This is a genomic window from Micromonospora sp. GCM10011542 (genome assembly GCF_042650685.1).
Classification (GTDB): domain Bacteria; phylum Actinomycetota; class Actinomycetes; order Mycobacteriales; family Micromonosporaceae; genus Micromonospora.
The window spans coordinates 1-55,360 of record NZ_JBHSBO010000050.1; the positions used below are offsets into that span (position 1 = coordinate 1).

At 72.0% G+C, this 55,360-nt stretch carries 55 protein-coding genes and 1 pseudogene (1 of these 56 cut by a window edge); 36 read left to right on the forward strand and 20 right to left on the reverse strand.

What is annotated here, in order from left to right; genetic code table 11:
• Positions 1-61: 61 nt before the first annotated feature.
• Together ACFOW4_RS18330 and ACFOW4_RS18335 are read right to left on the reverse strand one after the other, a co-directional pair.
• Positions 62-931, reverse strand: coding sequence for a phytanoyl-CoA dioxygenase family protein (locus ACFOW4_RS18330; RefSeq protein WP_377529271.1), 870 nt, complete (start codon positions 929-931; stop codon positions 62-64).
• Between the two features lie 12 nt (positions 932-943).
• The gene (locus tag ACFOW4_RS18335) at positions 944-1,555 is read right to left on the reverse strand and encodes a TetR/AcrR family transcriptional regulator (protein ID WP_377529273.1); all 612 of its coding nucleotides are present in this window, start codon (positions 1,553-1,555) and stop codon (positions 944-946) included.
• Positions 1,556-1,785: 230 nt separating this feature from the next.
• Between ACFOW4_RS18335 and ACFOW4_RS18340 the strand changes: the two genes are divergently transcribed.
• The 3 genes from ACFOW4_RS18340 (at position 1,786) to ACFOW4_RS18350 (ending at position 3,768) form a co-directional block, all read left to right on the forward strand.
• Positions 1,786-2,190 (forward strand): hypothetical protein, encoded by a 405-nt coding sequence (locus ACFOW4_RS18340; RefSeq protein ID WP_377529275.1) that lies wholly within the window; start codon positions 1,786-1,788, stop codon positions 2,188-2,190.
• 109 nt (positions 2,191-2,299) lie between these two features.
• Positions 2,300-2,797 (forward strand): DivIVA domain-containing protein, encoded by a 498-nt coding sequence (locus ACFOW4_RS18345; RefSeq protein ID WP_377529276.1) that lies wholly within the window; start codon positions 2,300-2,302, stop codon positions 2,795-2,797.
• 128 nt (positions 2,798-2,925) lie between these two features.
• Positions 2,926-3,768 (forward strand): metallophosphoesterase family protein, encoded by an 843-nt coding sequence (locus ACFOW4_RS18350; protein ID WP_377529277.1) that lies wholly within the window; start codon positions 2,926-2,928, stop codon positions 3,766-3,768.
• 3 nt (positions 3,769-3,771) lie between these two features.
• On the opposite strand, the gene ACFOW4_RS18355 is transcribed toward ACFOW4_RS18350, so the two are convergent.
• From ACFOW4_RS18355 to ACFOW4_RS18375, 5 genes are read right to left on the reverse strand one after another with little or no spacing between them, the layout of a single operon-like run.
• Positions 3,772-4,362: a GNAT family N-acetyltransferase gene (locus ACFOW4_RS18355; RefSeq protein WP_377529280.1), complete on the reverse strand. Its 591-nt coding sequence runs from the start codon at positions 4,360-4,362 to the stop codon at positions 3,772-3,774.
• Positions 4,352-6,394: a penicillin acylase family protein gene (locus tag ACFOW4_RS18360; RefSeq protein WP_377529281.1), complete on the reverse strand. Its 2,043-nt coding sequence runs from the start codon at positions 6,392-6,394 to the stop codon at positions 4,352-4,354. Before ACFOW4_RS18360 ends, ACFOW4_RS18355 begins: the two co-directional genes overlap by 11 nt.
• Complete coding sequence (locus tag ACFOW4_RS18365) at positions 6,391-7,206, reverse strand: ABC transporter ATP-binding protein (protein WP_377529284.1); 816 nt, start codon at positions 7,204-7,206, stop codon at positions 6,391-6,393. The genes ACFOW4_RS18360 and ACFOW4_RS18365 overlap by 4 nt, the downstream gene beginning before the upstream one ends.
• 29 nt (positions 7,207-7,235) lie before the next feature.
• Positions 7,236-8,264, reverse strand: a complete 1,029-nt coding sequence (locus ACFOW4_RS18370) for a FecCD family ABC transporter permease (protein WP_377529285.1) — start codon at positions 8,262-8,264, stop codon at positions 7,236-7,238.
• Positions 8,261-9,340, reverse strand: a complete 1,080-nt coding sequence (locus ACFOW4_RS18375) for a FecCD family ABC transporter permease (RefSeq protein WP_377529723.1) — start codon at positions 9,338-9,340, stop codon at positions 8,261-8,263. The genes ACFOW4_RS18370 and ACFOW4_RS18375 overlap by 4 nt, the downstream gene beginning before the upstream one ends.
• A 119-nt stretch (positions 9,341-9,459) precedes the next feature.
• On the opposite strand from ACFOW4_RS18375, the gene ACFOW4_RS18380 reads away from it, so the two are divergent.
• The 9 genes from ACFOW4_RS18380 to ACFOW4_RS18420 all read left to right on the forward strand — a co-directional run bounded on the left by ACFOW4_RS18380 (position 9,460) and on the right by ACFOW4_RS18420 (position 19,159).
• A complete protein-coding gene (locus ACFOW4_RS18380) occupies positions 9,460-10,491 on the forward strand; it encodes an ABC transporter substrate-binding protein (RefSeq protein WP_377529288.1) in 1,032 nt (343 codons plus the stop codon).
• 4 nt (positions 10,492-10,495) lie between these two features.
• Positions 10,496-11,353, forward strand: coding sequence for a siderophore-interacting protein (locus ACFOW4_RS18385; protein ID WP_377529289.1), 858 nt, complete (start codon positions 10,496-10,498; stop codon positions 11,351-11,353).
• 100 nt (positions 11,354-11,453) lie between these two features.
• Positions 11,454-12,992 (forward strand): pyridoxal phosphate-dependent decarboxylase family protein, encoded by a 1,539-nt coding sequence (locus tag ACFOW4_RS18390; RefSeq protein WP_377529291.1) that lies wholly within the window; start codon positions 11,454-11,456, stop codon positions 12,990-12,992.
• A gap of 35 nt (positions 12,993-13,027) precedes the next feature.
• Positions 13,028-14,317: a lysine N(6)-hydroxylase/L-ornithine N(5)-oxygenase family protein gene (locus ACFOW4_RS18395; protein WP_377529293.1), complete on the forward strand. Its 1,290-nt coding sequence runs from the start codon at positions 13,028-13,030 to the stop codon at positions 14,315-14,317.
• Positions 14,314-14,907 carry a GNAT family N-acetyltransferase gene (locus tag ACFOW4_RS18400; RefSeq protein WP_377529295.1) on the forward strand — a complete coding sequence of 198 codons (594 nt, stop codon included), beginning with the start codon at positions 14,314-14,316 and terminating at the stop codon, positions 14,905-14,907. Before ACFOW4_RS18395 ends, ACFOW4_RS18400 begins: the two co-directional genes overlap by 4 nt.
• A 59-nt stretch (positions 14,908-14,966) precedes the next feature.
• Complete coding sequence (locus ACFOW4_RS18405) at positions 14,967-16,781, forward strand: IucA/IucC family protein (RefSeq protein WP_377529724.1); 1,815 nt, start codon at positions 14,967-14,969, stop codon at positions 16,779-16,781.
• Positions 16,782-16,853: 72 nt separating this feature from the next.
• On the forward strand, positions 16,854-17,345 hold the full coding sequence (locus tag ACFOW4_RS18410; protein ID WP_377529297.1) for a DUF1772 domain-containing protein: 492 nt from the start codon (positions 16,854-16,856) through the stop codon (positions 17,343-17,345).
• Between the two features lie 105 nt (positions 17,346-17,450).
• Complete coding sequence (locus tag ACFOW4_RS18415; protein ID WP_377529299.1) at positions 17,451-18,548, forward strand: CE1758 family FMN-dependent luciferase-like monooxygenase; 1,098 nt, start codon at positions 17,451-17,453, stop codon at positions 18,546-18,548.
• Complete coding sequence (locus ACFOW4_RS18420) at positions 18,545-19,159, forward strand: FMN reductase (protein WP_377529300.1); 615 nt, start codon at positions 18,545-18,547, stop codon at positions 19,157-19,159. Before ACFOW4_RS18415 ends, ACFOW4_RS18420 begins: the two co-directional genes overlap by 4 nt.
• A 12-nt stretch (positions 19,160-19,171) precedes the next feature.
• Here the strand turns inward: ACFOW4_RS18420 and ACFOW4_RS18425 are convergent, their stop codons facing one another.
• Positions 19,172-19,636, reverse strand: coding sequence for a MarR family winged helix-turn-helix transcriptional regulator (locus ACFOW4_RS18425; RefSeq protein WP_377529302.1), 465 nt, complete (start codon positions 19,634-19,636; stop codon positions 19,172-19,174).
• A gap of 138 nt (positions 19,637-19,774) precedes the next feature.
• On the opposite strand from ACFOW4_RS18425, the gene ACFOW4_RS18430 reads away from it, so the two are divergent.
• The 3 genes from ACFOW4_RS18430 to ACFOW4_RS18440 all read left to right on the forward strand — a co-directional run bounded on the left by ACFOW4_RS18430 (position 19,775) and on the right by ACFOW4_RS18440 (position 21,286).
• Entirely contained in the window at positions 19,775-20,335 is a 561-nt protein-coding gene (locus ACFOW4_RS18430) for an NADPH-dependent FMN reductase (protein ID WP_377529303.1), read from the forward strand.
• Positions 20,336-20,483: 148 nt separating this feature from the next.
• Entirely contained in the window at positions 20,484-20,807 is a 324-nt protein-coding gene (locus ACFOW4_RS18435; RefSeq protein WP_377529304.1) for an ArsR/SmtB family transcription factor, read from the forward strand.
• Positions 20,804-21,286: an SRPBCC family protein gene (locus ACFOW4_RS18440; RefSeq protein WP_377529306.1), complete on the forward strand. Its 483-nt coding sequence runs from the start codon at positions 20,804-20,806 to the stop codon at positions 21,284-21,286. The genes ACFOW4_RS18435 and ACFOW4_RS18440 overlap by 4 nt, the downstream gene beginning before the upstream one ends.
• A gap of 25 nt (positions 21,287-21,311) precedes the next feature.
• On the opposite strand, the gene ACFOW4_RS18445 is transcribed toward ACFOW4_RS18440, so the two are convergent.
• Positions 21,312-22,238 (reverse strand): RNA polymerase sigma-70 factor, encoded by a 927-nt coding sequence (locus tag ACFOW4_RS18445; protein WP_377529307.1) that lies wholly within the window; start codon positions 22,236-22,238, stop codon positions 21,312-21,314.
• The gene (locus tag ACFOW4_RS18450; RefSeq protein ID WP_377529309.1) at positions 22,235-23,440 is read right to left on the reverse strand and encodes an NAD(P)/FAD-dependent oxidoreductase; all 1,206 of its coding nucleotides are present in this window, start codon (positions 23,438-23,440) and stop codon (positions 22,235-22,237) included. The genes ACFOW4_RS18445 and ACFOW4_RS18450 overlap by 4 nt, the downstream gene beginning before the upstream one ends.
• A 102-nt stretch (positions 23,441-23,542) precedes the next feature.
• On the opposite strand from ACFOW4_RS18450, the gene ACFOW4_RS18455 reads away from it, so the two are divergent.
• Positions 23,543-24,829: an MFS transporter gene (locus tag ACFOW4_RS18455; protein ID WP_377529310.1), complete on the forward strand. Its 1,287-nt coding sequence runs from the start codon at positions 23,543-23,545 to the stop codon at positions 24,827-24,829.
• 185 nt (positions 24,830-25,014) lie between these two features.
• Here ACFOW4_RS18455 and ACFOW4_RS18460 read toward each other — a convergent pair whose 3' ends face one another.
• Positions 25,015-25,500, reverse strand: coding sequence for a GNAT family N-acetyltransferase (locus ACFOW4_RS18460; protein ID WP_377529313.1), 486 nt, complete (start codon positions 25,498-25,500; stop codon positions 25,015-25,017).
• A gap of 134 nt (positions 25,501-25,634) precedes the next feature.
• On the opposite strand from ACFOW4_RS18460, the gene ACFOW4_RS18465 reads away from it, so the two are divergent.
• On the forward strand, positions 25,635-26,309 hold the full coding sequence (locus ACFOW4_RS18465; RefSeq protein ID WP_377529315.1) for a fasciclin domain-containing protein: 675 nt from the start codon (positions 25,635-25,637) through the stop codon (positions 26,307-26,309).
• A 66-nt stretch (positions 26,310-26,375) separates the two neighbouring features.
• Here the strand turns inward: ACFOW4_RS18465 and ACFOW4_RS18470 are convergent, their stop codons facing one another.
• Positions 26,376-27,395: a phosphotransferase family protein gene (locus tag ACFOW4_RS18470; protein WP_377529316.1), complete on the reverse strand. Its 1,020-nt coding sequence runs from the start codon at positions 27,393-27,395 to the stop codon at positions 26,376-26,378.
• Positions 27,392-28,513, reverse strand: coding sequence for a LacI family DNA-binding transcriptional regulator (locus ACFOW4_RS18475; RefSeq protein ID WP_377529319.1), 1,122 nt, complete (start codon positions 28,511-28,513; stop codon positions 27,392-27,394). Before ACFOW4_RS18475 ends, ACFOW4_RS18470 begins: the two co-directional genes overlap by 4 nt.
• A 94-nt stretch (positions 28,514-28,607) precedes the next feature.
• Between ACFOW4_RS18475 and ACFOW4_RS18480 the strand changes: the two genes are divergently transcribed.
• The 10 genes from ACFOW4_RS18480 (at position 28,608) to ACFOW4_RS18525 (ending at position 40,752) form a co-directional block, all read left to right on the forward strand.
• On the forward strand, positions 28,608-28,952 hold the full coding sequence (locus ACFOW4_RS18480) for a cupin domain-containing protein (RefSeq protein WP_377529320.1): 345 nt from the start codon (positions 28,608-28,610) through the stop codon (positions 28,950-28,952).
• Complete coding sequence (locus ACFOW4_RS18485; RefSeq protein ID WP_377529322.1) at positions 28,945-29,661, forward strand: cupin domain-containing protein; 717 nt, start codon at positions 28,945-28,947, stop codon at positions 29,659-29,661. Before ACFOW4_RS18480 ends, ACFOW4_RS18485 begins: the two co-directional genes overlap by 8 nt.
• 698 nt (positions 29,662-30,359) lie before the next feature.
• On the forward strand, positions 30,360-31,322 hold the full coding sequence (locus tag ACFOW4_RS18490; protein WP_377529324.1) for an ABC transporter permease: 963 nt from the start codon (positions 30,360-30,362) through the stop codon (positions 31,320-31,322).
• Positions 31,323-31,345: 23 nt separating this feature from the next.
• The gene (locus tag ACFOW4_RS18495; protein WP_377529326.1) at positions 31,346-32,353 is read left to right on the forward strand and encodes an ABC transporter substrate-binding protein; all 1,008 of its coding nucleotides are present in this window, start codon (positions 31,346-31,348) and stop codon (positions 32,351-32,353) included.
• Between the two features lie 43 nt (positions 32,354-32,396).
• On the forward strand, positions 32,397-33,152 hold the full coding sequence (locus tag ACFOW4_RS18500; protein WP_377529727.1) for an ABC transporter ATP-binding protein: 756 nt from the start codon (positions 32,397-32,399) through the stop codon (positions 33,150-33,152).
• 38 nt (positions 33,153-33,190) lie between these two features.
• On the forward strand, positions 33,191-34,342 hold the full coding sequence (locus ACFOW4_RS18505; protein ID WP_377529328.1) for a Gfo/Idh/MocA family protein: 1,152 nt from the start codon (positions 33,191-33,193) through the stop codon (positions 34,340-34,342).
• Positions 34,339-35,490, forward strand: coding sequence for a dihydrodipicolinate synthase family protein (locus tag ACFOW4_RS18510; RefSeq protein WP_377529330.1), 1,152 nt, complete (start codon positions 34,339-34,341; stop codon positions 35,488-35,490). The genes ACFOW4_RS18505 and ACFOW4_RS18510 overlap by 4 nt, the downstream gene beginning before the upstream one ends.
• Positions 35,487-36,293, forward strand: coding sequence for a sugar phosphate isomerase/epimerase family protein (locus ACFOW4_RS18515; protein WP_377529331.1), 807 nt, complete (start codon positions 35,487-35,489; stop codon positions 36,291-36,293). The genes ACFOW4_RS18510 and ACFOW4_RS18515 overlap by 4 nt, the downstream gene beginning before the upstream one ends.
• Entirely contained in the window at positions 36,286-37,512 is a 1,227-nt protein-coding gene (locus ACFOW4_RS18520; protein ID WP_377529333.1) for a hypothetical protein, read from the forward strand. Before ACFOW4_RS18515 ends, ACFOW4_RS18520 begins: the two co-directional genes overlap by 8 nt.
• A 180-nt stretch (positions 37,513-37,692) precedes the next feature.
• The gene (locus tag ACFOW4_RS18525) at positions 37,693-40,752 is read left to right on the forward strand and encodes a S8 family serine peptidase (RefSeq protein ID WP_377529334.1); all 3,060 of its coding nucleotides are present in this window, start codon (positions 37,693-37,695) and stop codon (positions 40,750-40,752) included.
• 57 nt (positions 40,753-40,809) lie between these two features.
• Here ACFOW4_RS18525 and ACFOW4_RS18530 read toward each other — a convergent pair whose 3' ends face one another.
• Complete coding sequence (locus ACFOW4_RS18530) at positions 40,810-44,271, reverse strand: ThuA domain-containing protein (protein WP_377529337.1); 3,462 nt, start codon at positions 44,269-44,271, stop codon at positions 40,810-40,812.
• A gap of 119 nt (positions 44,272-44,390) precedes the next feature.
• Positions 44,391-44,939 carry a hypothetical protein gene (locus ACFOW4_RS18535; protein WP_377529338.1) on the reverse strand — a complete coding sequence of 183 codons (549 nt, stop codon included), beginning with the start codon at positions 44,937-44,939 and terminating at the stop codon, positions 44,391-44,393.
• Positions 44,940-45,208: 269 nt separating this feature from the next.
• Between ACFOW4_RS18535 and ACFOW4_RS18540 the strand changes: the two genes are divergently transcribed.
• The 3 genes from ACFOW4_RS18540 to ACFOW4_RS18550 all read left to right on the forward strand — a co-directional run bounded on the left by ACFOW4_RS18540 (position 45,209) and on the right by ACFOW4_RS18550 (position 47,762).
• Complete coding sequence (locus ACFOW4_RS18540; RefSeq protein WP_377529340.1) at positions 45,209-45,958, forward strand: YdcF family protein; 750 nt, start codon at positions 45,209-45,211, stop codon at positions 45,956-45,958.
• Positions 45,927-46,745: a hypothetical protein gene (locus ACFOW4_RS18545; RefSeq protein WP_377529341.1), complete on the forward strand. Its 819-nt coding sequence runs from the start codon at positions 45,927-45,929 to the stop codon at positions 46,743-46,745. Before ACFOW4_RS18540 ends, ACFOW4_RS18545 begins: the two co-directional genes overlap by 32 nt.
• Positions 46,746-46,907: 162 nt before the next feature.
• Positions 46,908-47,762, forward strand: coding sequence for a sulfotransferase family protein (locus ACFOW4_RS18550; RefSeq protein ID WP_377529342.1), 855 nt, complete (start codon positions 46,908-46,910; stop codon positions 47,760-47,762).
• 60 nt (positions 47,763-47,822) lie between these two features.
• Here the strand turns inward: ACFOW4_RS18550 and ACFOW4_RS18555 are convergent, their stop codons facing one another.
• Positions 47,823-48,362: a GNAT family N-acetyltransferase gene (locus tag ACFOW4_RS18555; RefSeq protein ID WP_377529345.1), complete on the reverse strand. Its 540-nt coding sequence runs from the start codon at positions 48,360-48,362 to the stop codon at positions 47,823-47,825.
• Positions 48,363-48,516: 154 nt separating this feature from the next.
• Between ACFOW4_RS18555 and ACFOW4_RS18560 the strand changes: the two are divergent.
• Positions 48,517-49,109, forward strand: a pseudogene (locus ACFOW4_RS18560) (DinB family protein).
• Between the two features lie 33 nt (positions 49,110-49,142).
• Here ACFOW4_RS18560 and ACFOW4_RS18565 read toward each other — a convergent pair.
• The 3 genes from ACFOW4_RS18565 to ACFOW4_RS18575 form a co-directional block, all read right to left on the reverse strand.
• Positions 49,143-49,712, reverse strand: a complete 570-nt coding sequence (locus ACFOW4_RS18565) for a hypothetical protein (protein WP_377529347.1) — start codon at positions 49,710-49,712, stop codon at positions 49,143-49,145.
• Positions 49,713-49,890: 178 nt separating this feature from the next.
• A complete protein-coding gene (locus ACFOW4_RS18570; RefSeq protein WP_377529349.1) occupies positions 49,891-50,244 on the reverse strand; it encodes an adenylyltransferase/cytidyltransferase family protein in 354 nt (117 codons plus the stop codon).
• Positions 50,219-50,638 (reverse strand): DUF6817 domain-containing protein, encoded by a 420-nt coding sequence (locus tag ACFOW4_RS18575; RefSeq protein WP_377529351.1) that lies wholly within the window; start codon positions 50,636-50,638, stop codon positions 50,219-50,221. The genes ACFOW4_RS18570 and ACFOW4_RS18575 overlap by 26 nt, the downstream gene beginning before the upstream one ends.
• 141 nt (positions 50,639-50,779) lie before the next feature.
• Between ACFOW4_RS18575 and ACFOW4_RS18580 the strand changes: the two genes are divergently transcribed.
• A complete protein-coding gene (locus tag ACFOW4_RS18580) occupies positions 50,780-51,055 on the forward strand; it encodes a hypothetical protein (protein WP_377529353.1) in 276 nt (91 codons plus the stop codon).
• Positions 51,056-51,066: 11 nt separating this feature from the next.
• Positions 51,067-51,354, forward strand: a complete 288-nt coding sequence (locus ACFOW4_RS18585) for a hypothetical protein (RefSeq protein ID WP_377529354.1) — start codon at positions 51,067-51,069, stop codon at positions 51,352-51,354.
• A 118-nt stretch (positions 51,355-51,472) separates the two neighbouring features.
• Here the strand turns inward: ACFOW4_RS18585 and ACFOW4_RS18590 are convergent, their stop codons facing one another.
• On the reverse strand, positions 51,473-53,029 hold the full coding sequence (locus tag ACFOW4_RS18590) for an NAD(P)/FAD-dependent oxidoreductase (RefSeq protein WP_377529356.1): 1,557 nt from the start codon (positions 53,027-53,029) through the stop codon (positions 51,473-51,475).
• Between the two features lie 177 nt (positions 53,030-53,206).
• On the opposite strand from ACFOW4_RS18590, the gene ACFOW4_RS18595 reads away from it, so the two are divergent.
• The 3 genes from ACFOW4_RS18595 to ACFOW4_RS18605 form a co-directional block, all read left to right on the forward strand.
• Positions 53,207-54,490, forward strand: coding sequence for a hypothetical protein (locus ACFOW4_RS18595; protein ID WP_377529357.1), 1,284 nt, complete (start codon positions 53,207-53,209; stop codon positions 54,488-54,490).
• A 33-nt stretch (positions 54,491-54,523) separates the two neighbouring features.
• Positions 54,524-54,964 (forward strand): hypothetical protein, encoded by a 441-nt coding sequence (locus ACFOW4_RS18600; protein ID WP_377529359.1) that lies wholly within the window; start codon positions 54,524-54,526, stop codon positions 54,962-54,964.
• A gap of 229 nt (positions 54,965-55,193) precedes the next feature.
• On the forward strand, positions 55,194-55,360 hold the start of the coding sequence (locus ACFOW4_RS18605) for a hypothetical protein (protein WP_377529360.1). 349 nt of this gene lie beyond the right edge of the window; only the first 167 of its 516 coding nucleotides appear in the window; the start codon lies at positions 55,194-55,196; its stop codon lies off the right edge, out of view.

The window sequence follows — 55,360 nt, forward strand, 5'->3', positions numbered from 1 at the left end:
CAGCCCGACGCCTCGACGACGAACTCAACCAGAAGTAGCCCTCCAGTTACCCAACACTCTCTCAGACGGTGAGGAGGCGTTTGGGGTGCATACCGTCGACCATGCCGAGGAACGGCGGGTGGATGCTGTAGCCCATCATCCGGCGGATGTCCTCCGACACCGCACGGACCGTGTCCCGGTCAGTGGCCAGGGAGAACGCCTCCTGGGTGCGCAACCAGGGTTCGCAGTACTGTGCGGTGACGGCGAGGCGGGCCCGCGCGGACCGGTTGGCGCCACCGCCGTGCCACAGTGTTCCGACGAAGAACACGCACGAGCCAGGCGGCATCACGACTCTGTGCTGAATGTCGTCGTCGCCCGGCCGGCGGTCGTCGTCCCAGCGGTGGCTGCCAGGCAGGACCACGGTGGCGCCGTTGTCGTCGGTGAAGGCGTCGATGGCCCACACCGTCGCTGCTCCCAAGGGTGCTCGTGGCCGGGGAACCGGGTACACCGCGTCGTCCGGGTGCAGAAGCTGCGCGGCCTCACCCGGGTTGATGTTGATGACCTGTAGCTGCGAGAGCAGGTAGTTGGGCAGGAACAGCCGGTCCAGGAGGGCCAGGACCCGTGGATGGTCGACGAGTTGGTCGCAGGCACGGGTCTTGTTGAGCACGCTGTAGACGCGCTGGGTGCGTTCGCCCTCGAAGGCGTTGCGGCCGGTCTGGTCCAGGAACGGCGTCACGGCCTGCCGGATCTGTTCGCACTCCTCGGGGCTGATCAGGTTCGGCAGGAGGACGTAGCCGTCGCGTTCGAGGTGGGCGATGTCGGTGTCCACGACGGCGGGGTCCACGGCGGTGCCGGCGCTGCCCGTGGCCCTATGCCGCCGAGCCAGATCGCGCGTCAGATCCTGAAGTTCCGCGACCGTGTGCGCCGGAGCGGTATCGGCCTTCGACGACATGACCAGGTCCTCCTACTTCTTCTCGTCAAGGCTGGTGGTCGTCAGGCCCACCGCACCGCGCACGACGGTCCACAGCTCGGCGATCATGTCGTCGACGGCTGGCCGGGATTCGCGGGTGAGCGCGACGGAAAGCATGGTGTTGATTCCGCCGAGCGTGGCCGCGGCCAGGAACTCCGGGTCGCGGTCGGCGGGCAGTTCGCCGGTGCGCTGCGCGTGGGCGATGTTGCGTGCGCCGACTTCGATCAGCAGGTGCAGGTGGCGGGTGTTGGCGGCGGCGACCTCCGCGTCGCCCGCCAGGCCGTTCAGCACCACCGGCGCCAGCGGGTCGGCGTACAGCGCCGTCACCCAGTCGCGGATCCGCTGCTGCTCGCGATCCACCCAGGTCGGGGCTTCATACGTGCGCAGCGCGGCGGCGTTCGCCAGGCGCTCGTAGAAGGCGTCGAGGAGCGCGATCAGCAGGCCGCTTCGGGTGCCGAAGTACCGGTACGGCAGGCCAGCGCTCACGCCGGCCCGACGCGCGACTGCGGCCACCTCCATCTGCCCGGTCTCGCCGAGCTCGTCGGCCGCAGCTCGCAGTAGCTTCTCTCGCGCTGCGGCGCCCCGTGGCATCTTCGGTGTCGTCACAACGCAAAGGTAAGTTGAGTTCAACTCAACGTCAAGGCGGGGCGGGGCGAGCGGCGGATGTGCGAAACCAGGGGCGTTGAGAATAAGTTGAACTCAACTTAGTGTGTGAGACATGGACGGGCAGCAATGGTCCACCCGAGGTGTCGAACTGCGGACGCCTGCCGGAGCGCCGATCATGACGGCCCGTGCGGTGCTCGGCCCACGATCGTCCACATCGAGCTGAGGAACCCATGTCGAACCTGACCGCACTCGCCGCACTGACCGCCGCGGCCCTGACGGTCGTCGCCGTCGCCGTGCGCCGGCCCCCGTCCGCCACCCGCTGGCTGCGCCGAGCCGCGCTGGTCATCACCGTGCTCGTGGCCGGAGTGCTCACACCGTACACCGTCGCCGACAGCGGCGCGGCGGCGTGGTATCTCCTCGGCGTGCCGGTCGTCGTCGCTGCCCTGCCGGTCGCTGCCGACCAGATCGGGATCGGCCGTCTCGCCGCCGACGTCATCGGCGCGCTCGCCATGACCGGATGGGCGCTCCTGCTCGGTCTCGGTATCGGCCCGGCGCTGTTCCCGTCCGCGTTGCTGATGATCGTTGTCGTGGCCCTCGACGTCGCACACCAGGGCCGGCGACCGGCTAGCCTCTGACGACCGGGTGACACAACAGCGACGCCGCCTGTGAACGGAATCGCGAAGCGCTCTCTCCGGCAGGATCGGCATTCGGAAGCCCCACGCCCCTACCACCCGAGGAGGACCCGTGCGCAAGCCGACCAGGACCGCAGCGATCCTCTTCGGGCTCGGCGTCGGCGCCGCCGTCGGGCCATCGCTCGGGTCGGCTGCGGTCTGGTCCGGTGCCGCGATCGCCGGGCTCGGCGTCGCGCTCTCCCTGGTCGGTACGACGGAACGCGATCTCGTCGAGGACCGCCCGGTCGGCGGCGGCGAGGAGACCGGGGTGGCCGGCGACGCGACGACCGCGGTCGTGACGGAACGACGACGGGGAAACCAGCAGCGGCCAACCCTCAGCGGCCTGGGCACCCGGGTCGAACAGATCATCGAACTCGCCGAGGAACAGGCCGACGACCACCGCGCCGCGGCTCGGCTGGAAGCCGAGCGGATCGTGACCGCCGCCCGGCGGGAGGCGGAGGCCATCCTGAACCGGGCGCACGGACAGGCGACCGGCATCCGCCCGGATCCGTCTCCGATACCGCCCACCCGGGCGCCGTCAGCGGACGAAGGCCCCAGCCCGCACGCCTGACGCAGGCGGAGCCGTCGGGCGGTGCGCGCCGCCGGCTGTGCGAGGATCGTCGATGTGATCGATCCCCACGGCGGCGGGGCACGCCGAGGCACCGGGCCGGATCGGGCCAGCCGCGGGCGGTCGGCCCGATGACCGGGGGTCGGCTGCTCGCGGTGAGCGACCTGCACGTGGCGTACGCCGAGAACCGGGCCGTCGTCGACGGCCTGCGGCCGGAGTACGACGAGGACTGGCTGATCGTCGCCGGTGACGTGGCGGAGCGGTTCGCCGACGTGGCGGCCACCCTGGGCCGGCTGCGCGAGCGGTTCGCCACGGTGGTCTGGGCTCCGGGCAACCACGAGCTGTGGACCGTGCCCGACGACCCGGTCGCGCTGCGCGGCGCGGCGCGGTACGCGGAGCTGGTCCGGATGTGCCGGGAGTTGGGCGTGCTCACCCCGGAGGACGCGTATCCGGTGTGGACGGGCCCGGGTGGTCCGGCGCTGGTGGCGCCGCTGTTCCTGCTCTACGACTACACGTTCCGGGCCCCCGGCACCCGGACCACCGAGGAGTCGCTGCGTCGGGCGTACGACGCCGGGATCGTCTGCACCGACGAGGTGCTGCTGCACCCCGACCCGTACCCCGGCCGGGACGCCTGGTGCGCGGCCCGGGTCGCGCTCACCGAGCGGCGGCTGGCCGACTGCGATCCGGACCTGCCCACGGTGCTGGTCAACCACTTCCCTCTGGTACGGGAGCCGACCCGGGTGCTGCGGCATCCGGAGTTCGCCCAGTGGTGCGGTACCGAGGCCACCGCCGACTGGCATGTGCGGTTCCGGGCGGCCGCCGTGGTCTACGGCCACCTGCACATCCCGCGGACCACCTGGTACGACGGGGTCCGGTTCGAGGAGGTCTCGCTCGGTTACCCACGCGAATGGGGGCCGCGCGGCACCGGGTACGCGCCGCGCGTGGTGCTTCCGGGCCGGCGATGCAGCGGATGACGGCTACGGCTGCGGCGGCGGAGGCGACTGGAGGACGTCCGCGCAGCGGTCGAGGAAGAGCAGCCGGGCGCGCTTGTGCGGCAGGTCGATCAGCGGGCCGGGCTGGAAGCCGGTGCGCAGCAGCCGCGCGACGGCCCGCTCGTTGCGGGCGTCGGGTTCCACCACTACCCGCAGCCGCTCGGGGTCGGCGAACACGAAGTCCAGGATCGCGCCGAGCAGGTTGCCGGTGAAGCCGTGCTCGGCCGTCGTCGGGGGCCCAACCAGCAGGTGGACGCCCACGTCGCCGGGGCGTACGTCGTAGCACTCGCCGACCGGGTCGGCCTCGGGCTGGTACGTCTGCACCAGCGCCACCGGCGCCCCGTCGCGGTGCACCAGGTACGCGTGGTGGGTGTCCAGCGAGTCCAGGTACGCGTAGATCTCCCGCACCCGGTCCCGGGTCGCGTCCCGCATTCCCCAGAACCGGGCCCGCTCCTGCGTGACCCAGGCGTGCAGCAGGTCCGCGTCGTCGTCCGGTCGTACCGGCCGGATGGTGACCACGCCGAATCCGGTGCTGCCGCGCCGGTATCGGGCGGCGGGTGTCGCGTCAGTGCTCATCTCGCTCCTCGGTGAGCTTGTCCCAGTCGGTGGTCACCGGCAGCAGGTCGCCGGCCAGCCAGGCGGACGCCTGGTCGTGGTGGTGCGGGTCGTCGGGCACGCCGCAGGCGCCCAGTGGGACGACCCACCGGCTGTCCTCTCGGCGGGCGAGGTCCCAGACGAAGCGGGCCGCCGGCCCGCGGGCGCAGCGGTAGGTGACGCCGGGCACGCTGGAGGTGGCCAGCACGCAGTCGTGGTCGCCGGCGAGCCGGGGGCCGGCGTCCGGACCGGGCAGCGCCCGCCACGGCACCAACCGGTGCAGGTCACCCCAGCGCACCCTCGGCCGGCCGGCGACCTCCTCGACCGCCGCGCGGACCACCGTGGCCACGTCGAGGCCGGGCAGCCGGTCGGTGCCGAGCAGGTGCTCGAGGGCGTAGCCAACCCGTGGGGTCAGCGCCAGCCACGGCGCGAACACCTCCGGGTACGCCGGCGGATCGGCCAGCGCGGCCAATGCCGGGTCGGCGGCCAGGCGGCGCACCACGGCTGCGCGGAGGGTGGCGAAGTCGGCCGCGTCGGTGCTGTCGGCGTCCATCCGCCGGTCCCAGCGCAGCAGCCGGTCGCGCAGCGCGGCGGCGTCCGGGCCGAGGCCGGTCAGCCCGGCCAGCACCGCCAGCAGCGGTTCGGCCGAGCCCAGGTACGTGTCGGTGTGCACCACCGCCAGCTCGTCGGCGGTCCAGTCCCGGCGGGCGTCGAGCAGCTCGGCGATCCGCCGCGCCCGGTGCGGCGGGGCGAACTCGACGCCGAGCGGCGCCGCCAAGCCCCGCTCGTTGGCCATCACCGCCCGGCCGGCCACCTCGGCCCGGGGCAGCGGCGCGTGCCAGCCGCGCCACGCGTGCTCGGCCCGCCAGGCCGGCACGACCCGCAGCCGGTTGTCGGCGTGCCGGACCGGCACCGCGCCGGCGACCCGGTGCAGCAGCCCACCGGCGATGTCTGCCGCCTGCACCACGTTGACCGGCTCGACCCAGTGCCGCAGCGCCCGGTCCACATCGGCCACCGTCCGGGCGCGCAGCAGCTCGGGCAGCGCCGCGAAACCGAGTTCCGCCCGTACCCGGGGCGGACAGCGCAGGCTCATCGCGCTGCCCTGGTCCGGCCCGCCGGCGATCACCGGACCCCGGTCGGTCTCCACCACCTCGACGTCGACCGGGTCCGCCCCGGCCACCTCGACTGTCTCCACGTGGGCGTGCGCGGGCCGCCAGCCGTCCGGGCCGAGCGCCTCCACGGTGCTGCCGCGCCGGCGCAGCCGCTCGGCGTACACGTCCTGGTAGTCGGCCATCGCGTTGGTGATCGCCCAGGCCACCGCCCCGGCGTGCGCGAAGTGGGGGAGCCCCGGCACGCCGGGCACCGCGAGCCCCACCACGTCGTACTCCGGACAGGCCAGCCGGATCTGCTGGTAGACGCCCGGAACCTCGATGAACCGGTGCGGGTCACCGGCGAGCAGCGCGGCCCCGGTGCCGGTGCGGTCGGCGGCGAGCAACCATCCGTTGCTGCCGGCCACCGACGGGCCGTCGGTGGCGAACAGGTCGACCGCCGCCGGGCCGAGCCGCTGCGCGACGTGCTCGCGCCAGAGCTTGGTGGGGAAACCGGCGAAGAGGATGTGGTGGCTCAGCCAGACCGCCAGCGGCGTCCAGGGCAACCACCGCCCGGGGGCCAGCCCGACGGCGGCGAACTCCGGCGCGCGGGCCGCGCCGGCGGCGAGGCCGGCGTTCACCCCGGCCACGTAGGCGTCCACCCAGGCGGCGGTCGCCGGGTCCAGCGCGGCGTGGCAGCGGCGTGCGGTGTCCGCCAGCCGGACCTGTCGGGCGAACCGGTCCCAGCCGAGCGCGTCCGCGCCGAGGAAGGCCGCGCTGGTGCCCTCGGCGCGGTGCCGCTCCACCTCGAGCTGCCAGGCCCGGTCGTACGCGGTCACCCGCCCCTGCGCCGCCGCGAGGGCGAGCGGGTCGTCGGCGCGTACGTGCGGCACGCCCCGGTCGTCCCGGAAGCGCCGGGCGGTCACGCCGGCTCCGGCGCGGGCACGCCGGTCCGGCGGCGCGCGGCGGGGATCACCAGCGGGGTCCCCGTCTCCGGGTCGTCGATCACCCGGCAGGGCAGCCCGAACACCTCGGCCACCAGGTCGGCGGTGACCACCTCACCCGGTTCGCCGGCGGCCACCACCCGCCCGTCGCGCATGGCGATCAGGTGGGTGGCGTAGCGGGCGGCGTGGTTCAGGTCGTGCAGCACCGCGACCAGGGTGCGGCCCTGCTCCTCGTGCAGTCGGGCGCAGAGGTCCAGGATCTCGATCTGGTGGGCGATGTCCAGGTACGTGGTCGGCTCGTCCAGCAGCAGCAGCGGCGTCTGCTGGGCCAGCGCCATGGCGATCCACACCCGCTGCCGCTGGCCGCCGGAGAGTTCGTCCACCGGTCGGTCGGCCAGGTCGGCGACCCCGGTGGCGGCCATCGACTCGTCGATCACCCGTTCGTCCTCGCGCGACCACTGCCGCAGCAGCCCCTGGTGCGGGTAGCGGCCCCGGGCCACCAACTCGGCGACGGTGATGCCGTCCGGCGCGATCGACGACTGCGGTAGCAGGCCGAGGGTGCGGGCCACCCTGCGGGCGGGCAGGTCGTGGATGTCGCGCCCGTCCAGCAGCACCGCCCCGGCGCTGGGGCGCAGCATCCGGGCCAGCGCGCGCAGCAGTGTGGACTTGCCGCAGGCGTTCGGGCCGATCACCACCGTGAACGACCGGTCCGGCACCGCGACGGTCAGGTTCTCGACGATGGTGCGCCGGTCGTAGGCGAGGGTCAGCGCGGTGCCGCCGAGCCGGGACGTCATGCATGCTCCTTCGATCGCTTCAGAGACGCTCACAGCCGGCCCGCCCGGCGTTGCACGGCCAGCAGCCAGACCAGGTAACCGCCGCCGATCACACCGGTTACCACGCCCACCGGGAGCTGGTGCCCGGCGAACGCGCGCTGGGCCAGCAGGTCGGCGCCGACCAGCAGCGCCGCGCCGACCGCCATCGACGGCACCAGATTCGGGCCGGGCGCCCGGGTCAGCCGCCTGGCCACGTGGGGCGCGACCAGCGCGACGAAGGACACCGGCCCGGCGGCCGCCGCGGCGAACGAGACCAGCAGCACCGCCGCAGCGAGCAGCACCAGGCGCAGCCCGCGCACCGGCACGCCGAGGGCGGCGGCCGTGTCGTCGCCCATCTCGATCATCCGCAGCGCCGGACCGCAGCCGGCCAGCACGACCGGTGCGAGCACGCCGGTGACGACGAGCAGCGGTACGGCGTTGACCCAGCCGCGCCCGTCCAGGCTGCCGGTGAGCCAGAGCACCGCGCGGGCCGCGTCCATCAACGGCGCGCGGGTCAGCAGGTAGCCGTTGACGCCGGTGAGAATCGCCGAGACGCCGATGCCGACCAGGATCAGCCGGTAGCCGTGCACCCCGCGACGCCAGGCGATCGCGTAGATCAGCAGGCCGGTGGCGAGCCCACTGGCGACCGCCGCGCCGGCCAGCGCCAGGCTGCCGCCGCCGAGCACGACCACCACCAGCGCGCCGGTCGACGCACCCTGGGTGAAGCCGAGCACGTCCGGGCTGCCCAGCGGGTTGCGGACCAGCGACTGGAACACCGCGCCGGCGAGCGCCAGGGCGGCGCCGACCAGCAGCGCGGTGACCAACCGGGGCAGTCGTAGCTCGCCCACGATGAACTCCTCGGCCGGGGTGCCGCCGCCGGTGAGCGTGCGCAGCACGTCGGCGGGGGTCATCGGGTAGTCGCCGCCGGCCACGGCGAGCAGGCCCAGGCCGGCGGCGAGCAGCGTGGCGCCGGCGCCGACCGCCAGCGCGCGGGGCCGGAACCGCAGCGACAGCCCACCGGGGGTACGCAACACGGTCATGGGTGGGCCACCCGTCCACGGGCGACCAGCCACAGGAAGAGCGGGCCGCCGAGCACGGCGGTGACCATGCCGACCTGAAGTTCCCCCGGGCGGCCCAGCACCCGGCCCAGCACGTCCGCGCCGAGCAGCAGCACCGGCGCCAGCACCGCGCAGTACGGCAGCAACCAGCGCAGGTCCGGGCCGGTCAGGGCGCGGACCAGGTGCGGCACGAGCAGCCCGACGAAGACGATCGGGCCGCAGGCCGCGGTGGCCGCGCCGCAGAGCAGGGTGACCGCCACGATGACGGCGGCCCGGATCAGCGCGGGCCGCGCGCCCAGCGCCCGGGCGGCGTTGTCGCCGAGCGCGAGGGCGTTGAGCGGGCGGGCGACACCGAGCGCGACCAGCAGGCCGAGCAGGAGAAACGGCAGGACGCGACGCACCGTCGCGGCGTCCGCGCTGGCCAGCGAACCGACCGTCCAGAATCGCAGCCGTTCCAGCGACGCGGTGTCCAGCAGCATCACCGCGCTCACGTACGAGTAGAGGGTGGCGTTGAGCGCCGCGCCGGCCAGCGCCAGCCGGGCCGGGGTGGCGCCGCGCCCGCCGCCGACGGCGTAGACCAGCGCGGTGACCGCCGCCGCGCCGAGCAGGGCGAACCACACGTACCCGCCGACGGCGGTGACGCCGAGGAAGGCGGCGGCGGTGGCGACAGCGGCCGACGCGCCGGCGTTGATGCCGAGCAGCCCCGGGTCAGCGAGGGGGTTGCGGGTCAGCGCCTGCATCACCGCCCCGGCCACACCGAGCGCCGCCCCGGCGAGCAGCCCCAGCAGGGTGCGGGGCAGGCGCATCCGGTGCACCACCGCGTACTCGGCGGCGTCGCGGTGCAGCAGCCCGGACCAGACGTCGGCGAGCGGCAGGTGCTTCGCGCCGACGGCGATGCTCAGCAGCAGGATCACGCCGAGCAGCGCCACGGCGCCGAGCAGGCCGGCGGCGCGGGCCGCGTGTCGGGCGCGCCGGGCCGGCGGCGGTACGGAGGGCGGTGCCGGCGACCCGGCCGGCACGCGGGGTGCCGGGTGGGTGACCGAGGGTGTGGCGTCCAGTGTGGGCTCCGGGGTGTGGCGACACGGCGAACGGCTGTTGACAACGACGAGCGAGGTTAGGCTAACCTAACCGCGCTGTCCGGGTCGCCCCGACCTTCCCTTGATCGAAAGACGACACCATGCCCGATGCCCTGTCCGCCCGCCGACTCTCGCGCCGCGGCCTTTTCGCCGCCGGTAGCGCCGCCACGCTGGCCACCCTGCTGGCCGCCTGCGGCCAGGACGACGCCGCAAAGCCCGTAACCAGAAAGGAAAGTGTGCCCTGGTCGTTCACGGACGACCGCAACCAGAAGGTCGACGCGGCGGCGCGGCCGAGTCGCGTGGTCGCCTTCACCGGAGTGGCGGCAGCTCTGGTCGATTTCGGTCTCGACAAGCAGCTCGTCGGCGTGTTCGGCGAGACCAGGCGGGCCGACGGCACGGCCGAACCGCAGGCCGGTGACCTAAACGTCGAGGCGGTGCAGATCCTCGGCAATACCTGGGGCGAGTTCAGCCTTGAGAAGTACGCGGCGCTGCGCCCCGACCTCCTGGTCACCCACATGTACGACCCGGGTGCGCTCTGGTACGTGCCGGACGAGAGCAAGGACAAGATCCTGCCGCTGGCGCCCAGCGTGGCGATCACCACCGCGCGGGTGCCGATGACCAAGCCGATCGAGCGGTACGCCGCCCTGGCCGAGTCGCTCGGCGCGGACCTGTCCGCGAAGAAGGTCACCGACGCCAGGGCCCGCTTCGACGCCGCCGCCGAGGCGGTCCGGCAGGCCGTCAAGGCCAACCCGGGCATCAAGGTGATGGCCTGCTCCGGCAGCCCCGACCTGTTCTATGTCTCCAACCCGAAGGTCAGCACCGACCTGATGTACTTCGCCGAGCTGGGCGTGGACATCGTGGTGCCCACCAAGCTCGAGGCCGGCGACTACTTCGAGGCACTGAGCTGGGAGAACACCGGCAAGTTCCCGGCCGATCTGCTCCTGCTGGACAACCGCGGCACCGCGTTGCAGCCCAAGGACCTCACCGCCAAGCCCACCTGGCAGCAACTGCCGGCGGTCAAGGCCAACCAGGTGACCCCGTGGGACGCGGTGCCCCGCTTCTCGTACGCCGGCGCGGCTCCGCTGCTGGAGAACCTCGCGACCGCCATCCGGAACGCGAAGAAGGTCAGCTGACGCCATGACCACGAGCACCGCCGAACCCGTCGCTCTGCAGTACCGCTTCTACGCCGCGCACGTCGTGCGGGCCCGCCGGATCGGCGCGTCGCTGATCCGGGTCACCCTCGGCGGCGCGGAGCTGGCCGACTTCGCCGGCGGCGGCCGGGACCAGAGCGTCTCGCTGTTCCTGCCGCACCCCGGACAGGACACCCCGGTGGTCCCGATCGAGCTGGGCGAGGACTGGTTCGGCGCGTGGCGCGTCCTGCCGGCCGACGTCCGCGCCGTCATGCGCTCGTACACCATCCGGCAGCAGCGCCCCGCCGCCGCCGAGGTCGACATCGACTTCGTGGCCCACGGCGACACCGGCCCCGCCTCGCGCTGGGCGGGCCGGGCGACGCCGGGGGACCGGGTGCTGCTGCTCGGCCCGGCCGTGCACGACAACCGCAGCGTCTGCTTCCGCCCACCGGACGGCACCGACCTGGTGCTGCTGGCCGCCGACGAGACCGCGCTGCCCGCCGCCGCCGGCATCCTGGCCTGGCTGCCCGCCGGCACCCGGGTCCGTGCCTGGATCGAGGTGCCGGACGCCGCCGACATCACCGAGCTGCCCACCGCCGCGGACGCGGAGATCAGCTGGATCGTGCGCGGCAGCACGTCGCCCGGCAGCGACCTGCTGGTCGACGCGGTCCGCGCCGCCCGGCTGCCCGCCGCCACCCCGTACGCCTGGATCGCCGGCGAGGCCGGCGCGGTGCGCGCGCTGCGGCGGCACCTGGTCGGCGAGCGCGGCATCGACCGTCGACGGGTGACTTTCGGCGGCTACTGGCGGCGCGGGGTCTCCGAGGAGGACCTGCGCGCCGAGGCGCTGGCCGACGCCACCGCCTGACGGCGGACCCATCCCGCAGCATCACCCGGAACCCCCGGCGCGCGACGGCGCCGGGGGAGGGTTCCGGCTGCCCATCGCCCGAGACCCTGGAGGACATCCCGTGACCGTGCCGACGTACCCCGTCGAGACCACCGACCCGCCGCCGGCGCCGGCCACCGCGCACGCCCACCTGCTGCACGGCGGCTCGGTCGAGCAGTACCGGCGGGCGCTCGCCGAGGGCGTGGACCGGGTCGCCGGCCGGGTGGCCGCCGCGGACCGGCCCGGCACCGGGATCACCCCGGCCCAGCTGGCCCCGCGCGTCGACCGCGTCGACCTGGACCGGCCGCTGGGCGACGCGGGGGCCGCCCTGGACGAGCTGGAGGACGTCTACCTGCGCGACGCCGTGTGGTTCCACCACCCCCGCTACCTGGCCCATCTCAACTGCCCGGTGGCCATTCCGGCGTTGCTCGGCGAGGCGGTGCTCACGGCCGTCAACTCCTCGCTGGACACCTGGGACCAGAGCGCCGGGGCGACCCTGATCGAGCGGCGGCTGATCGACTGGACCGCCGCGCGGGTCGGCCTCGGCCCGGCCGCCGACGGCGTGTTCACCAGCGGCGGCAGCCAGTCCAACCTGCACGCGCTGCTGCTCGCCCGGGAGGAGGCGTGCGCCGCCGCGACCGACCCGGCGGCGCGGGCCGACCTGCTGCCCCGGCTGCGGGTGCTCACCTCCACGGCCGGGCACTTCAGCGTGCAGAAGTCGGCCAAGCTGCTCGGCCTGGCACCGGACGCGGTGATCGCCGTGCCGACCGACGCGCAGCGGCGGATCCGGCCCGCCGCCGTCCGCGCGGAGATCGACCGCTGCCGGCGGGCCGGGCAGGTGGTGATGGCCGTCGTCGCCACCGCCGGCACCACCGACTTCGGCTCCATCGACCCCCTCGCCGACCTGGCCAGGGTGTGCGCGGCGGCCGGCGTCTGGCTGCACGTGGACGCCGCCTACGGCTGCGGGTTGCTGGTCTCGCCGACCCGGCGGCACCTGCTCGACGGCATCGAGGGCGCCGACTCGGTCACCGTCGACTACCACAAGTCGTTCTTCCAGCCGGTCAGCTCCAGCGCACTGCTGGTCCGCGACCGGCGGGTGCTGCGGCACGCCACCTACCACGCCGACTACCTCAACCCGGCGCGGATGGCGCAGCAGCGCATCCCCAACCAGGTGGACAAGAGCCTGCAGACCACCCGCCGCTTCGACGCGCTCAAGCTCTGGCTGACCCTGCGCGTGCTCGGCCCGGACGCGCTCGGCGGGCTCTTCGACGAGGTGCTCGACCGGGCCGCCGACGCGTGGCGGCTGGTCAGCGCGGACCCTCGCTTCGAGGTGGTGACCCGCTCGGCGCTGAGCACCGTGGTCTTCCGCTACCTGCCCACCGGCCCCGGCCGCGAGTTCGCCGACGCGGCCAACCTGCACGCGCGGGAGGCGCTGGCCGCCTCCGGCGCCGCTCTGGTCGCCGGCACCCGGGTGGACGGCCGGCACTTCCTCAAGTTCACCCTGCTCAACCCGGCGACCACGCTCGACGACGTCGCTCACGTGCTGGACCTGATCGCCACCCACGCCGGCCGGTACGTGCACGAGCGCACCACCGCCGACCTGACCTGCTCCGTCGGCTGACGCCGGTGAGCCCGAACCCGCGCCCGGAGGGTCGCTTGTCCGCCCACGACTTCGTCGCCATTGGGCTGGGCCCGTACAACCTGGGCCTGGCCTGCCTCACCGCGCCGCTCACCGAGCTGGACGGGGTGTTCCTGGAGGCCCGGCCGAGCCTGGCCTGGCATCCCGGCATGCTGCTGGAGTCGGCCCGGTTGCAGACGCCGTTCATCGCCGACCTGGTCAGCCTCGCCGATCCCACCTCGCCGTACTCCTTCCTCAACTACCTCAAGGAGACCGGCCGGCTGTACCCGTTCTACATCCGGGAGAGCTTCTACCCGCTGCGCAGCGAGTACGACGCCTACTGCCGCTGGGCGGCGGCGAAGCTGCCGAACCTGCGCTTCGGCCAGACGGTCACCACCGTCGAGTACGGCCCCGCCGACCAGCGGTACGTGGTGCGGGCCGACACCGGCGCGGGGGAGAGCGTCGAATACCGCGCCCGGCACCTGGTCCTCGGTACCGGCACGCCGCCGCACCTGCCGGCCGCCGTCGCCGGGCTGCCCGGCGACGCGGTGCACACCTCGCGCTACCTGGAGCATCGGGACGCGCTACGCGCCAGGCGCAGCATCACGGTGGTGGGCAGCGGGCAGAGCGCCGCCGAGATCTACCACGACCTGCTGGCCGACTCCGACCGGTACGGCTACCAGCTCAACTGGGTCACCCGCTCGCCCCGGTTCTTCCCCCTCGAATACACCAAGCTCACCCTGGAGCTGACCTCACCGGACTACGTGGACTACTTCCACGCGCTGCCGGAGGCGACCCGCTACCGGCTGGAGTCCGAGCAGAAGGGCCTGTTCAAGGGGATCAACGCCGACCTGATCAACGAGATCTTCGACCTGCTCTACGCGCGCAGCGTCGACGGCCCGGTCGCCACGCGGCTGCTCACCAACACCGAACTGACCGGCGCCAGCTACCACGAGGGGGCGTACACCCTCAGGTTGCGGCAGGTGGAGCAGGACCGCGACTTCACCCTGCGTACCGAAGGGTTGGTCCTGGCCACCGGGTACCACTACCGGCCGCCCGCGTTCCTGGAGCCGGTGCGCGACCGGATCCGCTGGGACTCGCACGGCCGCTTCGACGTGGCCCGCAACTACAGCATCGACCACACCGGCCGGGGCATCTTCCTGCAGAACGCCGGCACCCACACGCACAGCATCACCTCACCCGACCTGGGCATGGGCGCGTACCGCAACTCCTGGATCATCAGCGAGCTGCTCGGCCGCGAGCACTACCCGATCGAGAAGAGCATCACCTTCCAGGAGTTCGGCGCCCCCGCCGGGGTGGTGTCGTGACCGTCCTGTACACCCGCACCGACGACCGGCTCGGCGAGTTCGCGCTGCGTACCCTCGACCCGGACGGCGACGCCGCGCTGCTGCATGCGTGGGTGACCCATCCGAAGGCGGCGTTCTGGCTGATGCAGGACGCCGACCCGGCGCGGGTGGCCGAGGAGTACCGGCGCATCGGCGCCCACCCGCACCACGACGCGTACCTGGGCCTGTGGCGCGGCCGGCCCGCCTTCCTCGCCGAGCGCTACGACCCGGCGCGGGTCGAGCTGGTCGGGCTGTACGACGCCCGGCCCGGCGACGTGGGGATGCACTTCCTCTGCGCGCCCACCGACGCCCCCGTGCACGGCTTCACCCGCGCGGTGCTGACCACGGTCCTGGAGTGGCTCTTCGCCGACCCCGCGACCCGCCGGGTGGTCGTGGAGCCGGACGTGCGCAACACCGCCGTGCACGCGTTGAACGACGCCGTCGGCTTCGTCGTCGTCGGCACCGTCGCCAAGCCGGAGAAGGATGCGCTGCTCAGCGTCTGCACCCGCGCGCGGTTCGCCGCCGCCACCGACCTCCGCGCCGCCACCGACCATGAAGGAGCACCGGCGTGACCGCCACCGCCGTACCGACCGCCGCCGTATCGCCGAGCGCCGTACCGTCCGCGCCCGCCGTGCCCGCGCCGCCGGCCGCCGTCGACCCGGTCGGGCACCTCACCCCGCAGCGCTGGGCCCGCGCCAACCGGCTGCTGGTCCGCAAGGCGCTCGCCGAGTTCGCCCACGAACGACTGATCGCGCCCGATCCCGTGCCCGGCGACGGCGACGACGGGCAGTGGTACGAGGTCCGCAGCGACGACGGCGCGGTGACCTACCGGTTCGCCGCCCGGCTGCTCGCGCTCGCGCACTGGCAGATCGACGCGGACAGCATCACCCGCCAACGCGACGGCGTGCCGCTGCCGCCCGACGCGGTGGACCTGATCCTCGAGCTGCGCGACACCCTCGGCCTCTCCGCGCGGGTGCTCCCGGTCTACCTGGAGGAGATCACCTCGACCCTGGCCGGTACGGCGTACAAGCTCGCCCGGCCGCCGGTCTCCGCCGCCGAACTGGCCGGGGCGGACTTCCAGACCATCGAGACCACGATGACCGAGGGACATCCCTGCTTCGTGGCCAACAACGGCCGGCTCGGCTTCGGCGTCGACGAGTATCACCGCCATGCCCCGGAGGCGGCCGCGCCGGTCCGGCTGGAGTGGGTGGCCGCCCACCGCGACCACTCCACGTTCAGCAGCGCCGCCGACCTCGACTACGACACCCTCATCCGCGGTGAGCTGGACCCGGGCACCCGCGCCCGGTTCGCGGCCACGATGGCCGACCTCGGGCTGGATCTCGCCGACCACCACCTGATCCCGGTGCACCCGTGGCAGTGGTGCCACAAGCTCGCCGTGACCTTCGCCGGTGAGCTGGCCGAGCGCCGCCTCGTGTACCTCGGCCCGGGCACGGACGCCCACCTGGCCCAGCAGTCCATCCGCACGTTCTTCAACGTCACCGAGCCGACCCGGCACTACGTCAAGACCGCCCTGTCGGTGCTGAACATGGGCTTCATGCGGGGGCTGTCGGCCGCGTACATGGCGGCCACCCCGGCGATCAACGACTGGCTGGCCGACCTCATCGCCGGCGACGAGGTGCTCGCGGGCACCGGGTTGACCGTGCTCCGGGAACGGGCCGCCGTCGGATACCGGCACCGCCAGTACGAGGCAGCCACCGACCGCACCTCCCCGTACCGCAAGATGCTGGCCGCGCTGTGGCGGGAGAGCCCCGTACCCGGCCTCGCACCGGGGCGGCGACTGACCACCATGGCCGCGCTGCTGCACGTGGATTTCGACGGCGGGTCGCTGGCGGCGGCGCTGATCGCCCGGTCCGGGCTGGCGCCCGAGGTGTGGCTGCGCCGCTACCTGGACGCCTACCTGACCCCGCTGCTGCACAGCTTCTACGCGCACGACCTGGCCTTCATGCCGCACGGCGAGAACGTCATCCTGGTCCTCGACGAGCAGGACACCGTGGAGCGGGTGATCTTCAAGGACATCGCCGAGGAGATCGCGGTGATGAACGCCGAGGTGCCACTGCCGCCCGCGGTCGAGCGCATCCGCGTCGAGGTGCCCGAGGACACCAGGCTGCTGTGCGTGTTCACCGACGTGGTGGACTGCTTCCTGCGCCACCTCAACGCGGTGCTGGTCGAGGCCGGCGTGCTGGACGAGGACGCCTTCTGGCGGACCGTCGCGGCCTGCGCCGCCGACTACCTGGACCGGGTGCCGCACCTGGCCGAGCGGACCCGCCGCCACGACCTGTTCGCCCCCAAGTTCGCGCTGTCCTGCCTCAACCGCCTCCAACTGCGCGACAACCAGCAGATGATCGACCTGGCCGACCCGTCGGCCGCCCTCCAGTTCGTCGGCACCCTGACCAACCCACTGGCCCGGTACGCGCCCACCCGGTGACCCCCACCGCGAGACGATCGCGTATGCCGTTGACGCTCCCGGGCATGGCCCGGGCGCTCGATCGACGGTGCAATGGACGACATGGGATTCCTGCGTACCGTCAGCCTGCTCGCCGCCACCCTGACCACCGGCCTGACCGCCGGGTTGTTCGCCGCGTTCGGCTACGCGGTCATGCCGGGTCTGGGCCGGGCCGACGACCGGACACTGGTGGTCGCCATGCAGCGGATCAACGAGTCGATCCTCAACGGGTGGTTCGCCGTCTGCTTCGGCGGCGCGCTGGTGTTCACCCTGCTCACGGCGGCACTGCACCTGGGCGCCGGGCACCGCGCCGCGCTGCCGTGGATCGTCGGGGCGCTGGCGCTGTACCTGGTGGTGCTCGGCGTCACCGCCGCCGTGAACGTCCCGCTCAACGACGTGCTGGCCCGGGCCGGTGACGCCGACCGGGTCGCCGACCTCGCGGCACTGCGCGAGCGGTTCGAGGCGACCTGGGTGCGGTGGAACGTGGTCCGGGCCGCCGCCTCGACCGGCGCGTTCGGACTGCTCGCCTGCGCCCTGGCACGGTGACCCCCGTCACCATAATCCTTGACCAGTCAAGGAATTTGCCTCGCCGGCCCCCGGTTGCTGACAAGCGTCAGGTACGACCGGTACGAGCGAGGTAGGCGAGTTCAGATGCAGTTCGGGATCTTCGGCGTGGGGGACTTGGCGCGCGACCCGGTGAGCGGGCGGATGCCGTCCGAGCACGAGCGGATCAAGGCCGTCACGGAGTACGCGAAGCTGGCGGAGGAGGTCGGGCTGGACGTCTTCGCCATCGGCGAGCACCACAACCCGCCGTTCATCCCCTCGTCGCCCACCACCATCCTCGGGTACGTCGCGGCCCGGACCGAGAAGATCATTCTGTCCACCTCGACCACGCTGATCACCACCAACGACCCGGTGAAGATCGCCGAGGACTACGCCACGCTCCAGCACCTGGCCGACGGCCGCGTCGACCTGATCATGGGGCGCGGCAACACCGGCCCGGTCTACCCCTGGTTCGGCAAGGACATCCGCAGCGCCATCCCGCTCGCGATCGAGAACTACGACCTGCTGCGCCGGCTCTGGCGCGAGGACGTGGTCGACTGGGAGGGCAGGTTCCGTACCCCGTTGCAGTCGTTCACCGCGACCCCGCGTCCGCTGGACGGCGTGCCGCCGTTCGTGTGGCACGGCTCGATCCGTAGCACGGAGATCGCCGAGCAGGCCGCGTACTACGGCGACGGGTTCCTGCACAACAACCTCCTGTGGCCCAAGGAGCACGTCCAGCGGATGGTCGGGCTCTACCGCCGGCGGTTCGAGCACTACGGGCACGGCCCGGCGGACCAGGCGATCGTGGGCCTGGGCGCGCAGGTGTTCATGCGGCGCAACTCGCAGGACGCGGTGCGGGAGTTCCACCCGTACTTCGACAACTCGGCGGCCTATGGGCACGGGCCGTCCCTGGAGCAGACGATGCGGCAGACGGCGCTCCTGGTCGGCAGCCCGCAGCAGGTGATCGACCGGACCCTGGCCTTCCGGGAGTACGCCGGCGGCGACTACCAGCGTCAACTCTTCAACGTCGACGGGATCGGAGTGCCTCGAAAGACCGTGCTGGAGCAGATCGAGATGCTGGGCGAGGTCGTGCAGGTGCTGCGCAAGGAGTTCGCGGTGGGTCGCCCCGCTCACGTCCCGGACGCGCCGACCCACGCCTCGCTGAGGGCCGCGGCTCAGGGCGGTGCGGGGGAGGGGACGCGATGAAGCGCACCGTCGCCGTGGTGTCGGCCGGCCTGCGGCTGCCGTCGTCCACGCGGATGCTCGCCGACCGGCTGGCCGACGCGGTCCGCCGCGAGCTGGAGCGCCTCGGCGCCGAGGTCGACATCGAGCTGATCGAGGTACGCGACCACGCGCACGACCTGGTCAACAACCTGCTGGCCGGGTACCCGTCGGAGGAGCTCGAGCGGGTGCAGGACACCGTCCGCCGTGCCGACGCGCTGGTCGCGGTCACGCCGACGTTCTCCGCGTCGTACAACGGGATGTTCAAGATGTTCGTCGACGCCCTCGACGACACCGCGCTGGTCGACAAGCCGGTGCTGGTCGCCGCCACCGGCGGGACGGGGCGGCATTCCCTGGTGCTGGAGCACGCGTTGCGGCCGCTGTTCAGCTACCTGCACGCGGTCGTCGTGCCCACCGGTGTGTTCGCGGCACCCGAGGACTGGGGGGTCGGCGACGCCGCCCAGGGTTCGCTGCCGCACCGGATAGACCGGGCGGCCGGTGAACTGGCCCGCGAGGTGGACCGGCGGGACCCACCCGCTCCCGCCGACCCGTACGACGACCCGACGCCGTTCGAGCGGCTGCTCGGCGGCGCGTGACGAGGGCCCAGCTCAGTCGGCCGTGCCGACCTTCCGGAACGCGCGGGCGAGCTGGGCGAGATCGAATCCCTCGAAGTGGTCCAGGAACCGTCGTCGCACGGACGCCAGGTGGCTCGGCCAGGACTCTTCGAGGCGGGCGAAGCCGGCATCGGTGAGGACGGCGTTCCAACCGCGCGCGTCCTCCGTGCACCGGACCCGCTTGACCAGATCCAGGGACTCGAGGCGGTTGATCGTGCGGGTCATCCCGCTCAGGGAGAGCTGGCAGGCCGCGGCGAGTTCGTTCATCCGCATCTGCCGGCCCGGCGCCTCGGAGAGGTTCATGAGCGCGGTGTACTCGGTGAGGGGCAGCTGGCGTTCGCCGACCATGTCGGCGTCGATCGTCCGGGGCAGGACATACATCACCCGGCCCAGGGCGCGGACCAGCGCCTCCTCGTCGGCGTCGAGGGGTTGCAGGTGTTTCTCGGGCGTACCGGCCATGCCATCCATCCTAGTTGCTTGACGAAACAATCCGGCCCTCGCCCTGTGACGGTAACCATAGGGCGCTTTATTGCTTGACCAAACAATCACTTGCTAGCGTTCACCACGCCCGCAACGGACTTCTGAAAGGCACCAACCATGACCAGGATCGGGATCATCCTCGGCAGCACCCGCCCGGGGCGTAACGGCGAAGCCGTCGCCCGCTGGGCCCTCGACGTCGCCAAGCAGCGCACCGACGCCGAGTACGAGCTCATCGACCTGCTCGACTACAAGCTGCCGCACCTCGACGAGGCGTACCCGCCCTCGATGGGCCAGTACACCCAGCCGCACACCCTGCGCTGGGCCGAGACCATCGACTCGTTCGACGGCTTCGTGATGGTCACCCCGGAGTACAACCACTCCACCTCGGGTGCGCTGAAGAACGCCATCGACTTCCTCTTCGCCGAGTGGAACAACAAGGCCGTCGGCTTCGTCAGCTACGGCGCCCTCGGCGGCGCGCGGGCCGTGGAGCACCTGCGGCTGATCGCCGGTGAGCTCCAGATGGCCGACGTGCGGTCCCAGGTCGCGCTGTCGCTCTTCACCGACTTCGAGAACTTCAGCGTCTTCAAGCCGAACCAGCACCAGGTCGACTCGCTCAACGCCACCCTCGACCAGGTCGTGGCCTGGAGCTCCGCGCTCGCCCCGCTGCGCAAGCGCTGAGCACCTTCGCACCAATCCGGAGACGGCCGCGGGATCCCTTCCCGCGGCCGTCTTCGTGTATCCAGCGTTCCGGTGGGCGGTTCCGCCCCGGTCGGTCGCCGGCCTCCGGTGCTTGACTGGGGAAAGCGTAAGTCGTAACTTACCGTTCGTGGCTACTTACCAAGCTGATGATGTCTGGGACGCGCTGGGCGACGCCAACCGGCGCGCCATCGTCGCCTGCCTGGCCGAACGGCCGCGGGCCGTCGGCGAACTCGCCGAAGCGCTTCCCATCAGCCGACCAGCGGTCTCGCAGCACCTGAAGGTGCTCAAGGACGCCGGCCTGGTCACCGACCGCGCAGTCGGCACCCGCCGGGTCTATCGACTCAACCCGGCAGGTGTGGCCGCACTGCGCGATCAGCTCGAAACGTTCTGGAACCGCGCCCTGGACAGCTACCAGGACGTGGCCGAACAACCCACCGAGGAGGGGTCATGACCCAGGCAGCAGACATGGTGGTCCGCCGACAGATCGTTGTCGACGTGCCGATCGAACGGGCCTTCACCGTGTTCACCGAGCGGTTCGGCGATTTCAAGCCGCCGGAGCACAACCTCCTCGGCGTGGCGATCGCCGAGACCGTCTTCGAGCCGAAGGTCGGCGGTCACATCTACGACCGGGGCGTCGACGGTACCGAGTGCCGCTGGGCCCGCGTCCTCGCCTACGACCCGCCGGACCGGGTCGTGTTCAGCTGGGACATCAGCCCTCAGTGGCAGGTCGAGACCGAGCCGGACAACACCAGCGAGGTCGAGGTCACGTTCGTCGCCGAGGGGCCGCACCGCACCCGGGTGGAGCTGGAGCACCGCCACCTCGACCGACACGGACCCGGCTGGCAGGCCGTCCGTGACGGCGTCAGCCACGACGAAGGATGGCCGCTCTACCTGGCCCGGTACGCCGCCCTGTTCACCGCCGGCAGCTGACCGCGGCCGGGCACCCGCCGAGCGGTCAGTTCGGGCCGATGGCGTGGGTGGTGCCGCCGGCGACGGCATGGAGTTTGTCGGGGTTGGCGACGTTGTGGATGGCGCTGATGCGGCCGTCGGCGTCGACGGTGACGGTGACGGTCGCGATCACGCGGCCGGCGCCGCGGAACACCAGACCCGGGCCGCCGTTGATTTCGACCACCTCGGCCTGCATGTCGGCGGGCTGGACGCCCTGGTAGGCGACGGTGCCGATGGCTGCGAACCAGGTGGCCACCGTTCGTGCCCCCAGGATCGGACGCAGGGCCTGACGGACCTTGCCGCCGCCGTCGGTCCACAGGGTGACGTCGGGGGACAGCAACTCCATGAGGGTGTTGATGTCGCCACCGGTCGCGGCGGCGAAGAACCGCTCGGTGACCTCGCGCTGCCGCGACCGGTCGGCGCTGAAGCGCGGGCGCCGGGCCCGCACGTGCTCGCGAGCGCGGTGCGCGGCCTGGCGTACCGCGGCCTCGGAGCGTTCCACCACCTCCGCGATCTCGGCGTGGCTGAAGTCGAAGACCTCCCTGAGGACGAACACTGCGCGCTCGATCGGGCTGAGCGTTTCCAGCACCACCAGCATCGCCATCGACACCGACTCGGCGTCGGTCACGGTGTCGGCGGTGTCGCCGCTGGTCAGGATGGGTTCCGGGAGCCACGGCCCGACGTAGGTCTCGCGCTGATGCCGGGTGGAGCGCAGCCGCTGCATCGCGAGGTTCGACACGATCCGCGCCAGGTACGCCTTGGGGTCGGCCACCGCGGAGCGGTCGGCGGCCGACCACTTGATCCAGGCGTCCTGCACCGCATCCTCGGCGTCCGCCGCGGTGCCGAGGATGCGGTACGCCACCGCGAACAGCAGGTTGCGATGGTCGTTGAACGCCTGCTGGTCGGGCCCGGGATCGGGGTGCGGGCGGTTCACCGCGCGGCCCGCAGCCGGGTGAAGCGGCCGCCGTGGGGCCAGAACGCGCCCGAGGAGGGCATCTTCTTCATGCGGCGGTACGTCGGCCACGGCGATGCGCTCACCGTCTCCTTGTACCAGACCGCCGTGCGGCCGGTCAGACACAGCCGGCGCGGGGTGTCGTCGGGGTGGGTGAACTGCACGATCGCGTCGTGCCGCCCCAGGCTCACCGGCTGGTGGTAGTAGCCGAACCGGAACGGCCTGGGCTGCTGGCCCTTCAGCGCGCGGACGATCGACACCGCGGCGTGCACGCCGGTCGGCATGCCGCCCTGGCAGGTGCCGTGCATGACGCCGTAGCCCTGGCGGATCGCGGCCGCATCGCCCACCGCGTACACGTCGGGGTGCGACACCGACCGCAGCGCGGCGTCGGTGACGACGCGACCCCGGTCATCGACGGTCAGACCGGCGGCCGCCGCCAGCGGGGACACCCGCGTACCGGCCGTCCACAGGACGACGTCGGCGGCGATGTGCTCGCCGCCCGCCAGCTCCACCGAGCCCGACAGCACCTTCACCACCGCCGTCCCGCTGCGCACCTGGACCCCGAGGCCGTCGAGGACGGACCGCAGGTACGCCCTGGCCTTCGGGTTCATGCCCGCGCCGGTTTCCTGCCGGCCCACCAGCACGACGGTCACCTCCGGGTACCGCTCGGCGATCTCCGCCGCCGACTCGACGCCGGTCAGCCCGCTGCCGGCCACCACCACCGTGCCGCCGCCGAGCCGCGCCAGCCGGTCGGCCAGCCACCGGGCGTCGTCGGCGCTGTTCAGGGTGTACGCGTGCTCCTCGACCCCCGGCACCACCGCCGTGTCGGCCACGCTGCCCAACCCGTACACGAGCGTGTCGTAGTGCAGCACCCGACTGTCGTCGATCCGCACGGTCTTCGCGTGCGCGTCCACCGCCGTCACCCAGCCCCGCACGAACTGCGCACCCGTTCCCGCCAGCAGTGTCGGGATGTCCATCTCGGCGAGTGGCTGCCCGGTCGCCGTCATGTGCAGCCGCAACCGCTCGGTGAACCGCTCCTGCGGGTTCACCAGGGTCACCCGTACGCCCCCGCGCCGCTTGACGCGAGCCGCGAGCTGGATCGTCGCGGCCAGACCCGCGTACCCCGCGCCCAGAATCAGGACGCGGTGCCCGGTCACCGTCCCGGCCTCGTGCTGTGTGCTCATCGTTGCGCCCCTCTCGTCGTGTTGACGACCACGAGATGCGTGCAGACCATCGGTCCGTGACACGGCAGCGGCGTGACCCACGGCACAGTTATCGTCGTCGCCATGAGCCGAGGCGCCGGTGCGGTCCGGGCACCACTGTGGCGGGACCGTACGTTCGGCACCTACTGGGCCGCGCAGTCGCTCTCCGCCGCCGGCGACTCCTTCGCCTACCTGGCGGTGCCGCTGCTGGTGCTCCAGGCGACCGGTTCGGTGGCCCGGATGGGCCTGCTCACCGCCGTGGCCGGCGCGGCGTCCGTCGCCGCCGGGATCTTCGGGGGCGTGCTGGTCGACCGGTACGACCGGCGGACCCTGATGATCGTGGCGGACCTGGCCCGGCTGGCGCTCTACGCCCTGGTGCCGCTGGCCTGGCTCGCCGGCCCGCAGGTCTGGCTGCTCTTCGTGGTGCTGCCGATCTGCGAGGCGGCCGGGATGGTCTTCCAGGTCGCCGCGGTGACCGCGGTGCGCAACCTGGTCGACCGGGACCGGATCACCGAGGCCAACGGACGGCTGCAGGCGACGTACGCGGCGGCGGCCGTGGCCGGACCGCTGCTCGCCGGCGTGGTGTCCGCTCGGTTCGGCCCGGCGGCGGCCATCGCGGTCAACGCGGCGAGCTTCGCGCTCTCGGCCGCCGGTCTGTGGTTGATCCGGCTGCGTCCGACCCCGGCCGACGACGCCACGTCGGCTCACGCCGCCGACCGCCGGGAGCGTCCGCTGGCCGAGTTCCTGGCCGGGGCGCGGTTCCTGTGGCGGCAGCCCGTGCTCCGTTCGCTGACCGTCCTGCTGTCGGTCTTCATCTTCCTGACCTACGGCTTCACCGACGTGCTGGTCTACCACGTCAAGCACGACCTCGGCGGCTCCGACGGCACCGTCGGCACCGTGCTCGGCCTGGCGGCGCTCGGCACGGTCGCCGGGGCGCTGCTGGTCGCGCCGCTGCGCCGCCGGCGGGGCTTCGGCGTCACCTGGATCAGCGCGCACACGATCTGCGGTCTCGCCCTCGCGGGCGTCGGCCTGGCCGGGACCGTGCCGGCCGTCACCGTGCTGACCGCCGTCTACCTGTGCTGCCTGAGCGTGGGCGGGATCTGCTCCATGTCGCTGCGTCAGGAGATCACGCCCGACCACCTGCTCGGCCGCGTCACGTCGGCCTTCTGGAGCACGCACTACTCACTCGGGCCGGCCGGAGCGGCGGTGCTCACCTGGGCCGCCGGCCGGTACGGCGTCCCGACGACCGCCCTCGTCGCTGGGGCGGGCTGTCTGCTGGTCGCGGTGGCCGGGCTGTTCACACCGATCCGCCACGCCGGCGCTCCCGCGCAGCGACCGCCGGACGCCGCGCTGGTCGGCCAGCCCGGGTAGGCGCGGCCGGTCGACCCTGGCGGCGCGACGGACGCCAGAACTGCGCCGGGCCGTCCTCCCGGATCACCCGTCCACTGTGCCTGTCGAGCTGCCCCAGATGTGGGGCAGCTCGACAGGCACCCGCCAGCACACTGCCGTCACCCGCCCGAACTGCCGCAGGCGCCGGGGCGCAGGACGACGAGCGGTCAGAACTCCTGGTACATGACGTGTAGACCGACCCGGCCGAGGGTGGGGTGGCGGAAGGCGCCCGGCACGGTGCCGACGATGCCGAAACCCTCGCGCCGGTACAGCTCGACCGCCGACCGGTTGCTCTCCACCACGGCATTGAACTGCATTCCGGCGTACCCCTGGCGTCGCGCCCACTCCAGGGCGTCCCGGCACAGGGCCGTGCCCACGCCCCGGCCGCGCGCCTCGGCGGCCACCATGAAGCTCGCGGTGGACACGTGCGAGCCGGGCCCGGGCCGGTTGGTGCCCATCTTGGCGGTGCCGAGCAGCCGCGAGCCGTCGACCGCGACGACGGTCCGCCCCGGCGGCGCCTCCACCCACATGCCGTACGACTGCTCGGCGGTCATCGCCGGGTCATAGGGGAAAGTCTCCTGCGCCCGGATCACCTCCTCGATGATCGGCCACACCTGCGGCCAGTCCTCCGCGACGAACTCCTGTATCTGCACCGGGGGAGGCTACGGCCGCGGCATGGCGCGGGCAATTCGTTTGTCCCCAGGTGCATCCAGGCGACACACCCGGTGCGAAGCATGGATCGTGACGAAACGTCACGGATCTGGTCGCTCCGACGAAAGGCCCGCTGATGAAGATCGCACGACTCGCCGCCCGGGTGGCGGTGGGCGCCATGGCCACCGCGCTGGCCACCACCGCCGTCGCCGTGCCGGCCGCCCAGGCCACCGGCAAGCCGAAGCCGCTGGGTACGAAGTCGCTCGCCCAGGTGCTCACCAAGGACCGCAGGGGCTTCGACCACAACTCGCGTGACTTCGACGTGCTGACCGCGGCCGTGCTGGCCGTGCTGGAGGCCAAGCCGAACTCGCCGGTCAAGGTGCTCACCGACGGAACGGTGGCGCTGACCGCGTTCATCCCCAACGACGCCGCGTTCCAGCAACTGGTCCGCGAGATCACCGACGCCCGGAAGCTGCCCAGCGAGAGCGCGGCCTTCACCGCCGTCGCCGGGCTGGGCATCGACACCGTGGAGACGGTGCTGCTGTACCACGTGGTGCCGGGCGCCACGATCGACCACATGGCGGCCGTCAAGGCCGACGGCGCGCAGCTGACCACCGCGCTCGGCCCCACCGTCGAGGTGGACGTGCGGACCTACTGGCACTACTTCCGCCAGGTACGGCTGATCGACGCCGACGCCGACGCCGACACCGACGACCGCGACGCGCGGGTCGTGGCCTTCGACGTCAACAAGGGCAACCGGCAGATCGCGCACGCCGTGGACCGGGTGCTGCGCCCGATCGACCTGCCCTGACCAAGGTTGGGTGGCGTCCGACCGCGCGTCGGACGCCACCCGCCGCCGGGTGCCGCGCCGCCGGGGTCAGTCCCGGTCGAGCGCGGCGATTTCCGTGTCCAGCAGTCCCGCGAGCCGGGCGTGCCGCTGGGGGTGGCTCTGCGGGGTCATGCCGCGGCTGGGCATCTCCACCGTCATCAACAGGTAGAGGTGCAGCCGGTAGAGCCCGAGCCGGCGCCGGGCGGACCCGTCCAGCACCAGCGGCTCGGCACCGACGCTGCGGTAGCCGCGCAGCAGCGGATGCTCCGGCTCGTCCTCGACCCGTCGGTAGAGCAGCGGGGAGACCAGATCCAGCAGCGGATCGCCGTAGAGGAACCGTTCCCCGTCCACCAGCCCGCAGAGCCGGAGTCGGCCGTCCGGGCCGGGTGCGGCCAGCAGGTTGCCGTCCCAGCCGTCGAAGTGCAGCAGCGCCCGGCGGCGTACCCGCGCGAGCACCGCGTGGTGGCGACCGACCAGCGCACGTAGCCGCCGCGCGGACACCGGTAGACGGACGTCCCAGTCCGCCGCGTCGGCGAGCAGCGCGTCGAGCATCGCGGTGAACGCCTCCGGCCAGGTCGACCCCGCCGCCCGGTCGCCCTCGTAGCCGAACCGGTCGCCGGTGATCCGGTGTAGCGCGGCGAGGGCCGCGCCGTGGTCGAACCGCACCGGGCCGTCGTCGGTCGACATGTCGACCGCGGCCAGCTCCGGCAGCGACCGCCCGAGCAGCATTCCGGTGACCAGCCACTCGCCACAGGCCGGATCGGTGCCATGGTGCAGCACCGGTGGCACGGGCACCTCCGGGGCGCGCTCGGCGACCAGCCGGAAGTAGCGCGCCTCGGCCGCGCAGAGCCCGCGCTCGTAGCGGAGCAGCCGCGTACCCGGCGGCGGGGCCAGCTTCAGCACCACCCGGCGGCCGTCGTCGAGCAACGCCCACCAGACGGTGGCGTACCCGCCGCCGCCCAGCGGACCGGCGTCGCGCAGGCCGGTGTCCGCGCCGAACGAGGAGCGGATCAGGTGTGCCACCTCCGGCGTGGTGAGGGCACGCTGGGTCGGGCTGCCCCCGGTCACGGCGCGGCGTCACCCCGCCGCGCCGGCCGGCTCCGAGCGACCGTACGCCGCTGCCGGACCGGCTCAGCACCGACGCGGGCGGTGTGGACGTCCATCTCGGACCCGACGGGGGCCGGGCCGAGGCTGTCGCGGCGCACCAGCTCGGCGGGCAACACCTCGACCCGGGGCCCCCGCACGTCATCGGCCAGCACCAGCGACATGGCGCGCACACCCATGTCGACCAACGGCAGCCGGACCGTGGTCAGCGCCGGAGTGACGTCCCGTGCGATCGGCATGTCGTCGAATCCCACCACGGAGACCCGCTGCGGCACGGCCACCGACCGGGACCGCAGCGCGGCCAGCGCGCCGATGGCCATCGAGTCGTTGAGCGCCACGATCGCCGTCAGCTCCGGGTCGGCGTCGAGCAGGGCGGCGGTGGCCTCGGCGCCGCCGTCGCGGTCGAACTCGGCGTACCGGATCCGTCGCTCGGGCAGCTCCCGGCCCTGGTCGGCCAGGGCCTCGCGCAGCCCGGTCAGCCGGTCCGTGGTGGTGGTGAGGATCCGGGGGCCGGCCACCACGCCGATCGCCCGGTGCCCCAGCTCGCACAGCTCGCGCCCGGCGAGGTAGCCGCCCGCGCGGTTGTCCGGCATCACCGCGTCGCCGGAATGCTCGTGCCGCCCAATCACCGCGACCCGACCACCGGTCGCCTCGTACGCGGCGAGCTTCTCGTTGAGCTGCCGGGTGTACGCGGCGTCGTGGTAGCCCGAGCCGGCCAGGATCAACGCTGCGACCTGGTGCCCGCGCAGCAACTCCACGTACTCCAGCTCGCGCTCCGGATCCCGGTAGCTGTTGCAGATCATCAGCAGCCGGCCCCGATCGGTGGCGACGCGTTGCAGGCCCCGGGTGATCTCGGCGAAGTACGGGTCGGAGACGTCGTGCACGATCACGCCGACCGCGCTGCGGTGCGAGCGGGCCAGCAGCTGGGCGTGGGCGTTCGGCACGTACTGCAACTCGGCGACGGCCGCCAGCACCCGCTCGCGCAGGTCGTCGGTGACGGGTTTGCTGCTGCCGTTGATCACTCGGGAGGCGGTGGCGGGCGAGACGCCCGCCCGTCGCGCCACGTCGGACAGGGTCGCCATGGCCGCCCCCTCGATCGCTGTTGACGGCGTTTCGCCGCGCCGGCTAGCGTCACCGTACCGCAGAGAAAGCCCTTTCCCGCAGGGAGGCCCGGCCATGTCCGATCGCTACGCGGTACTCCAGCTCGACGAACTCCCCACCAAACGCTGCTCCTGCGGAACCACCCGCCGGGGCTTCATCGAGGAGAGCGGCGGCGAGTCCAGCATCCACCTGCTCCAGGTGCAGAACGCCGTCACCCACCACCACCGGGTCGCCACCGAGTACTACATCGTGCTGGCCGGAGAGGGCGAGGTCGAGCTGGACGGGGTACGCCACCCGGCCCGGCCCATGTCCGCGTTCCTGATCAAGCCCGGCTGCCGGCACCGGGCGATCGGCGACCTGACCGTACTGCTGGTCTCGCTGCCCGCCGCGGACGACACCGACGAGCACTTCGATGCCTGACCGGCCCGCCCCGCTGCCCGGCGGGATCGGGATCTCCCGGCTGCGCGTCTACGACACCGCCGCCCCCGACGGCGTGGTGGGCGGCACCCCGCACGTGCACCTGTGCTGCACCGAGGGGTACGTGGTCACCGACGGCACCGGCGCGGTGCAGACCCTCACCACCACCGGTTACCGGGAAACCCCGCTGCACCCGGGCGCGGTGGTCTGGTTCGAGCCGGGCACGGTGCACCGCCTGGTCAACGGCGGCGGACTGACCATCGTGGTGCTGATGCAGAACAGCGGCCTGCCCGAGGCCGGCGACGCGGTGCTCACCTTCCCGCCCGAAGTGCTGGCCGATCCGGAGGCCTACGCCGCAGCCGCGGCGCTGCCCGACGGGGGAGCGCCCGGCGCCGACCTCTCGGCCGCGTACCGCCGCCGCGACCTGGCGGTGACCGGCTTCCACGAGTTGCGCGCCGGTGGTCCCGCCGCGCTGGCCGCGTTCCACCGGGCCGCGCTCACGCTGCGCCGGCCGCTGCTTCCGCGCTGGCGCGAACGGTGGGGGAGTGGCGCGGGTCGGGCCGCAGCGGCCACCGGTGAGCAGCTCGACGCGCTCGACCGGGGTGACCCCGGGCACCTCGGGCAGGCCGGGGTGTACACGGTGCCAGAACCGGTGGAGCGGGGGCGGCTGGGCATGTGCGGCCTGCTCGACACCTATCCGGCTGCCGCCTGACGGTCCTGTTCAGATACCGGGCGCCTCGCCGGTCCTCGCGGTGCGTCGTGGGGCCTCACTGTGGCCTGAACCTCGCTGCGCCATGTGAGGCCTGATCCTCGCTGTGGGTCGTGGGTGGGGTGGGGCCCGCCGTGCCCGGCTCCGGGCGGTCAGGCTTGATCCCTGCGCCGGGCACGGCAGGCCCCACCCCCGTGGGGGTCGCCGTCCGTGCGACGCGGGCGCTGCTGGGCCGTCCTTCGGGCGACGGACCCTGCCTTTTTGGTTGATCGACTCGATTTACTTGATGTCGGGTGTCCGGGGCAGGGGGATCACCCGGTTTCCTTGACCTCGAGTTGATCTCGGCCGTTGCCGTTGCCGTTGCCGTTGCCGGCCGGACGACCGCTCATGTCGAGTCCTCGTTGCTTCGATCGGCTGCTTTTGGTCGGGCCGGACGGCGGCTCACGTCAGTCCTTGCCGCTTAATCGCGCTGCCGCGGTCCGGTCTGGACTGGTCGTTCATGTCCGGCGTCATGGCTCGTGCCAAGTCGGTGCCGGACCGTCTCCGGATCGTCAGTGGACGTTGGCGCACCGGGTAGAAAACAGATCGAGGAAAGGCCTTGCCTGGGGTCGAGGGGCCGCCTACGCTCCAGGAAAGCGTTTGCCTGATCCGCCGACCTGCCCGGTCCACGGGTGTCGTGCCGGGCTCCGAGGAGGTTCCGCGTGACCGAGAACGCTCTGGACACGGCGGGCCGACAGGCCGCCGCGACGGCGGCCGGTGACTCCGCCGCGACCGCGTCGGCCGATCCACCGACCGTCGGCGGCGGTGCAGGGTCTTCCACTGTGGCCGGTCTGCCGGCCGGCGTTGGGGGCCGTCCGCCACGCCCGACGCTCGGCCGTCGGGCGCTGGCCTTCGCCGACGCGCTGTGGCGTCCGGCGCTGGTGCTGGCGGCCGTCTTCGTGGCGTGGTGGTTCGTCGCCGCCCGCGAGTACGTCCCGAACTACCTGGTGCCCACCCCCGGCCAGGTCTGGAGCACGCTCACCGGGCAGTGGTCCGAGCTGGGCCGGCACACCCTGGTGACCCTCTACGAGACGGTGCTGGGCTTCGTCCTGGCCGCCGTGCTGGGGCTGGCCACGGCCGTGGCCATCGCCTACTCCCGCACCCTCGACAAGGCGCTCTACCCGATCGTCCTGTTCGCACAGGTGATCCCGAAGATCGCCATCGCGCCGCTGCTCGTGGTCTGGTTCGGTCTCGGCCTCACCCCGAAGATCATCCTGGCCGTGCTGATCGCGTTCTTCCCGGTTGTCATCTCCGGCGTGGCCGGGTTGCGCTCCACCGACCCGGAGCTGCTCGACCTCTCCGCCACGATGGGCGCCGGGCCGTGGCGTACCTTCCGCAAGATCCGGTTCCCGAACGCGCTGCCGCACCTGATGGCCGGCCTGAAGGTGGCCGTGACCCTCGCCGTGGTCGGCGCCGTGGTCGGCGAGTTCGTCGGCGCCAGCGAAGGGCTCGGCTACGTCCTGCTGCTGGCCAACGGCAACCTCGACTCCGCGCTGCTCTTCGCCGACCTGATCCTGATGTCCGCCATCGGCATCGTCCTGTTCGTCCTCGTCGAGATCGCCGAGGCGCTGCTCATTCCCTGGCACGCCAGCCGCCGCGCCGGCGTGCCGCTCACCACCTCCTGAACGACCCCATCACGGAGGCACCGATGAAACGCACCGCCACCACCATCCTGGCCACCGCCGCCCTGCTGTTCGCCGCCGCCGGCTGCGGCGGCGGGGACGAGTCGTCCGGCACCACCGGCGCCGACGGCAAGAAGAAGGTCACGCTCACCCTCAACTGGGTGCCCTACGGCGAGCATGCGCCGTTCTACTACGGACTGCAGAAGGGCTTCTACGCCGCCGAGGGGATCGACCTGACCATCCAGCCGGGTAACGGCTCCGGCAACACGATCAAGCAGGTCGCCCAGAAGCAGACCGACTTCGGCTGGGCGGACAGCCCGGTACTGCTCAAGTCGGTGGCCAGCGGGATGCCGGTGCGCAGCCTCGGCTCGTACCTGGAGAAGGGCCCGGCGTCGGTGGAGTTCTTCGCCGACAAGAACATCAAGGCTCCCGCCGACCTCAAGGGCAAGACCGTCGGCGGCACCCCGGGCGACGCTCTCTACGCGACCTTCCCGGCCTGGCTGGAGAAGAACGGCCTCAAGCAGACCGACGTCAAGGTGGTCAACGTCGACGCCGCCGGCAAGATCGCCGCGCTGGCCGAGGGCAAGGTCGACGCCATCATGGGCTTCTTCCACGACCAGGCGCCGACCATCGAGAACAAGACCGGCAAGAAGGTCGACGTGCTGCTCTTCGCCGACTACGGGATGAACCTGCTCGGCACCGGCCTGGTCGCCAACACCCAGACGTTGCAGAAGGACCCGGAGCTGGCCCGCAAGTTCGTCCGGGCCACCCAGAAGTCGTGGGCCGAGGCCGCCAAGGACAGCGCCGGCGCGGTGAGCGCGATGGCCGCCCTCGCCGAGAACGAACCCCCGGCCGAGGTGCTCACCAAGCAGCTCACCCTGGCCCTGCCGCTGATCGGCACGGACGCCGCGCCCGGGGTGAACACCGACGCCCAGTGGACCGAGACCGTCGACCTGATGTCGAAGTACGCCGAGCTGAAGGACCCGGGCAAGCCGGACGCGTACTGGGACGCCTCGTACGCGGCGCAGGGGTGACCCGGTGACCACCGCGCCGGTGCGTACCGGCACCGCCATCGAGATGTCCGGGCTGACCGTCCGGTTCACCTCGAAGCGATCGCAGACCACCGCCCTGGACGACGTGTCGCTGGACATCCAGCCGGGGGAGTTCGTCACCATCGTCGGGCCGTCCGGCTGCGGCAAGTCGACGCTGCTGAAGATCGTCGCCGGGCTGGTCCGACCGACCAGCGGCGACGTGTCGCTGCTGGGTCGCCCGGTGCGCGGGCCGCAGAAGGAGATCGGCTTCGTCTTCCAGAAGGCCGCGCTGCTGGAGTGGCGCGGCGCGCGGGCCAACATCCTGCTCCAGGCCGAGATGCGCGGCATGGACCGGACGCAGGCGGCCCGTCGGGCCGACGAGCTGATCGCGATGACCGGCCTGACCGGTTTCGAGAAGGCGCTGCCGCACGAGCTCTCCGGTGGCATGCAGCAGCGGGTGGCGCTCTGCCGCGCCCTGCTGCACTCCCCGCCGGTGCTGCTCATGGACGAGCCGTTCGGCGCCCTGGACGCGCTGACCCGTGAGCAGATGAACGCCGAGCTGCACCGGATCTGGCGGGAGACCGGCACGACGGTGGTGCTGGTCACCCACTCCATCGCCGAGGCGGTCTTCCTCGGCACCCGGGTCGTGGTGATGAGCGCGCGGCCCGGCCGGATCATCCGCACCTTCCCGGTCGAGCTGCCGGCGCACCGCGACTACGCACAGGTGATGTCCGATCCCCGTTTCGACCGGCTCGCCACCGATCTGCGCGGACTGCTCGGCAGCGCGGCCGCCAACCACTGAGCGCGGATCGGCACGAACAGAACGATGAAAGGAACACCATGACCCGCAGGTCGATCGGCATCATCGTCAACGGCGTGACCGGCAGGATGGGGTACCGGCAGCACCTGGTCCGCTCGCTGTTGGCCATCCGGGACTCCGGCGGCGTGACGGTGGCCGACGGCACGACCATCTGGCCGGAACTCGTCCTGGTCGGGCGCAACGAGACCAAGCTCCGGGAGCTCGCCGAGCGACACGGGCTGACCGACTGGACCACGGACCTGACCGCGGCGCTGGCCCGCGACGACGTCGAGATCTACTTCGACGCCCAGGTCACCCAGCAGCGCGAGAAGGCGATCCGGCAGGCCATCGAGGCCGGCAAGCACATCTACACGGAGAAGCCCCTGGCCGAGGACACCGCCGGGGCGCTCGACCTGGCCCGGGCGGCCGACGCGGCCGGCGTACGCACCGGGGTGGTGCAGGACAAACTCTTCCTGCCGGGTCTGCGCAAGCTCAAGCGGCTCATCGACGGCGGCTTCTTCGGCCGGATCCTCTCGGTGCGCGGCGAGTTCGGCTACTGGGTCTTCGAGGGCGACTGGCAGCCGGCCCAGCGTCCGTCCTGGAACTACCGGGCCGAGGACGGCGGCGGCATCGTCGTCGACATGTTCCCGCACTGGCACTACGTGCTGGAGGAGCTGTTCGGCCGGATCGCCGCGGTCTCCTGCGTCACCGCCACCCACGTGCCGGAGCGCGTCGACGAGGACGGCCGCCGCTACCCGGCGACCGCCGACGACGCCGCGTACGGCGTCTTCGAGCTCGACGGCGGGGTGGTGGCCCAGCTCAACTCGTCCTGGTGCGTGCGGGTGTACCGCGACGAGCTGGTCGAGTTCCAGGTCGACGGCACGGAGGGCAGCGCCGTCGCCGGACTGCGCCGCTGCCGGGTGCAGCACCGGGCGGTCACCCCGAAGCCGGTGTGGAACCCGGACCTGCCGGTCACCGAGGACTTCCGCGCCCAGTGGACCGAGGTGCCCGACAACGAGGAGTTCGACAACGGCTTCAAGGTGCAGTGGGAGGCGTTCCTGCGGCACGTCGTCGCCGGAGAGCCGTTCCGCTGGGACTTCCTGGCCGGCGCGCGCGGCGTGCAACTCGCCGAACTGGGGTTGCGCTCGGCCCGCGAGGGCGTCCGCCTCCAGGTGCCGGAGCTGCACCCGTGACCGGGCAGGTGGTGCTACCCGGCGGACGCCGGTACCGGCTGGCCGGGGGGAGCGGGTACGCCCGTCCGGCCGGGCCGGCGACCAGCCGGATCGCGTACGCCGCCGCGCACGTGGTGGCCGATCCCGGCGCGGAGAACGTGCCCGGCGCGCCGGCCGCGGTGGACTGGGACACCACGCTCGCCTTCCGCCGGCACCTGTGGTCCTACGGGCTCGGCGTGGCCGAGGCGATGGACACCGCCCAGCGCGGCATGGGGCTGGACTACCCGGCCACCCGGGAGCTGATCCGGCGCAGCGCCGCCGAGGCCCGCGCGGTGGGCGGGCGGATCGTCGCCGGCGTGGGCACCGACCAGCTGCCGGTCGGCCCGGCCACCCTGGCCGAGGTCACCGCGGCGTACCTCGAGCAGCTCGGCGACGTCCGCGCGGCCGGCGCCCGGCCGGTGCTGATGTGCAGCCGGCACCTGGCGGCCGCGGCCCGCGGCCCCGAGGACTACCTACGGGTGTACGACGAGTTGCTGACCGCCGCCGACGAGCCGGTGGTGCTGCACTGGCTGGGTCCGATGTTCGACCCGGCGTTGACCGGCTACTGGGGTGCGGCCGACCTCGACCTGGCCGCCGACACCGTGCTGGAGCTGATCAAGGCACACCAGTCCCGGGTGGACGGAATCAAGGTGTCGCTGCTGGACGCCGGCCGGGAGGTGGCGCTGCGCCGCCGACTGCCGGCCGGAGTCCGGCTCTACACCGGCGACGACTTCCACTACCCCGAGCTGATCCGGGGCGACGAGGTGGGCCACTCCGACGCGCTGCTCGGCGTGTTCGCCGCCATCGCGCCGGCCGCCGCCGCCGCGCTCGCCGCCCTGGACCGGGGGGAACTGCCGGCGTACGAGGAGATCTTCGCGCCGACCGTACCGCTGGCCCGGCACCTGTTCGCCGCGCCCACCTGGCACTACAAGACGGGCATCGTGTTCCTGGCCTGGCTCGCCGGGCACCAGGAGCACTTCACCATGGTGGGCGGCGCGCAGTCCGGACGCTCCCCGGCGCACCTGGCCACCCTGCTCACCCTGGCCGACGCCGCCGGGCTGCTGCCCGACGCCGAGTTGGCCGCCGCCCGGGCGCGGGCGCTGTTCTCGGTCGCAGGCGTAGCGCAATGAGCGGCCTGGAGCGGTTCTCGTTCAACCAGGCCACCGCCCAGCACTGGCCGCTGCCCGACGTGGTCGCCGGCTGCGTCGCGGCCGGGGTGCCGGGCATCGGGCTGTGGCGCGAGCCGGTGGCCGAACACGGGCTGGCCCGGTCGGCGAAGCTGGTCCGCGACGCCGGCCTCACCGTCACCTCGCTCTGCCGCGGTGGCTTCTTCGCCGCCGACGACTGGCGGACGGAGAACCTGCGGGCCATCGAGGAGGCGGCCACCCTGGGCGCGGGTGAGCTGGTGCTGGTCTCCGGTGGCCTGCCGCCGGGCAGCCGGGACGTCGACGGCGCGCGGCGCCGGGTCGCCGACGCGATCGGCGAGCTGGCCCCGCACGCCGCGGCGGCCGGGGTGCGACTGGCCATCGAGCCGCTGCACCCGATGTTCTGCGCCGACCGCTGTGTGATCGCCACCCTCGGCCAGGCGCTGGACATCGCCGAGCGGTTCGACCCGGCGGTGGTCGGTGTGGTCGTGGACGCCTACCACGTCTGGTGGGACGACACCGTGTACGCCCAGATCGACCGGGCCGGCCCGCGCATCGCGGCCTTCCAGGTCTGCGACTGGGTGACCCCGTTGCCGGAGGGGGTGCTGCTCGGTCGGGCGCTGCCCGGCGACGGGTGCATCGAGCTGCGGCGGCTGCGCGAGGCGGTGGACGCGGCCGGCTACGTCGGCCCGATCGAGGTCGAGGTCTTCAACGCCGAGGTGTGGGCACGCCCGGGCCGTGCGGTGCTGGACGCCTCGATCGCCGGCTACCTGCGCCACGTTGTCTGACCGACGCCCCTCCGTCGAGGCGCAGGAGCCGGCTCCGGTCGCCGTGGACGGGCGGCACTGGCCGGCGGCGGTCGGCGCCTGGCTGGGCATCGGCACCGCACCGGCCACGCTGGTGCTCGGCGCGGCGATGGCCGCTCGGCACGGCGGCGCGGTGCCGCTGGCCGGGCTGCTGCTCGGCAGCGCGCTGATGGCGGCGCTGCTGTGGTGGCAGGGCCGGATCGGGTTGCGCCGGCCGTTGGGCGACGGCGGGACGCTCACCGGGGTGCTGCCCGGATACCTGGGGAACACCTCGCGGTTGTTGCTGGCTGCCGTGCTGACCGTGTCGATGGTCGGCTGGAACGGGTTCAACGTCGGGCTCGGCGGTGCCTCGCTGGCCGCCCTGGCGCACCTGCCGGCCTGGGCCGGGCCGGCGTTGCTGGAGGTGGCGGTCCTCGTCGTGTCCTGGGCGCCGGCCCGGCTCGGCAACCGGGTCGCGGTGCTCACCACGCTCAGCGCGGTGGTGCTGGTCGGCTGGTGCCTGACCGCGCTGCCGCCGCCGGGCGCGCCGGTCCGCGTCGCCGCCGGTGGGCTCGCCGACGCCGCCGCGCTGATCGGCTACGTCGCCGTCTTCGCGCTGCGCGCGCCGGACTTCAGCGTCGGGTTGGCCCGGCGGCGCGACCTGGCCTGGTGCGTGGGGCTGCTGGTCGGACCGGCGCTGCTCGGGGTGCTCGCCGGCGTCGGCCTGTGGCTGCGGACCGGCTCCGCGGACGTGGTCGCGCTGCTCGCCGCCGGGTCGGGGCTGGCCGCGTACGCGAATCTCTTTGTCGCCGTGGCGGTCTTCGCCGCCGCGCTGACCACCACGTATTCCGGGTCACTGGCGATGCGCGGCCTGGTGCCGCGGGTCCCGTCCCGCGCGGCCATGCTCGCGATCGCGGTGCTCGGCGGGGTGCTGGCGGTGGCGCGCTTCGACCGCCTCGTGCTGCCCTGGCTCACCCTGCTGGCCGCCGCGCTGCCGGTGCTGGTGGTGCCGATGGCCGTGGAAGCCGCCGCCCGTCGCCGCGGTCGTGCGCCGCAGACCGTGCCCGCCTGGTGTTGGGTGCCGTCGGCGCTGCTGGCGGTCGCCTGCACCCTCGCCGGGGTCGCCGTCGCTCCGTTGCTCGGTCTGGCCCTGGCCGGGGCGTGCACCCTGCTCTGGCGGCGTCTGACCGATGTCTCCGGTACGGCTCAGACGCACGGCTGACGCGATGTGATCTTATACGCACCAGCGATCCGCAACACCGCGCAAACCGTCGACCAGCCTCTGGGACCTCGATGGGGAGCGCTCCCATAGACGGTTCGCGATCGATTAGAGCCGCTCCACAAGGGAGCAATCGAGAGGAGTCTCGTGGCTATCAGCACGAGCGGAACCAGGCTGCGAAGATTGGCGATACCCACGCTGGTCATCGCCGTGGTCACCGGCACGACCGGTGTCGCGGGATCGGCGTCCGCGGCCCCCGTTGGGCCATCGGGCAACGGCGGCAGTGTCGCCCGATACTTCGCCACCGGCGACGACAAGAAGGTCACCCTGACCGACGGCGCCGATCGCCGACCGGACGGCAAGGACTCGGCCAGCCAACGAGCCACGATGGACGAGACCGGCTCGGGCCAGTACATCGTCGAACTGGCCGAGGACCCCCTGACCACGTATGCCGGCGGCGTGTCCGGGCTGGCGCCCACCCGTCCGGCGGCGGGTGACCGGCTGGACGTGACGTCGGCACCGTCGCGGGCTTACCGCGCACACCTCGACGCGCAGCGGAGCGCCGTTGCCGCCTCGGCCGGAGTCCAGGTCAACGCGGTGTACACGACCGCCTTCAACGGGTTCTCGGCACAGTTGACCGCCAAGCAGGCGACCAAGTTGCGGGCGGACAAGCGCGTCCGCGCCGTCACCGCCTCCCGGACGCTCGGCACCCCGTCGAAGTCGCCCGTCGCGACCGTTTCGACCCCCGCCACACCCGCCGGGACGGTCCGGACCGACCCGCAGGCGTCGTCTACCGGGGCAGAGCAGCCGGCGGCGGCGGGCGCCGCCGGTAGGCCGGCCACGCCCGGGCCCGGCACGGGCGCGGGCACCGTGATCGGCGTCCTGGACACCGGCATCTGGCCGGAGAGCGCGTCGTTCGCCAAGCGGATGCCCGCCCCCGCGAGCTGGCACGGCACCTGTCAGACCGGTGTGGCCTTCGTGGCCGAGCACTGCAACGGCAAGATCGTCGGCGCCCGGTACTTCGCCGACTCGTGGCTCGCCTACGGTGGCTCGCTGCCCGAGGGCGAGGTCCTGTCCGCCCGCGACATGAACGGGCACGGCACGCACACCGCGTCCACGGCGGCCGGTCTGCCGATGTCGAACGTCACCATCGACGGTCGCCCCTTCGGTCCCATCTCCGGGGTGGCGCCGGACGCCCAGGTCGCCGTCTACAAGGTGCTCTGGGCCGGCATGGGCTACGACGCCGACATCATCGCCGGCATCGACGCGGCCGTCGCCGACGGCGTGCAGGTTCTGAACTTCTCGATCGGCAGCGATCTCGGCGACTGGGAAGCCAACACCCCCATCGGCATCGCCTTCCTCAACGCCACGCTGGCGGGAGTCTTCGTGGCCGCGTCGGCGGGAAACACCGGAATCGTGAGCGGGGCGATCAGCAACGCGGCGCCCTGGGTGACCACGGTCGGCGCGGCGGTGACGAACCTCAACGAGGCCACCGTCAGGCTGGGCGACGGCATGACGCTCGTCGGCGGCTCGCTGGACGATCTGCCCGGTGGCGACGCGCGTCAGATGGTCTTCGGCGAGCAGGCCGGATCGCCGGATCTGGGCGCGGTGTACTGCGAACCGGGGAGCCTGGACCCTGCCAAGATCAAGGGCAAGGTGGTCGCCTGCGCGCTGTCCGACACGTTCGGTTCTGCCGCCGAGGTCAAGGCCAAGGGCGGGGCGGCGATGGTGTTGTTCGAACCTGCCGGCAACTACCGGGTCAACTCGATCTACAACTTCCCGGTGGTCTACCTGCCGACCGAGAAGCAGGCCGGCACGTTGTTCAACTATCTGATGCGCCACCCCACCGACGCGATGGTGTCTCTGCGCATCGGCGGCGACGGGTCCAGCGTGCCGGGCGTACCCAGCGTCGCGGACTTCTCCTCCACCGGACCGGACAAGGTGGCTACCGGCATCCTCAAGCCGGACCTGGTCGCGCCGGGTGCGGACATCATCGCCGCGGTCGCACCGCCGGGCAACTTCGGGCGACAGTACGACGCGTACTCGGGCACCTCGATGGCCTCGCCGTACGTGGCTGGAGCGGCGGCGGTCCTGCGTGCCGCACACCCGAACTGGTCACCCGGCGCGGTCGCCTCGGCGCTGCGGACCACCGCCACCGACACGGTCGGCACCGACAGTGCCCTGGATCAGGGCAGCGGTTTCATCAACCTGAACGGGGCCACCGACCCGGGACTGGTCATCGAGCCGACCGCGGCAGACCTGATCGAGTTCAGCGAGACGGCCCAACCCGACGGCAAGGCCCTCAACCTGCCGGCCATCTCGTTGCGCGAGTACGACGGGACCCGTCCGGTGACCCTCACCCGCACCCTGAACAACGTGGGCAAGGCGCGGGAGACCTACCGATCGTCGGTGTCCGGCCTGAACGGTATGCAGGTCACCGTGACGCCGGCATCGGTGACGCTGGAGCCTGGCCGGTCCGCGACGGTGACCATCACCCTGCGCCGGGGCAGCGCGCCGTGGGACCGGTACGTGACCGGGTCGATCGGCTGGCGCGGCAAGGTGCACAGCGCCCGGATCCCGGTCGCCGCCCGCCCGTGGGGAATCACGCCCCGACCGTACGGTGACGACGGGGAGGAATTCGGCCGGATGACCAACGGCGCGTCCGGCTCGATCCAGCCTGGCTTCACCGGACCACTTGCCGGTCGCAGCACCGGTTACACGCCGATGCAGCGGAAGTCGTACTCGATGCCGGCTGGCGTCTATGGCGGCGTGTTCGACCCGGGCGCCACCGGGGTGAAGAAGTTCGACTTCACCGTGCCAGCGAACACCGCCGGCATCATTGTCGAAGCCAACACCGACGACCCGAACACGAACCTCGACCTCTACCTGTACAAGGGCGACACCCTGATCTACAGCAGTGACAGGTTCTGGACCAGCGCGGAGCAGGCATACAAGTTCCTGCCCGAGCCGGGGCGCTACACCGCGTACGTGTTCGCACAGGTGCCTGGCGGCCCGGTCGTCGACTTCCAACTGGGCCACGCCATCATCGGTCGAAACGGCAACTATTCCGGCGCCGCGCTGACGCTTCCCTCCACGGCAGAGCGCGGTGCGACGCAGGGATTCACGCTGAAACCGAACAGGCCGCTGCCCGAGGGCGACTTCTGGGCCTACACCGAGTTGAGCACGAACGGCACGGTCATCCCCGGCAACCTCGTCTACACGCAGCAGAGCTCCTGGCAGTAAGCAGCATTGGCGGTGGGGCGGTGCCGATGGGCACCGCCTCACCCGTCGGGCCTCTGGTCAGTTGACGGTGATGGTCAGGTTGGCCGAGCGGGTCTCTCCGCTGGTGTAGGTGACCGTCACCCGGGCGGTGTAGGTCCCCTTGCGGGTGTAGCTGTGGCCGGTCGACTTCAGCGTCGCTCCGTGCGTCACCGCGCTGTTGTCCCCGAAGTCCCAGGCGTAGTCGGTGATGCTCTGCCCGGTCGCGGCGGTCGCGGTGGCGGTGAGGGTGGTGGCCAGCGGCGCGGTGCCGGTGGCCGGGCTGGCCGCGAGCGACAGTGTCCCGCCGGGCTCCTGCTTGATCCCGGCTCCGTTGAACCGCAACCAGTCCAGCGAGAGCAGGTCCGGGGTGCCTCCGACCTGGGCGGGGTTGACGAACTTCACGTACAGGGTGGTGGTGCCGGCGGGCTTGTTTGTCAGCGCGACGGTGGGCGAGACCAGGTTGTCGTAGCCGCCGGTGGACCCGATGGTCACCTTGCCGAGCAGGGTGCCGGTGGGTGAGCCGGCCCGCAGCTCGATGTCGCCGCCGAGCCCGCCGTTGGTCACCCCGAGCGTCACCGAGCCGATGTTGCGCAGGTCCACCGGCCCGTGCGCCGCCCACTCGTTGTGGTCGACGTCGCCGAGCCGTTTGCCGGCGCGGGCGGTCGGCCGGTCGAGCACCGCGAGGCCGGACTGGGCGGTGAGGTGTTCGGCCTCCTTGCTCTTGGGCTGCAACTGCGCCCGGGTCGAGCCGGTCAGCGCCGGTACGCCGCCGGCCGCGCCGCCGTCGGTGTACTGGGCGGTGACCACCGTGTAGAGGTTCTGCCCGGGCCCGTGCCCGTCACCGGCGTCCGCCTCGGTGGCCAGCACGCCGGAGCAGCCGGTGTAGACGTCCAGCGGGTGGGCGTGCGAGTCGTGGCCGAGCTGGGTCTGCACTGTCACCTTCGAGCAGTCGATGCTGGCGTCCTCCGGGTCGGTGACCGTCACCGTGTACGGGATCTTGTCGCCGAAGTCGAAGAAGCCGCCGTCCGGCACGTTGATGGTCACCGTGGGCCGGGTGTTGCCGACCACCACGTCGGTGACCGCGCTGGCGGTCAGGCCGTTGCCGGTGTTGCGGACGGTCAGCCGGGCGGTGAACTTCCCGGCCGCCGAGTAGGTGTGGCTCGGGTTCGCCGACGTGGAGTCGGTGGTGCCGTCGTTGGTGAAGTCCCAGGCGTAGCTGAGCGCGGTGCCGTCACCGGCGGTCGATCCGGCCGAGGAGAACGCCACCGTCAGCGGCGCGCGTCCACTGTCGGGGTTGCTGCCGATCTTCGCGGTCGGCGGCCGGCCGTTGGCCACGTAGTCGATGCGGTAGATGCCGGCGCCGGCGTTGCTGCCGCCGCGACCGCTGCCGGTGCCCTCGCCGAAGTCGATGACGTAGAGCGACCCGTCCGGGCCGAACTCCGCCTCGAAGGGCTGGATCCAGGTCATGTTGCCGAAGATGCCGTTGATCGACTGGAGGTCGCCCACGGCGGTGGGGCCGAAGCGGGCGTTGCTGAAGGTCTGCGCGGTCTTGTGGATCGAGAGGGTCTTGAACCACTTGCGGGTGAACTCGTAGGTGATCCACTTTCCCTCGAAGTACTCGGGGAACTTGGTGGTGCGGGTGTTGGCCGCGTTGTAGTCGTAGACCGGGCCGCTCATCGGCCCGCCGCCGCCGGTGCCCACCTCCGGGAACTGGCTGGAGGCGGAGTACGCGTACCAGACCAGCGCCGACTTCGCTGCCGGCAGGGTGGTCAGGCCCGTGTTGTTGGGGGAGTTGTTCACCGGCGCCGCGCAGTTGAACTTCGGCCCGGAGGTGCTGTTGGCGAAGTTGTAGTCGTTGAACGGGATGTTGTTCCCCACGCAGTACGGCCAGCCGTAGTTGCCGGCCGCCGTGATCCGGTTGAACTCGACGGTCCCCTCCGGGCCGCGGTTGGCGTCGGCCGCCCGCGCGTCGGGGCCGTAGTCGCCGACCAGCAGCGCGTTCGTCAGCGGGTCGACGGTGATCCGGAACGGGTTGCGCATGCCCATCGCGTAGATCTCCGGGCGGGTCTTCGCGGTGCCGACCGGGAAGAGGTTGCCGGTGGGGATGGTGTGCGTACCGTCGGCCTGCGGCGTGATCCGCAGGACCTTGCCGCGCAGGTCGTTGGTGTTGCCGGCGGTGCCCTGGGCGTCCCAGGCGGCCCGGCCGGCGCGTTCGTCGATGGGCGTGTAGCCACTGGAGGCGAACGGGTCGGTGTTGTCGCCGATCGCGGCGTAGAGCCGGCCGGCGGAGTCCATGGTCAGCGAGCCGCCCATGTGCGAGTTGGCCCGGCCCTCACCGCGGAAGGTGGGGATGGCCAGCAGCCGCTTCTCCGACGACAGCGCGACGCTGTTGTTGGCCACCGTGAACCGGGACAGGTTGAGCTGTTTCAGGGTCTTGTCCGACCAGAGCAGGTAGATCCAGCCGTTGCTGGCGAAGTCGCGGTCCAGCGTCATGCCGAGCAGCCCGTCGGACTGGTCGGTCATCGCCGAGGTGTACGCGAAGTCCAGCAGCGTCGTCACCTGGAGGGTGTCCTGGTTGACCACCTTGAGGGCGCCGGTGCGCTGGATGTAGTAGACCCGGCGGTCGGGGGCGACGGCCAGCTCGAACGGGTCGGCGAGGTTCTCGGTGACCAGCCCGACCCGCTCGAAGTTGCCGGTCTTCGTGGCCGAGCAGTCCCCGGCCACCGCGCCGGCGGCCCACTCGATGCCGTAGCGCAGGTGCTCCAGGAAGGCTGGCTCACTGAACGAGGAGCTGGCGTGCCCACCGGCGGTGAACCAGGACCGGCCGCCGTCGTAGCGCTGACACCAGGAGTACGCGTGGTCGACGCCCTCGTCCAGCCCGTTGAGGCCGTCGCGCACCTTGATCTGCGCGAGGGTGTGCACGTTGCCGGTCGGGTTGGTCTTCCAGTTGTACCACTCCTCGCTGCGCTCCCAGAGCTCCGGCAGGTTGCGGGTGGACGGGTGCGCGCGGTCCAGCACCTTGACCCGGCCGGGGTAGGTGCCGCCGGTGGCGGAGAAGTCGGGGTGGAAGTCGAAGATGGTGCCGACCAGGCCCTCGTACCAAGGCCAGTCGCGTTCGCCGGCCGAGGCGGCGTGGATGCCGGCCCACCCGCCGCCGTTGCGGATGAACGTCTGCAACGCCGCCCGCTGGCTGGCGTTGAGCAGGTCGCCGGAGGTGGGCAGCGAGTTGGTGTTGTTGAACACCAGGGCGTCGAAGCCGGCGAGGTTGGCGTCGGTGAACGCGCCCGCGTCGGTGGTGGCGACCACCTCGAAGTTGTTGGCGGCGCCGAGCTGCTGGATCGCGGTCACGCCGGCCGGGATCGAGTCGTGGTAGAAGTTCGTGACCTTGGAGAAGACCAGCACCCGGAACCGGGGCGCGGCCTGGGCGGGCAGGGCGGTGGTGGCCAGGACGGTGGCGACGGTGAGCAGGGCGAGGCAGAACGCGCGCAGGTGTCGGGGCATGGGTGCTCCCTGTCGGACGGCGGGGGCTGGAAAGCGCTTTCTCGCTGCCCGCATCACGGTACTGACAGCCAGTGATTGGCGTCAATAGCCCGGAGGTAAGCGTTTTCCTGACCGCAAAGTCATGGCCCGACGATCGCATCACCTGTCCCGTCCTTCTGTTCGGTGCCGGCGCAGCGGGAGCGGGTACGCCGGAAGTACGACCAGCCGGCGGTCGGGAGCGCGATCGTCCACGCCAGAAACACGGGCAGGCCGATCAGCGCACCGGTGATGGTGAACGGGTCATCGGTGCTCGCGCTGGCGATGGCTCGGGGAATCTGGATCGGAAGGGTGAGTGCGTAGCCGACCATCAGCGCGGAGCCGAGGACGGTCGGCGTCAGCGGGAACCATGCCGGGACGCGACGTCCACCGAGCACCGGTATCCACAGCGGATAGACCAACCCCCATGGACGGACGAGGCCAAGCGAGAGCACACTGCCGAGGATGGCGAGCAGCACCAGCACGGTGAGATAGAACGCCCCGGCAGGCATGCCCAGGAGACCGTCCGGAAGGCTTTCCGTGCCGTTGCTGCGGCCGTGGTACCAGGCGTCGAAGCTCTCGGCGTTGGCGAGGAAGGGGATCCCGAATATCCACGGCAGGTGCAGGGGCACGAAGCCGAGGATGGGCGCCATCCAGCCCACCGCGCCGGCGAATCGTGCCCACCGGGGTGGATCGGCAATCGCGTACGGGGCATGAGCACACGAGGTTCGCGCCGTTCCAGCCGAGGCGGCGGGTGGCAGCGCGACATCTTCCCGGCCGTCATCTCTGCTCATGCCACTCACGCTAGGAAGGAGCGCGCCGGGCCACCTCCCCCTGCGAAGGGAGCGCCTCCCGCTCGATGGCGACCCGTCACCCTGTCCGGATCGCCATCCCACAGCCCGACGTACGTCAAAATCTGGGGATGCGCGACGCGACGTTTCCCCGAATCGTGGGAGAGGCGGACTTTGGCGAATTCACCACCGGCCAGATTCTGGACGTGCTGACGGCGGTCACGGTGATCCTCGCGCTGCCCCGGTCGGCCGCCGAGCACGTCGACGCGATCGCCGTTGCCACCGGTCAGGGCGAGGAGTGGCGGCTCACCCAGGGCATCCGCGCCTGGGAGGTCAACCCCGGCCTACGCCACCTCCTGGTGGCGAACGGCAACCCGACCGAGGAGACCTACAACGAGATCACCCTCGGCTACCTGCGTGGTCTCGGCCTTCGCCGGATCGACGGGGTGGTGCTGCAGACCGCGCCGGCCCCCAACACCGGCCTGCAGGCCGCCTGGATCGCCCAGCAGGTCCGCGCCCTGGGCATCGCCAGCATCGCACTGACCGTGTCGTCGTATCACCTGCCGCGTGCCTACCTCACGGTCCTCAAGGCGGCCAGCACGCTCGAAGTCCGGCTGCCCATCATCCCGGTGCCGGTGGCCGTCAGCCCGGACACGCCCGTTCCCGAGACCGGCGCAACGGCCTACGACCTCGTCGGAGGGGAGGTGCGACGCATCCTCGCCTACCGGAGCAGGGGATGGGTTGCCAGCGACGAGGAACTCCGGCAGTACCTCGGTTGGCTGTGGAGCCGGCACGGGGCGCTCCTCGCGTCGCCGTCGTCCCTGCCCTCGACGTCTGAGGAGCCCACGAGTGCACGTCAGCCTGGCAACGAACGCCGGTAGGGCCGGCCGGCCCAACGAGGACTTCGTCGGTGCTGTTCCCGACGCTGTCGTCCTGCTGGACGGTGCCGGCATCCCCGGAGCCGACTCGCTGTGCTCCCACGGTGTCGCCTGGTACACACACCGCCTCGGCAGAACGCTGCTCGGCAGACTGTCACGAGACGACGTAGGAGACCTGAGGGCCATCCTCGCCCGCGCCATCCTCGAGACAGCCACCGAGCACAGCGACACCTGCGACATCGCGGACCCCAGCAGCCCGCAGGCCACCGTCCTGATGGTCCGCGCTCACCGGGGCGCCCTGGACTATCTCCTCCTCGCCGACACGTTCCTCGTCCTCGACCGAGGCCCCGCCGGCCCGCAGGTGGTCACCGACGACCGCGAGGTGATCGCCAGGCGCGCCTGCTCGGCGCCCCTGGACGGCGTTCCTCGGGGTACGCCGCAGTACGACCGGGTCCGCGACTCCTGCGTCACGGCGATGCGCGCCCGCCGCAACCAGCCGGGCGGCTACTGGATCGCCAAGGACGACCCACGCGCCGCGGAGGAGGCGGTGAGTGGCAGCCTGCCCCTTGCCGACCTGACCGGCGTCGCGCTGCTCAGCAACGGCGCCAGCCGCATCGTTGACCCGTACGGCCTGACCGACTGGCCCGGCGTACTGGAACTGCTCGCCGCCCACGGCCCGTCCGGTGTGATCCGCCGCGTCCGGCAGGCCGAAGACCAGGCGGTCGGCGACCCCGATGCTCGGGTCCCGGACGACGCCACGGTGGCCCACTGCACGCACCTGCAGCGCTGATCGGCGGGGAAGGGGATAACTGGCTTGCACCGGCGCCGGGCCGCAGTTTGACTGCTCGCCATGCCTTCCCCCGCACCCATCTTCGTGGCGGGCACGGGTCGTTCGGGAACGTCACGGATCGCCGACATCATCGGCGAACACCCGCTGATCCATCGGATTCCCATGGAGACCAGGTTCCTCATCGACCCGGGTGGCCTGCGGGACCTGGCCGACGCGCTCACCTGTCGATACGACCCCACAGTCGGTGAGGACGCCCTGCACCGGCTGAGCGACTTCCTCACCGTACGAGTGCCCGGCCGGCGCGACGACCGCGGAAAGACCGTTCCCGAACTGGTCGGCGAGCGGCGCTACCGGGACGCGGTGCAACGGCTCTGGCCGCAGCTGATCGCCTACACGTACGACGAACCTGCGCCCGCGGAAGGCTTCGGGAACGCCGACCGGCCTGCCGGGCCGTTCGAGCCGCTGAGCCGCCGGCGGGTGCTTCCCCGGTATTTCAGCGACCGGGGTGAACTGCTCCGAATCCTGCGGGGGCTGATCGACACCATGTTCGGCGGAGCAGCAGCCGACGCGGGCAAGCCGACCTGGTGCGAGAAGACACCGTTCAACCTGCTGTGCATGGAGTTCCTCTGGGAACTGGTCCCCGAAGCGACCATCGTGCACATCAAGCGGCACCCGGTCGCCGTGCTCGCCTCCCACCTCGCCCAGCCGTGGGCGCCGTCCACCGTCGAGGGCGCGCTCGCCTACCTCAAGCCGGTCTACCACCGATGGCTCACCTGGAAGAACACCGTCGACCTGACGGGCAGGCGGTACATCGAGGTGAAAGCAGAAGACCTCGCAGCCGACTGGTCCGGACAGCGCCGCGCCCTGTTCGAACGGCTCGGCGTCGACGACGTCGCCACCCGTTCGACGTTTCAGTCACACAAGCTGACGAACCACAACGACCAGTTCGACGACGACACCCGCGAGGTCATCGAAGAAGCACTCGCCGAGGTCATCCCGGGTATGGGATATGAGTGACGGCTGTGCCCCGAACGCCCGAGCCGCCCGACGATGACCGGGTGCCGCCGCGCCGGCCGGCTATGGCGTCCAGTCACGCCGGAGCAGACCGTAGATCACCATGTCGACGAAGCCGTTGCCGTCGTACTCGCGCTCCCGCTGGGTGCCTTCGTGGACGAAGCCGCACGTCTCCGCGGTCCGACGCATGGCCGTGTTGCTGGCCAGCGTCTCCAGTTCCAGGCGCCGGAGGTTGCGGTTACGGAAGCCGTACCGGCAGAGCAGCCGGATCACCTCGGTCCCGTACCCCTGGCCGCGTGCCTCGGGCAGCAGCGCGATGCCGAGGTGGCCGAACTGATTGAACGCGTTGATCCCCCACAGCGTGCCGCGACCGAGGAAAGTGCCGTCGGCCACGGTCTCGGCCAGCAGCAACACCGAAGTCTGCCCGTCGGGCGGCTCGGTGACCTGCCTCTCCAGCCGGGCCCGGACCTGGCCGACGTGACGCGGCAGGAACGGCTCACCGTCGGTGATCAGGTGCAGCTCGGGATCACCGTTGAGACGGAACAGGTCCGGCGCGTCGTCGGGCGTGGGCGGGCGCAACCGTACCCGGTCGGTGGCGAACATGCCGCGACGCTAACAGCCGGTATGGAGCTCCACGACCGGATTAAACCGAGGTACGCGCCCTGCGCGGTGTACGTGCCAGACCTCGCGTGCCGTTCCTTCGAATGCTGCCGTACGGGGCATCGCGGTCGGTGTGGGCGGTGAGATCCTGGGCGGCATGAGCGACCTCGACGCCAGAGCGAAACTCCATCGGTACCTGCGGGAGGCGCGTGAGGCGCTGCTCGGGAAACTCGACGGGCTGTCGGAGTACGACGTGCGGCGTCCGCTCGTGCCGACCGGTACGAACCTGCTCGGGCTCATCAAGCACGTGTCCTCGGTGACCGCCGGGTATTCGGCGAGGTGTTCGACCGGCCCTTCCCCGAGCCGGTCGCAGGCCTGGACGAGGACGACGAGCCGAACGCGGACATGTGGGCCGCGGCCGACGAGTCCCGCGACGACGTGATCGGGCTGTGGCACCGGGTCTGGGCACACGCGGACGCGACGATCGAGGCGCTCCCGATCGACGCGCCCGGCTCGGTGCGCTGGTGGGGCCACGAACCGGTGACCCTGCACCTCATCCTCGTGCACGTGCTCGCCGAGGTGAACCGGCACGCCGGGCACGCCGACATCCTGCGCGAACTGCTCGACGGTCAGGTCGGTTGGCGGCGGCCCGGCGACAACGTGGTCGAGGGCGACGAGGCGTGGTGGGCCGCCTACCGGGAGAGGCTGGGATCCACCGCGCGCGGGTTCCGCACGCCGGCCCAGACCTGACCATGGACCTGGGCCATCCAACCGGAGCGCGGTCTACGCTGGCGCTTCTCCGCCACCTGCCGAGTCGACAGACGCAGGGCCCGGCTTGCGCCGTAGTTCGCGCAACACTCCGTGCCGGCGCGCGGCCCACGCCAGGCGCCGGACGCTCGGGTGCCGCACGAACAGCACCGCCGCCCGGCGGATCAGGCCGAACCGGTTGTCGCTCACCTGGTCGTCGATCGCCTGCCAGATCAGCTCGCGCACCTTGGCGCTGTCCAGCACCGCGCGTATCTCACGCCGTACCGCGGGATCCTCGGCCGCCGAGGCGATGGCGGCAGCCTGGCCCGGCCGGTCCGCAAGCGGCTCCACCGCCACCGCGACCAGCGGCCGGCGCACCTGGTCCTGCTCCAGCAGCAGCAACACCGCTTCCCGGATCTCGATCGTGTCCAGGCCGGACCGCAGCAGTCTCAGCAGGCTGCTCTCCACCTCGCGGTCGTGATCGGCGACGGCCAGGGTGGCCAACAGCACCGACACCTCGTCGAGATCGATGAGGTGCCGCAGACCGCTGCGGAACTCCGGCAGCCCCCACGCAACCTGCAGAGCCCTTGCGAGATTGCGGTTCATGAGCCATCCGCTACCCGGAAGCGGCAGCCGGCGAAACCCCGCGACCCGTCAGTCCCAGCGTGCGTACCGCGGTCGACGGCACCGCGGCCAGTTCGGGCTGCGCGGGCAGGAATACCGTGGGGACACCCAGCGACTCGTTCATCCCGTGAGCTGGTACTCGCCGCGAAGGTCGGTGGTGTTACGCACGCCGCGGACGATCACCTCCGACGTCATGGCGACGGCAGTAGGTGGAGGTCAACCCGCTCCAGGCCGCGACGGTGACGGAGGCCCACCCGACCGGCAGGATGGCCCGAACAGCAACCGCCCGCTGCTCTTCGTCGGCGCCCGGATGCTTGCTGCTGTTGACCGCGACGAGCACGACCACTTCGTCGAACAGGCCGCGTGCCCGGTCCACCACATTCAGATGCCCCGGAGTGAAGGGATCGAAGCTGCCGGGGAGACGGCTCGCACGTGTACGCGACCGGGGTTGCGTGCTGTCGAACGTGGCCCTGCCGATGGTTCGGGTGTCACGGCCGCAAGACTCGCTGCGCATCGCGGATGACCTGCTCGGAGGCCAGTGGGGCCCAAGAGGCGATCAGCTCCCGGAAGTAGGCGCCGTGCCGGTCCGCCAAGGCGGGATCGTGCTCGATGACGTCCAGTTCGTTGACGATGCTCAGGTCCGTGAGCGACCGGAGTTGAGCCGCGTTCGGCGTTCTCACCTGACCTACGAAGCGGTCGAACACCTGGCCGGTGTGTGCCAGCTCCCGCCAGCTGCGTCCACGGTCGCAGGCGCCATACAGATAGACGAGCTCCTCGGCGTCGGCGCCAACGAGATCCCGCAGCACTCCACGATCGGCCCGATCAAGCAGGGCGAGATCGAACCCGTCGGTGCCGTAGACGGCGTGGGTAAGGCCCGCGGCCTGCACGTCACCGCCGCAGCCGAGCACGGCGAGTCGTTCGCTGACTCGACAGAGGTGGGCGTACAGGCCGGCAGCCGGGAGACGGCCACAACCAGCACCGGCCTACGCCGACTCAGGCTCGGGGACGAGGTCACCTTCCGCGCTCGCCATCTCGGTCTGCGGTGGTGCATGACCAGCCGTGTCACCGTTTATGAGCGCCCGTATCGCTTCGTTGACGAGCAGACACGGGGTCCCTTCAGCGCCCTCCGTCACGAGCACCACTTCCAGGATCTCGATGGCGGTGCGACGCGGATGATCGACCGCTTGACGATCAGCGCACCCTGGGGGCCGTTGGGAGCGGTGGCGGTCCGGGTGCTGGTCGCGCCCTATCTGCGACGGCTGCTCAGGCAGCGGGCAGCCCACATCAAGTACGTGGCCGAAGCACGCGACGCAGGACCGGGATAGCCTTGCCGCATATGGCTACCTATCGCAGCGCCTCAGTGCTCCTCTCCTCCGACGGCACCAGGACCCCCGGCACCGCAGCGCTCTTCGCCGAGCCCGCCCGCAAGGGTGGGACCCCACCGTGGGCTGGCGACTTCCGACCCGCGAACAGCGCCGGCAATGGCCCCAAGAACGCGGTCGGGAAGACCTTCACGTTGGAGCTGCCCGACGGCAGCACCGGCAAGGTCGTGGTCCAGGGCGTCAAGAGCGGGAAGGGAGGCGTCGTGTTGGCGCTGATGGGCGAGGACGCACCCCCCTTCTGATCCGGGCCTGATCGCCACCGGCTCGGGACGGCCCCGTCGATGGCAATGCGTCCGGTCAGCTGCCGGACGCATTGCCGCACCCGTCGCCGGGCGTCGACGAGTGGAGCCGCACCGCCCGTCAGACCAGCGGCACCTGGGCCTGTCCGCCGTCACCGCCGGCGCGGACGCCCACGGGCGCGTTGATCGGTGCGGTGGTGATCCGGCTGGGCAGCACCGGCGCGTCCCGGCCGGTGCCCCGCCGGCTGTCCCCGCCGGTGGTCTGCTCGTGGTAGTCCTGCTCCACGTTGACCGACCAGACGTCGTGGGTGCTGCCGGTGACGATGTTCTCGGCGGTCAGCATGGCGGTCAGCATCGAGTGGTCCTGGTTGTTGTACCGGTGCATGCCGTTGCGCCCCACCGGGTGCACGTTCGGCACCTCCTGCGCCAGCCAGGCCCGGATCACGTCGACGTTGTGCTGGTAGCGCTCGTCGTACACCGGGTAGGCCTTCGGCATCCGTACCACGTAGCCGGCCTCGACCGCGCCCGGCCGGACCAGCCCCAGCCGCTCCAGCTCCCCGGTGGCCAGCGTCACCAGGTCGGCGTCCGAGGTACGCCACATCTCGTCGTCCTCGAAGACGAAGTACTCCAGGCCGAGGCAGGTCCGTCCGTCCTTGACCAGGTACGGCGACCAGGACCCGAAGTTCTGGATCCGGCCCACCCGTACCGCCGGATCATGCACGTAGATCCAGTTGTCCGGGAAGGAAAACTCGGCCGGCACCACCAGCGCCACGGTCAGGAAGTCCCGGTAGCGCAGGTCGGCGGCGCAGGCCAGCACCTCCGGCGGCGCCGCCGGACGCAGCGCGGCCACCAGCTCCGAGATCGGCATCGACGAGACGACGTGGTCGGCGGGCTCGGTGCGCTGCCCGCCGACACCGTTGACGGTCACGCTGATCGCGCGGCGACGCTGGGGGTCGCGGTGGACGGCGGTGACCCAGGTGCCGGTGGACACATCCCCGCCCCGGGCGCGCACCTGCTCGGCGCAGCGCTCCCACATCATCCCCGGCCCGAGCTTCGGATACTGGAACTGCTCGATCAGGCTGGTCACGTCCGTGCGCCGACGCCGCGGCAGCAGCGCGTTGCGGATCGCCTTGGCCAGCGACAGGTTCTTGATCCGTTGCGCGGCCCAGTCCGCCTGCAGCCGGTCGGCCGGCATGCCCCAGACCTTCTCGGTGTACGTCTTGAAGAAGATCGAGTACAGCCGCCAGCCGAACCGTGCCGACACCCAGCCCTCGAAGTGCGACTGGTCCTTCGGCGGGCGCAGCCGGGCCCGGGCGTACGAGCCGAGGCAGCGGGTCGCCTCCGTCAGACCCAGGTTGCGCAGCGCGTTCATCGCACTCAGCGGATAGTTGAACAGCGATCCGCGGTAGAAGATCCGACTCATCCGTGGCCGGAGCAGGAAGTCCTCGTCCGGCAGGATCTCGTGCCAGAACGCCTCCACCCGGGGCACCTTGGTGAAGAACCGGTGCCCGCCGATGTCGAAGCGCCACCCCTCACGCTCGACCGTCCGGCTGATCCCGCCGACCACCTCGTCGGCCTCGAACACGCGTACCGGCGCGCCGTGCCGCAGCAGTTCGTACGCCGCCGTGAGCCCTGCCGGCCCCGCGCCGATGACCACCGTGCCGTGCTGCTCGCTCATGCCGCCGCGCCCCCGCTCACCAGGCTGTCGTTGAGGCCGCCGCCTACCCGTTCTGCGGGCGATGTCACGCCCCGGGCGGACGGACCTGCGCTGATTCGGCCGCCCGGGCGGCGGCCGGTGGCGTAGAACGGAGGTCGGCGGCGGGTGTCCGTGAGCGGAACCGGGGGAGCGAGGCTGATGCGCGACCGGTGGCGGAGCGGCGGCCCGGACGCCGACGGTGGCGTGGCTCCCACCGACCCACCCGGCACGACACCGACCACCCCGGGCCCTGCGGCGGCCCTTCGCGCCCGACTGACCGGGCTGGCCCGCGTCACCCGCCGGGTGCCGGCTCCCTGGCCGTACCTGCTCGGGATCTTTTTCGGCACGAAAGTGGTCCTCACCCTGGTGGGGCTGCTCGCCGTGCACGGCTGGGACGACATCGTGGGTGCCCCGCCGGCGAACGAGACGATGTGGGCGCAGCAGGAGCAGATCACCGGGCACCGGTGGATCTCCCTGTGGTTCGCCTGGGACGCGCTGATCTACGTGCACATCAGCGAGAAGCCGCTGACTGGGCCGTGGGAGGACGTCGGCTTCCCGCTGCTCTACCCGTTCCTGGGCCGGCCGGTGGGCGCAGTGCTCGGCGGGAACAACGCGATGGCGCTGCTCCTGATCAGCAACGTCGCCTTCCTGCTCGCCCTTTTCTACGGCTATCGACTGGCCGAGTTGCTGCTCGGCGACGCCGACGTGGCCCGCCGGTTCACCCGGTACCTGGTGCTGCTGCCCACCGCCTTCCTGTTCCACGCCGCGCTGACCGAGTCGCTCTTCGTCTGCCTGGCGCTGGCCTGCTTCTACTACGCCGAGCGGCGCCAGTGGTTGCTCGTCGGCGTGCTGGGCTTCTTCCTGGCGCTGAGTCGGTCGGTCGGGTTCGTGGTGGTGCTGCCGCTGGCCCTGGTCCTGCTCCGCCAGCACGACTGGCGGCTGGGCCCGCGCGCCCTGCTCGGCTACCTGCGCACCGGCTGGCCGCTGCTGCTGGTGCCGGCCGGCTGGTTGAGCTTCATGGCGTTCTGCCGGTGGCAGACCGGGGACTGGTTCGCCTACCAGCACGCCCAGCAGAAGGGCTGGGGGATCGTGGTGCAGAACCCGCTGCCGGTGCTGTGGCAGGGGTTGACCGGGGAGCCCCGCGACGCGCTGCGGGTCTGGTTCGCGGTGGCCGTCCTGGCCGTGCTGGTCCTCGGGTTCCGCCGCCGTGAGCTGGCCTACCTCGTGTACGGCGTACTCATGGTGCTGGTGCCGCTGTCGATGGGCCCGCCGGTCTACAAGAGCCTGCTGCGCTATCTGCTGGCCGCGTTCCCGGTCGCCCTGGTGCTGGCCCGCTGGGCGCGGCGGGCCAGCGTCGACGTGTGGCTGACGGCCGCGCTCGCGCTGGTGCAGGGCGCGCTCTTCGTCACCTGGATCGCCTACTGGAACCACATGATCATCTGATTGGCGTCCCGGCGCTCGGGGCAGGATGAGGCGATGACCGAGCGGCGGGTGCACCTCGACGACCTGGGCGCCTGGCTGATCAAGGGCAACGCCGACGCCGTCGACCTGGCCGCCCGGTTCGCCCGCGAGCCGCTCGTGACGAGTTGGTGCGTGCGACCCGGTTACCGGGCCCGGCTGATGCGCGCCGGGCAGCCGGTGGTGTTCTGGGCCAGCGGCAGCCGTCACCGTCTGCCGTACGGGGTGTGGGGGATCGGTCGGGTCACCGGCGCGCCGGAGCCCGGCGCGCCGGGGGAGCCGTGGACCGTGCCACTGGACCTGCCGATCCTCGCCGAGGCCGACCGGGTGCCCCGGCAGCGGCTGCGCGCCGACGGCCGGCTGGCCGCGCTGGAGGTGTTCCGCCAGCCGCAGGCGGCCAACCCGTCGTACCTGACGGTGGCCCAGTTCGCCGCCCTGGGCGACCACCTGCCGGCCTGAGTCGCCACCGGTCCACCATGTCGGAAACGTTATTCCCCGGGTGTGGCCATAGCTGCGCGAACATAATCGCCGGTCATCGGCGTGCGCTGTTTAAATGTGTCGTAAGAATTGCTGCGATGCCGCCCGACGAGGGTTTGACCGGCAGTTTCCTCGCTAATCTTCCGCAGTCCGGTCCGGCGTTTCCCGCCGCCGGCAGGAAACTGCTTCACCATCGGAAGGCGAAGGATCCATGTCAGTTCGTACGGACGGCCGCTCGCGGCGTACGACCACGCTGCACGGCCTCGCGGCCGGCGGCGCCGTGCTGCTCGCCCTCACCGCAGCGCTGACCGGGTGCCGGGCAGAGAGCGGTGGGTGGCCGGCCGCGGCCCCGTCCACCACCGCGTCGCAGAGCGCCCC

Coding starts and splice junctions, on each gene's coding strand:
- ACFOW4_RS18330 (WP_377529271.1), bottom strand. CDS start 931: ATGTCGTCGAAGGCCGATACCGCTCCGGCGCACACGGTCGCGGAACTT.
- ACFOW4_RS18340 (WP_377529275.1), top strand. CDS start 1,786: ATGTCGAACCTGACCGCACTCGCCGCACTGACCGCCGCGGCCCTGACG.
- ACFOW4_RS18350 (WP_377529277.1), top strand. CDS start 2,926: ATGACCGGGGGTCGGCTGCTCGCGGTGAGCGACCTGCACGTGGCGTAC.
- ACFOW4_RS18355 (WP_377529280.1), bottom strand. CDS start 4,362: ATGAGCACTGACGCGACACCCGCCGCCCGATACCGGCGCGGCAGCACC.
- ACFOW4_RS18365 (WP_377529284.1), bottom strand. CDS start 7,206: ATGACGTCCCGGCTCGGCGGCACCGCGCTGACCCTCGCCTACGACCGG.
- ACFOW4_RS18370 (WP_377529285.1), bottom strand. CDS start 8,264: ATGACCGTGTTGCGTACCCCCGGTGGGCTGTCGCTGCGGTTCCGGCCC.
- ACFOW4_RS18380 (WP_377529288.1), top strand. CDS start 9,460: ATGCCCGATGCCCTGTCCGCCCGCCGACTCTCGCGCCGCGGCCTTTTC.
- ACFOW4_RS18385 (WP_377529289.1), top strand. CDS start 10,496: ATGACCACGAGCACCGCCGAACCCGTCGCTCTGCAGTACCGCTTCTAC.
- ACFOW4_RS18410 (WP_377529297.1), top strand. CDS start 16,854: ATGGACGACATGGGATTCCTGCGTACCGTCAGCCTGCTCGCCGCCACC.
- ACFOW4_RS18415 (WP_377529299.1), top strand. CDS start 17,451: ATGCAGTTCGGGATCTTCGGCGTGGGGGACTTGGCGCGCGACCCGGTG.
- ACFOW4_RS18420 (WP_377529300.1), top strand. CDS start 18,545: ATGAAGCGCACCGTCGCCGTGGTGTCGGCCGGCCTGCGGCTGCCGTCG.
- ACFOW4_RS18425 (WP_377529302.1), bottom strand. CDS start 19,636: ATGGCCGGTACGCCCGAGAAACACCTGCAACCCCTCGACGCCGACGAG.
- ACFOW4_RS18430 (WP_377529303.1), top strand. CDS start 19,775: ATGACCAGGATCGGGATCATCCTCGGCAGCACCCGCCCGGGGCGTAAC.
- ACFOW4_RS18440 (WP_377529306.1), top strand. CDS start 20,804: ATGACCCAGGCAGCAGACATGGTGGTCCGCCGACAGATCGTTGTCGAC.
- ACFOW4_RS18450 (WP_377529309.1), bottom strand. CDS start 23,440: ATGAGCACACAGCACGAGGCCGGGACGGTGACCGGGCACCGCGTCCTG.
- ACFOW4_RS18455 (WP_377529310.1), top strand. CDS start 23,543: ATGAGCCGAGGCGCCGGTGCGGTCCGGGCACCACTGTGGCGGGACCGT.
- ACFOW4_RS18465 (WP_377529315.1), top strand. CDS start 25,635: ATGAAGATCGCACGACTCGCCGCCCGGGTGGCGGTGGGCGCCATGGCC.
- ACFOW4_RS18475 (WP_377529319.1), bottom strand. CDS start 28,513: ATGGCGACCCTGTCCGACGTGGCGCGACGGGCGGGCGTCTCGCCCGCC.
- ACFOW4_RS18480 (WP_377529320.1), top strand. CDS start 28,608: ATGTCCGATCGCTACGCGGTACTCCAGCTCGACGAACTCCCCACCAAA.
- ACFOW4_RS18485 (WP_377529322.1), top strand. CDS start 28,945: ATGCCTGACCGGCCCGCCCCGCTGCCCGGCGGGATCGGGATCTCCCGG.
- ACFOW4_RS18495 (WP_377529326.1), top strand. CDS start 31,346: ATGAAACGCACCGCCACCACCATCCTGGCCACCGCCGCCCTGCTGTTC.
- ACFOW4_RS18500 (WP_377529727.1), top strand. CDS start 32,397: ATGTCCGGGCTGACCGTCCGGTTCACCTCGAAGCGATCGCAGACCACC.
- ACFOW4_RS18505 (WP_377529328.1), top strand. CDS start 33,191: ATGACCCGCAGGTCGATCGGCATCATCGTCAACGGCGTGACCGGCAGG.
- ACFOW4_RS18515 (WP_377529331.1), top strand. CDS start 35,487: ATGAGCGGCCTGGAGCGGTTCTCGTTCAACCAGGCCACCGCCCAGCAC.
- ACFOW4_RS18530 (WP_377529337.1), bottom strand. CDS start 44,271: ATGCCCCGACACCTGCGCGCGTTCTGCCTCGCCCTGCTCACCGTCGCC.
- ACFOW4_RS18535 (WP_377529338.1), bottom strand. CDS start 44,939: ATGGCGCCCATCCTCGGCTTCGTGCCCCTGCACCTGCCGTGGATATTC.
- ACFOW4_RS18540 (WP_377529340.1), top strand. CDS start 45,209: ATGCGCGACGCGACGTTTCCCCGAATCGTGGGAGAGGCGGACTTTGGC.
- ACFOW4_RS18550 (WP_377529342.1), top strand. CDS start 46,908: ATGGAGACCAGGTTCCTCATCGACCCGGGTGGCCTGCGGGACCTGGCC.
- ACFOW4_RS18555 (WP_377529345.1), bottom strand. CDS start 48,362: ATGTTCGCCACCGACCGGGTACGGTTGCGCCCGCCCACGCCCGACGAC.
- ACFOW4_RS18565 (WP_377529347.1), bottom strand. CDS start 49,712: ATGAACCGCAATCTCGCAAGGGCTCTGCAGGTTGCGTGGGGGCTGCCG.
- ACFOW4_RS18570 (WP_377529349.1), bottom strand. CDS start 50,244: ATGCGCAGCGAGTCTTGCGGCCGTGACACCCGAACCATCGGCAGGGCC.
- ACFOW4_RS18580 (WP_377529353.1), top strand. CDS start 50,780: ATGACCAGCCGTGTCACCGTTTATGAGCGCCCGTATCGCTTCGTTGAC.
- ACFOW4_RS18585 (WP_377529354.1), top strand. CDS start 51,067: ATGGCTACCTATCGCAGCGCCTCAGTGCTCCTCTCCTCCGACGGCACC.
- ACFOW4_RS18590 (WP_377529356.1), bottom strand. CDS start 53,029: ATGAGCGAGCAGCACGGCACGGTGGTCATCGGCGCGGGGCCGGCAGGG.
- ACFOW4_RS18595 (WP_377529357.1), top strand. CDS start 53,207: ATGCGCGACCGGTGGCGGAGCGGCGGCCCGGACGCCGACGGTGGCGTG.
- ACFOW4_RS18600 (WP_377529359.1), top strand. CDS start 54,524: ATGACCGAGCGGCGGGTGCACCTCGACGACCTGGGCGCCTGGCTGATC.